The organism is Streptomyces sp. NPDC001816 (assembly GCF_042892235.1).
Classification (GTDB): Bacteria; Actinomycetota; Actinomycetes; order Streptomycetales; family Streptomycetaceae; genus Streptomyces.
The window spans coordinates 215,969-269,712 of record NZ_JBIATY010000007.1 but is presented as its reverse complement, the minus strand read 5'-3'; the positions used below and the strand labels follow the sequence as shown (position 1 = coordinate 269,712).

Sequence of the window (53,744 nt, the reverse complement as noted above, 5' to 3'; positions counted from 1 at the left end):
CAGGGTCAGCGACAGCCACTGCCAGTACTCGAACTTGACGGTGGCCTCGACACCGTCCATGCGGTTGAGCTTCTTCTCGACGCGGGCGGCGCAGGAGGCGCAGGTCATGCCACCGATGACGAATTCGACCTCGGCGGCACCGGGCATGGTGGTGGTCATGTCTGCTCCTCGCAGCTCACGAACGCGGCGGGTGTGGATGGCGGGAAGGGCGGGGGTCGGGGCCATGGCGGCGACCCCCGCCCGATGGTGGGTGGTCAGGCCTCGACGCGGCCGGCGTGGTCGTAGCCGGCCTCGTCCACGGTCTCGGCGAGCGTTGCGTCGAACGCCTCGTCCGGTACGGCGGCAGTCGTCACGGTGACGAGCCCCGTGCCGATCTCGACGTCCACAGCTATGACGTCGTCCAACGCACCCACGGCCTGGGTGACGACTCCCTGGCAGTGCGCACTGCCGACGCCGTCGACCTTGTAGACGGTCCTGGTCTGGGCGGCGGTGTGGCAGGTCCCCTCGGGCGTGCAGCAGCCGGACATCGGTGTCTCCTCGCGACAGGTCTTGCATACCCACTGGGGGTATCTGGCAGCTCCATGTATGCCTATATCCCCCACCCGTATGCAATGCAAGAATGTCCACGCGACCTGGTACCCCCCAGGGGTATAGTGAAGTGCATCGAGTCGCCTCCGGGCGGACAAGAGCCACGGAGCGCGGATCGCCAGGAGCTTCGCCGACTTCACATGATCGGCACCTTTTGCTGCAGGACCTCGGCCCTCGGTGACGAAACCTCCTGCTACGCCGCGCCTCCCCTCCAGCCCTGATACGGCCCGGGATCCACGCGGTCTCGACAGGGCCTCCTGGGGCCTTGGTCCGCGGGGCTTTCACGCCTGTTCCTCGGGTCGGCGGGGGCCGGGCCCCGTAGAAGGTGCCGCAGGACCCGGTACAGGAGCAGTCCGCTGATCGTGAGCAGGAGCAGGCCGGCGGCCACGGTGATGTCGGCGGCCGTGGATGCCGGGGCGGCGAGGGCCTGGGCGGTGCCGCCCGCGGCCAGGACGGCGACGGCGGTCAGGGTCCACAGGCTCACCTGGGCGCGGGACATGGCGTCATCCCCCCATCAGGTGCTGGGCCGCGGTGGTGACGGCCTCCAGGATCGTCAGTACGACCATGAAGGCGACGACGGCCGCGCCGAGGATCATCGCGACCGGGCGGCGGCGCCAATGGCGTTCCGGGCCGCGGTCGACGAACGGGAGAATGATCAGCAGGGCGAACAGGACCCCGGCGCCCCACAGGATGCCGGACAGGCCGATCCAGTTCTCCAGGGTGAACAGCCACCAGTACATCCAGGGCGGCTTGGTGACCTCGATGCCCTCCACGGGGGTCGCGCCGATACCGGGCGGGAAGACGACGGCGAGGACGCTGAGGACGGACAGCAGCACCAGGCCCAGGGCACCGATGCGGCGCAGATGGTGGGTGAAGGGCTCGAACGGCTCTCCGGACTCGGTCGGGTTGTCCGGACGCGGCGAGATGCCGTGCCGTTTGACCAGCAGGGCGTGCAGCACCAGCAGCGCGAGGATCAGCATCGGGATCAGCGACACATGCGCCATGTAGAGGCGCACCAGGAGCGGGACCTGGCCCGAGAAGTCGGAACGGAACCAGAAGCCGAGGCCGCCCAGCAGTTTGCCGATCTCCAGGTTGTGGCTGAGGGCCTCGTAGCCCTCCTGGTCCCACTTCAGGACCGTTCCCGTGAACATGGCGCCGATGATCAGCGCGAACATGCCCACACCGATGAGGTAGTTGCCCTCGCGCGGGCGCTTGTACGAGCCGGTGAGGTAGATGCGCAGCAGATGCAGGATCGCCAGGACGTACATGGCCTCGGCGGCCCAGTAGTGCAGGCCGCGCAGGTACTTGCCGAGGTACACGGCGCGTACGAGATGGCGCACGGACTCGTTCGCGAAGGCCGGGTCCGGGTTGTAGAACTGGGCCATCACGATGCCCGTGGCGATGAGGATTAGCAGGCTGACCGCGGTCAGGCCACCGAGGCTGTAACCGATGGTGTTGGCGTGCGAGGGCACCGGGTACTGAATGGCCTTGATGCCCAGACGCTCGTCGACGGCATCCATGAACCGCCGTGTCCTGCTTGCCTGTTCGGGGTGTTCGGGCTTGTTGGGCGGTTCGGTCGGCGACGGCGCCGGTTCCATGCGGGTCATGACGTGCCTCCCCCATGGGTGTCGTGCGGGCGGACCCGGATCGCGAGGACGACGCCCGCGGCCCCTACGGCGGCACTGACGCCCAGCAGCCCCCAGTCCCCGGCGTGCAGCGGACCGCGGCCGTGCAGCGGGTCGGCGACGACGAGCGTGCCGGTCTCGGCACCGGTGATCGGCAGCGGGCTGTTGATCGGCACCGGGTCGGCGGGGGTGGTGGCCAGGCGGGCGCCGATGGACCGCTCCAGCAGGACGCGGGTGGCGGTGAGGTCGCCGGACTTGAACGCCTGCTGGGCCTTGCGGACGTAGGCGAGGTCGACGTGGGAGGTGTCCTTGGCCTCCAGCGAGTCGTTGATCTTGTCCTCGATGTCCATCGAGTCGTGCGGCCTGGTCACCAGGTAGGCGATGCCCTGGCGTACGAGGTCGAAGGCCCGCTCGCTCCCCTCGTCGTCGTGCGCGAAGGCCGCCGGGCCGGACAGGGCGAGCAGGCCGGCGATGAGCAGACTGGCGGCGGCGGTGCGGGCGGGCGCTCCGGGCCGCCGTGAGCGTCCCGTGGACGCTGCGGAGTTGGCGTACACGTCAGCCTCCAGGAAGGTGGGTGAACCCCTCGGGCCGCCGGTTTCGTGCAGGACTGTTGTGCGGCCGGGTGGAGGGCGGGGCCTTGCGGCAGCGGGGAACGAAGCGCGGGGTACCTCCCGCGTACGCGTCCCACTCGGGCCCGAACCGGCAGGCCACTTCCCGCTCTTCGCTGCGGGCGAGGCGGGCGTAGACGTACACCAGGACCGGGAACATGATCAGGGTGGGGATCGTGGGCCACTGCAGCAGGAACCCGATCATGACGAGCAGGAAGCCGTCGTACTGCGGGTGCCGGACGTGGGCGTAGGGGCTGGTGGTGGCGAGCCGGTCGTGCCGGGCGGCCTCGTGCAGCACCCTCCAGGCGGCGGCGATCAGCCAGAAACCGGCGCCGATGGCGACGTAGCTCGCCAGGTGGAAGGGGCTGAGGTGGGGGTCGTACTTCCAGCCGATCAGGTCGTTCCACAGGTGGCCGCCGGCGTGGGTGTCCTTCAGCAGCGGGAAGCGGGAGCCGAGCCAGCTGCCGAGCAGGTAGATGGTCAGCGGGGTGCCGTACATCTCCGTGAAGAGGGCGACCAGGAAAGCACTGTAGGCGCCCATCGCCCTCCAGTCCCGCCCGGTCTTCGGGTGGAAGAAGCTCGCGGCGAAGGCGATGAACAGCAATGTGTTCAGGACGACCAGCGCCCACAGGCCGTAGGCGGCGTCAGCCATGACGGCCTCCTCCCCGGATGCTCGCGTGCCGGGTGGTGCCTGGGGGCCGCTCGCCGTGGGCGAGCCGGCTCATGCGGGCCTGGTGCTCGGCTGCCGTGATGCGGCCGTGCAGCAGCAGGCCGGTACTGCGCCGCTCGACGGCCTCCAGCGCGGCACGGCGGCCGCGCAATCGGGCGAGCGGCGGGCAGCGGGACACATACGGGGTGACCAGGCGGACGGTGTCGTAGACGAACCAGGTCAGCATGGCCGCCCCGAACAGCAGGGTGATCACCGCGGACATGGTCCGGCCCCCTGTCCTCCGGCCCGGCCGGCACCGTACGGCGGACGGTCGTGCTTGGTCAGCGGCCGGTCCTCCGGGCGGTCATCGAGGTGCTTCCCTCGGAAACCGTGACCGCCGTGCGCGCCGCCGTCGCCGCGCATGCCGCGCATCATGAACATCATCATCAGCGGGCAGGCGAGAGCGATCGCCAGCACGAGGATCGTGCCGACCGGCACGCCCAGGGCCAGGACACCGACCACGGCGATCGCGACCGCGACCGCGTACAGGCCGTAGATGCGCTGATCGGTGCTCATCACGGGCGTCCTCGGAGTGTGCCCGTCGGAATGCCGTCGGGTGCCGGTCAGCTCTTGCTGAGCGAAGGCCCGCGGCCGGCGTGCAGAACGGCCATGCGCCGGTTGTACTCGTCCTCGTCGATCTCTCCGCGGGCGAAGCGCTCCGCGAGGAGCTGCTCGGGGCTGGGTCCGGAGGGCGGAGTGACAGGCGGTGTCCCGGTGCCGTTCGACCGGGCCAGGGCCCGGAAGAGCAGAACACCGAGCGCGATGATCACGGCCCAGAAGAGGATCATGCCCGCCGACATCGCGAACCAGCCCCATCCGCTGACATCGTGGTCGTACCAGAACATCACGGTGCTCACCTCGTCGCGGGCCACGGGACGCGGGTCTGGCGCCTGCGGGCTGCCCGGTGCCCTCACCCTCACCGTGCGCCTTCACCCCCGGGCAGGTCATGGGCCGAAGCGGCCAACGCATCCGGGCCATTGGTCCCTTACCCAGCGGGGGTATCCGGAGGAGGGTGGGAAGTGGCCGCGGACAAGGACGGAGAGAAGGTCCGCCATGGATACCGCAGACATCGTCGTAGTGGCCTTGGCCACCGTGCTCATCGCCGCCCTGGGCTGGTACTTCTTCGGGCCGCGCCGGGCCCGCAGCGCCCGCCTGGAAGGCGGGGTGCAGCGCGCGGAGGTGACCGTGCGGGGCGGGTACAGCCCCGATGTGATCCGGGTGCGGCAGGGCGTGCCGGTGGAGCTGGTCTTCGACCGGCAGGAGTCGGGGGAGTGCACCAACCGTGTCGTCTTCCCTGATCTGCGCGTGAGTGCCGGGCTGCCCGCGTACGCACGCACCGTGGTGCGACTGCGCCCCGAGCAGGCGGGGTCGTACGAATTCGCGTGCGGGATGAACATGATCCGCGGCACGCTCGTGGTCGACCCGGGCGGGGGTGCGGAGGGTGGCCCGGGCGGGGGTGCCGAGGGTGGCCTGGCCGACGAGGCACCCGCGGTGCCGGCCGGGGGGACGCAGGAGCACGTCTCCGCCGCCGACGCCGAGGCCGCGGAGGCCGCGGAGCGGCAGGCGGAGATCACGGATCTGTTCCGCCGGGTCGTGGTCGGCGCGGTGCTGACGCTTCCCGTGCTGTTCGCGGTGATGGCACACGAGCTGTTCGGCGCCGACTGGGTGCCGGGCTGGATGCTCAACCACTGGCTGCAACTGGCGCTCATCACCCCGGTGATGTTCTGGACCGGATGGCCCATCCACCGCATCGGCTGGCTCACCCTGCGCCACCGCGGCGCCGACATGAACTCCCTCATCACGCTGGGCACATCCGCCGCCTACGGATACAGCCTCCTGGTCACCCTGGCTCCGTCGCTGCTGCCGGAGAACCTGCGCGAGGTCTACTTCGAGGCCGTCGGCGTCATCCTCACCCTGATCCTCCTCGGCCGGTTCCTGGAGGCGCGCGCCAAGGCCGGCACCGGTGAGGCGATCCGCGCACTGCTGGGTCTGCAGGCCCGTACCGCCCGCGTCGTACGGGACGGGGCCGAGGCCGAGATCCCGGTGGACGAGGTCGTGGTGGGCGATGAGATCGCCGTACGGCCGGGGGAGAAGATCCCCGTCGACGCCGAGGTGCTGTCGGGCGCGTCCGCCGTGGACGAGTCGATGGTCACCGGTGAGCCGATGCCGGTCACCAAGCGGGCCGGGGACACGGTGATCGGCGCCACCGTGAACACGACCGGGTCCCTGCGGGTGCGGGCGGCGAAGATCGGCGCGGACACGATGCTGGCGCAGATCATCCGGATGGTGCAGCAGGCCCAGGCGTCCAAGGCGCCGATCCAGCGGCTCGCCGACGCGATCTCCGCGTACTTCGTCCCCGCGGTCATCGCCGTCGCGATCGCCACCTTCGCACTCTGGTACACCGTCGGCCCGGCGCCCGCGCTCACCCTGGCCCTGGTCTCCGCGGTCTCCGTCCTGATCATCGCCTGCCCTTGCGCACTGGGCCTGGCCACCCCGCTGTCCGTGATGGTCGGTACCGGAAAGGGCGCCCGGGCAGGCATCCTGATCCGCTCCGCCGAGGCCCTGGAGACCGCGCACAAGCTGGACACGGTCGTACTGGACAAGACCGGCACGGTCACCGCGGGCAAGCCGGTCCTGACCGACGTGCGTCCGGCGGACGATTTTGGTGAGGCGGAGGTGCTGCGGCTCGTCGCTGCCGCCGAGGCCGACAGCGAGCACCCCCTTGCCACCGCGATCGTCGCGAGCGCCCGCGAACGCGGCCTGACCGTTCCCGCCGCCACGGCCTTCGACTCGGTCACCGGTAAGGGTGTCCAGGCTACCGCCGACGGCAAGGCGGTCCTCGTCGGCACCGCCCGTCTGCTCGCCGACGTCGGCATCGACACCGCTCAACTGGCCGCGCAGGCCGAGGAGTTCTCCGGCCAGGGCAAGACCCCCGTCTTGGCCGCCGTCGACGGGCGCCCGGCGGGCGTGCTGGCCGTCGCCGACACCGTCAAGGACGACTCGGCCCAGGCCATCACCGCCCTGCACCGCCTCGGCATCGAGACCGTCATCCTCACCGGCGACAACGCCCGCACCGCCGCCGCCATCGCCCGCCAGGTCGGCGTACGGCGGGTTCTCGCCGAAGTCCTGCCGGAACACAAGGCCGACGAGATCCGCCGTCTCCAGGGCGAGGGCCGGATCGTCGGCATGGTCGGCGACGGCATCAACGACGCCCCCGCGCTGGCCCAGGCCGACGTGGGCATGGCGATCGGCACCGGCACGGACGTCGCCATCGAGGCCGCCGACATCACGCTCATCTCCGGCTCGCCATCCGGCGTGGTCACCGCGATCCGCCTGTCGCGCGCCACCATGCGCAACATCAAGCAGAACCTGTTCTTCGCCCTGGTCTACAACGCCGTCGGCATCCCGATCGCCGCCGGAGCCCTCTATCCGCTCTGGGGCATCCGTCTCAGCCCGATCATCGCCGCCGCGGCCATGGCCCTGTCCTCCCTGTCGGTGGTCACCAACGCCTCCCGGCTGCGCCGCTGGCGTCCCGAGCCTCTCGCGGAGGCCGAGACCTCGGTGCAGGGAGACCTGATCGTCGAGGCGGCGGGGGAGCCTGCGGAAGGACCGGGCGCGGCACAGACCGTGACCGACCCGGTGTGCGGCATGCAGATCGATCCCGCGACCGCCGCGGAACAGCGGGACACCCCCGACTACACCTTGTCCTTCTGCTCGGCCCACTGCGCCGACGCCTACGACGCCGAACCCGGCCGCTATGCCGGTACGGCGGCTGCGGGCAGCGGCATCCGGCATGACAAGCACGAGCACCACTGACACGAGGGTGCGCCTCGCCCGTCGACCTCCGCTGCGCGCGTGCTGGTGTCATCGCGCGTGGAGCAGGGTCGGGCCGGTGCGGCCCGACCCGTTGTCACATGTGATGCCGCGTGGGTCAGAAGGGCTTGGTCGGCAGGTACTTGCCGTCGAGGGTGATGACGGCGCGCTCGCCACCTTCGGGGTCGGTGACCTTCTTCACGTCGAGCTTGAAGTTGATCGCGGAGATGATGCCGTCCCCGAACTGCTCGTGGACCAGTGCCTTCAGGGTGGTGCCGTAGACCTGGAGCATCTCGTAGAAGCGGAGGACCGAGCGTGCCCATGATCATCCGGGTCAGCCGGCCGAGGATCTGCCGGAACTGCCGCTTGTCGTACTCGATCCAGTCCGCAGTGTCGTCGGAGAACATGAACCCGTCCTGCCGTGTCCAGGTTATCGGCGGCAGGTTCTCGGCGGCCACGACGTCGCGGACGTGCCGGATGCCCCGGCCGACCTGCGAGCGGGTCAGGCGGGTTGCTGCCATGAGCTGGTAGGTGCGCAGGCCCGCTGGCCTCGCTTCCATTGGGGCGAAGCGGACTAGGTCGCCGTAGAGTTCGGCCAGCGGCCGGGCCTGCCGGCGTCGCGGCACGGCAGTGGTCAGCTCCGTGACGACCCGCACCCTCTCGGCCGGGGTGACGTGCTCAGTCACCGCCGGCCGCTTCAGCAGATCGGTGGCGACCTGCGCGGCCACCTCGTCGTCCCGGGTCAGGTCGGCCACGGCCTGGACCTTCTCAGCCACGGTCACCGGCCGGTCGACGCGCTGGCCAACGACCCGCTTCGCGCCGTCCGGCGTCCAATGCCGAGCCTCCGTACGCGGGTTGAACGACGCGTCCTCGATCGCAGCCCACCGCTCGTCCTCGTCCGCTACCGACGCGAGGATGCGGTGAACCGTCAACGACACTCGCTCCTTGCGGCGCTCCTTCGGCCACCGGTTGGCGGTGTAGCGCCAGTCCTCCACCGTCCGGCGCTCAACGCCGATGTCGTCCGCGAACAGCTGCAACGACTCCGTCACGGTGACCAAGTCGTCCGTGCCGTTCGGCATCGACCCGCCCACCGACCGCATCGGCTCGATCTCCAACGCCATGTCGCCCAAAGCGAACTGCGCGGTCCCGGGGACAGGCACGACGAAGCTCCTGGCGGTCGGCGGGTGGTCTTGTCGTCGCCCCGTCTGCCAGGAGCTTCGTCGCTGCGTACTGCTTGGGTGCCTCACCTTGGAGGTGGCCCCGTGCGTGAGCCGTCTTGCGTGGTCGGCGGGATCAGCAGGGGAAGGTGCCGCTGTAGATGGCGTGTCCGTAGGAGGAGCTTCTGGAGCCGAAGCCGTAGACGCCGTCGTCGCTCCAGACCGCTTCGCGGAAGCCGTTGACGCAGGTCGACCTCGGCGCGATCGCGAAGCCCTCCAGGTTGTCGGTCGGCATGACGGCCGGGTTCGTGTAGGCCACGTCCGGAACGATCGCGCCGCCGGCGTTGACCTTCAGGAAGGTGTGCGTCTCGCCGCAGGTGTTGTCGCAGGTCGCGATGATGCGCTGGGTTCCGGCGTCGAACATCACGTCCATCACGGAGGCCTTGCCGGTCGCGATCGTGCCGAACGTGGTGAACGTTCCGTCGGAGTTCAGGCCGTAGACGTGCAGCGTGCCGTCCCACTCCAGGCCGGCGAAGAACAGGCCCGACCCGTGCAGCGGGTAGTTCGCCGGGTTGTAGGCGGCGCCGGTGAGCGGGTCGACCCAGCCGTTTGCGGTCAGCCAGCTGTCCGGTACGTAGCCGACACCCTCGAAGCCCAGGTTGGCGTCGTCCTTGCTGCCGGTGTTGAGCTGCGGGAACTGCGAGGACATGTCCCACTGGTGGATCGGCGTGAGCGTCGAGCCGGTCGCGGCCGGGTCGAACTCCGTGATCGTGTCCTTGGGGACCGTGTTGTGGGTGTTGTCACGCTCGGAGGTCACGTAGATGTGGCCGTTACCGCCGACCGTCAGACCCTCGGAGTCCGGCTCGCCGGAGCCGCCCAGAAAACGGATCTGCTTGCCAGTTGCGCTCCATGACGCGTCCGGGATCCACTTGCCGTTGCTCTTGACCAGCTTGAACAGCCAGTCCTTGTTCTTGGCGGCCCACAGCACCGACGGGTTCGCAGGGTCGAACGCCAGACCGCTCAGGTCCCGGCCTTCAGGACCGGTGGACGTGGTGAACGCGCAGACGTCGTCCGCGATCGTGACGTCCAGCCCGCCCGGCCACGCCAGGGTGCCCGCCGGGGTGGAACCCGTACCGGAGGGCGCCTCGGGGGTGCAGCCGCTGGTGAGCGAGCCGCCGCCACCCAGCAACTGGCCGGTCTGACCACCACCACCACCGCCACCGCCGCCTGAGCAGGAATTCGCGCTGCCGAGCGTCGCGGTCGTGGAGGTCTGGAACGAGCCGGTGCCGTTGGTGCAACGCTCGTCCGACGGCTTGGCGTCACCGGCCGCCCAGGTCACCGAGTCGACCGTGTTGCCGTTGCTGTCGAGGAGGAAGACCGAGTCGTTGTCACCCAGACCGATGGTGGAGTTGAACGTGACGTAGCCGCCCGCGGGAATGCTGGTCGCGCTCGGCGAGGAGGACGAGACCGATGCCGGGGAGTGGCTGGTGTCACTGTCGACGTACTTCCACGCCCCGATGCTGACCGCGCTCGTTCCGCCGTTGTACAGCTCCACGGTGTCCGCGCCGTCCGAGGTGACCTCGTTGATCCGCACCCGGCTCGACGGCGGGATCGACGACGGGCAGCCCGAGGCGTTCGAGGCGCCGAACGTGGACGCCGCGGTCGTGGTCACCCACCCCCCGGTGCCGTCGCCGCCGCAACGCGCCATCGCCGGCTTCGCCCCGTTGATGGCCCACTCAACGCGGTCGACCACCGTGCCGCTGGACGTGTAGATCACCAGCTTGTCCGAATCACCGAGCCCCTTGGGCGAGTTGAAGGTGACGAAGCCGCCGGCCGGGATCGTGCTCGAGGAAGGACTGAACGACTGCGGCGAGAAGCTGTCGTCGGACATCTTCCAGCCACTGATGCTCACCGCGGTCGAGCCGGTGTTGTACAACTCCACCGTGTCGTTGTTCGACGAGGTGACTTCGTTGATCCGAACGTTCTGGTAGTCGGCCGGGTCCGCGGCAGCCGCAGGCTGAGCGGCAAGCACGCCTGTGACGAGCAGTCCTGAAAGCGTGAAAGCAGCGGCGCATACGGATGCGACGCCGGCACGCGAGCGTGAGGTAGACACGAGGCGGGACTCTGGCGACGCGATCTTGAAACAGCGTGTACTCCAACTGAATTCCAGCTGCTGGCCACCGGAACGCCAGGCGCCCATCGCTGCCTGGCGATGCGAAGGCGCCGCCGAAAACGGTCACGAACACCAGCCTGGACTGCACAGACCTGGCCGCTGTCGAAAGTCGTGAACAAGTGCTGTCGGAAGTCGGGTTCTGGCTCAAGCTCAGTGGTGGTCCGTCGCCGTGCAGTGGATCGGTCCGGTGACGACTGAGAACGGGCACGTCAGCGGCGGAGTTCCTGATTCCGAACCTCGGAGCAGGCCCCGTTCGCGCTGCGGACCATAGCCTCGGCCCGCCGGCTGCGTCGGAGGCGGCGGGCCGGGCGCTGGCGCCGGCATGTGTCCGTGAGCCGGTCCCGGCTGTGGCAGTCGAGCTGTCGCCCTCTCCCACCCAGCTTCTCCGCTAACCTTGCCGCCGGTCGCCAACTGGGGTGCCAACGAGGCCGGGAGAGAAACTTCGTGGTGAAGGTCCTTATCGCCGGGGGAGCCGGTTACATCGGTAGCACGGTCGCCTCGGCCTGCCTGGACGCAGGCGTCACCCCCGTGATCCTCGACAGTCTCGTTCGGGGCCGCCGTGAGTTCACCGAGGGCCGCACTTTCTACGAGGGTGACATCGCGGACGGGGCACTGGTCGACCGGATCTTCTCGGAGCACCCGGACATCTCCACCGTGGTGCACTGTGCGGCGCTGATCGTGGTGCCCGAGTCCGTCGCGGACCCGATCGGCTATTACGAGGCGAACGTGGCCAAGAGCCTGGCCTTCGTCAGTCACCTGCACCGCAACGGCTGCGACCGCATCATCTTCAGCAGCTCAGCCTCCATCTACCAGGCCGAGGACGGCTCGCCCGTCGACGAGGACTCGCCGCTGGCGCCGCAGAGCCCTTACGCACGGACCAAGGCCGTGTGCGAGGAGATGTTCGCCGACATCGCCGTGGCAGGGCCGCGCGTGTTGTCTCTTCGCTACTTCAACCCGGTGGGGGCCGACCCTCAGCTGCGTACAGGGCTCCAGCTCAAGCGGCCCAGCCATGCCCTGGGCGTGCTCATCCAGGCACACGAGGAAGGCCGTCCGTTCCCGGTCACGGGGACGGACTACCCGACACGTGACGGCTCGGGCATCAGGGACTACGTGCACGTCTGGGATCTCGCCGCGGCCCACATCGCGGCGATCGAGCGTTTCGACTCCATCCTCGTGGGGGCGAAACGCTCGATCGCGATCAACCTGGGCACTGGCTCGGGCACCACGGTTCGGGAGCTTTGCGCCGCGTTCAACAACGTGGTCAGCACGCCCCTGGCAACCATCGACACCGACCGGCGGCCCGGCGACGTTGCCGGCAGCTACACGAAGAGCGACCGGGCGGCCGAGTTGCTGGGGTGGACGCCGATGCTGTCCCTGGAGGACGGCATCCGGTCTGGCCTGGACTGGATGCCGGTGCGCGACGAGCTGTTGAAGGACTGAAACCGCGCTCTGCTGCCAACTCGGTGTGGCCGGGCTGCGGCGGAAGAGGGGTGGCCCTGCTCATGGGCGGAGCCAGCATGCTCAGTCGCGTTCGTGCTCCCGTGAGGTCCACTGGCCGCTGCAGCGGACGTTCCGGCGGGCGATTCGCCTGCTCATCAGGGGACCAGGGCGGACTGCATAACGACGCTGCCAGCAATCGCTGAACCTGCCGCGATCAGCGCTACCTCCACTCACTCACGACGACATCCTCTCGCGTGCGGGCGGTACTCGGACACGCGGGGTGCCCGACGGGGGGACATCCCCATCTGCTGACGCGTACTCTCCAGCCGCAGCGGAGATCAACTGCCTGCCATCACACCCGTGCAAGGGCGCACGGCCCAAGGCGGCTGGATTCGACGGCAACGGACAGAAGCCGTCGACGAACGACGTCCGTTCTCAGGTGTTTTCGAACCCGGGGTGCCTGGGCGATCCGGGAGGCCCTACTGGTCTTTTCCGCGCCCGCCAGCGTCTTTGCCCGCGACCGGTCCGATCGACGGGCGCGGCTGGATCGCTTGCTTGACGCTCTGCTACGCGCTTACACCCCCGAGGAGGTCAGAGTGGCGGCCGCCCGGCGGACCAGGCCGCCGATCTGAGCACTCCGCGAGCCGCCTGCCTGTGCCAGCCCGTGTACCAACCGCCCGTATACTCCGGACCCGAATCCTGACCCAGCCGTGAGCTTTGTCAACAGCCCGAAGGGCTGGCCTCACGGCCAGAGGTCAGCTCCATCGCGCCCGCTGGGATCCATCGTCAGGAGGTCTTCATGCAGGCCCGACAGGGCTCGCCCAGTCGGGGAGCCGTCTTCACTCGACTCCATGACGACCCAGCCGACATCCACACCCGACGCGTTCACATCGCCACCGGCATCCAACTCGTCGAGCGTCGCGAACACCGCCTCATAGGCAACAGCTCGGACCAGGCGAACAAGGTCCTCTCTGTCCGACCCGGCGGCAAGAAGACGCTGGGCGGCAGGCAGTTGATCGAGCGAGCCCGGATCGGACCAGCCGTCAATCGCACCCCGCCACAGTCTCCGCAGCAGCACAAATCGCGCGAGCTGCGGAAGGTCTTCCAGGACCTCCGACTTGATCAGGTCGACAGGATCGGTCACGCCGAGTGCGCTGAACTGGGCACCCAGCCACTCCGCAGCGGCCTTACGCGGCACGTCCAGGCTGTTCAGCCATTCCTGCCATGTTGGTTGAGGATCACTCACCGCAACAGAATGCCCTACGGTCGGGGAGGCGGGCCGTCGGTCGGTTGGGTGCGGAATGGAACGCCTGGGCGCATGCGCCGGCTACCCCGGTGAAACCTCACGCGTCCGTGGCTGGCGGCTGAACGACTGCACCGGCATTCCGCTCGACCGGGTCCAGATCTTCGACACCCAACTGCATGGACCTCGTCACCTGCGAGCCTCTTCCCAGCGGTGCGGGAGCATCCGTGACCGTAATTGGCGACCGTGCGCTACCGAGGGATAGTCTCGCGCTCGCATTGATCACCATCCGAGACTCAACAACGGGGATTCCCAGGCATGTCGACGCCTCCACCGCAGTATCAGAATCAGCCGCCGTACGGGCAGCCGCAGCAACCCAACGGATACCCCCAGCAGCCGCAGGCGCCGTACGGACACCCGCAGCAGCCACAGGCGCCGTACGGACACCCCCAGCAACCGCAGCCTCCCCGTGGGCCGCAGCGACCGCAGCCGGGCGGTCTGGGGCGGATGCTGAGGTCCGCCGTCATCGTCATAGCGGTGTTCGGCGCCCTCGGCTATTGGGTCTGGGACTACAACACCGATCCCAACGGCGGCAAGGCGAAGAAGGAGGCCGAGGCGGCGTCGCACAACCCCACCATCGGCGACTGCGTCAAGGTCGAGGACCCTCAGGGCAGCCCGGTTCCGACGGTCGTCGACTGCGACTCTCCCGAGGCCGAGTACAAGATGGGCGACCTGGTGGTCGCGAACCAGCAGTGCGGGGCCGAGTACGACTACGGCATCAAGGTCACCCGCCGGGGCAGCGGCTCCACGATGTGCTTCACCAAGCTCTGAGCCTCTGATCCCGTTCGGGGCCGCCGTTCGCAGGAGCGGGCGGCGGCCGCGCGGGCTCTCGGACCAACCGGCCTCCCACCCGCGGGCCTCATGCTCACGCGCCCGACGCATGGCGACCCGGCTCGCTGGGCCGGACCCTGTGGTGCGGGAGCGGCGTCCTGGCTGCGGCCTCCCTCGTCACCGGCGGCGTTGTTCTGGCCCTGTCCCAGATGGCCGAGCGGAACGAGTGGATCGCCGGGGCGGTGTCGACGTAGTCAGGTTGTGGCCGCGAGACAGCTCAGCGTGCAGGGGGCACCAGGGGTGCGTAGGGCTTACCGGCCTGCGGCGCAGTCGATAGCTATGAGCGAGCCAGTCAACCGCAGACCACCCAGGACACACACCATGAGCCCTCAGGTCCAGCAGGGGCGCGGGCTCGTGCCCGTGCACTACCACCAGTTCCACATCACCGACGAGGGCGGCCCCGCCGGCCCTGACCTGCCCAGCGGGCACAACGGTCTTGTTCAGGTCCAAGACGGCATCGCGGCGGTCCTCACCGGCATCCACACCGGCGATGTCGACGTCACCGTCACCTTCCACACCGAGGCCCCGCAGCCAGGGGACACCGGGTGGGAAGAGATCGTCGAAGTGTCACTGCACTCGGTATCGGCAGAACTCACGGTGCGAGGTCTGATGGCCGACCTCGACGAAGAGTTGCCCATGCTGTCCTTCAACGGCCCAGGCGACTACCGGCTGCGCATCCATGCCCGTGGCCGGGACACCGCCATCGATCTTGCCCCGGACGAGATCACCGAGTGGTACCTCATCCAGGTATGGTCCGCGCCGGGGCAGGAGGCGTCGGTGCTCCGCCAGACCGACAGCTACGGAGCCTGCGTACCGGCGCGCTGACCAACGCCACACGGCAGACGAGCACGCTCGTGCGGACCTGCACAGGCCCGGGGCCTATCCGGCAGTTTCGGGCTGGGCATCGCCCGTGGGCGTCGTCGGCTCCGGGGGATTGGCAGCGGTGTAGAAGACGGACCTGCCCTGCCTGGTCCGCTGAACCAGGCTCTTGGCCACAAGGTTTTCGAGAGTGGTGCGCACAACATTGGTCGCGATGTTGCGGTCAGGGTGCGCGTTGCCGAGTGCCTCGGCGACCTCTGCCGAGGAGCGGGGTTCGCTCTGCTCGGTGAGGTGGCGGTGGATGAGGTCGACCAGGGTGGGCCGCGTACTCTTCGCTCCCGCCTTCTTGGCTGCGGGCTTCGCGCCGGGCTGCTTCTTGGCTCTGGGCTGTTGCGCAGTGGCGGTCTTCGTCGACCGGCGAGCGCCAGACGCAGGCGTGGTCTTCTTCCTGGGGGAAGGCACAGAGGCGCTGTCGGCGCCGGCAGGCTCAAGGGCTGTTGCGGGGACACCGAGGGCCTGTTGGATGCTCACCAGCACGGTGTGGTCATGCTGCAGTGTGGCCAACTGCTGCTGCAGTGCGGTGAGTTCCGCCGTGATCCGTTCCTGCTCCTTGATGTTGCGTTCGAGGTCGCTGGCCACCTGGGTGATGTACTGCGAAGTCAACTCTGTCGCGGTATCTGTGCCTTCGGACATCTTTCTCTCCTCGGTTCGTGGCCGGGCTGAAGCCCCTCAGGGGCCGTTGCAGCGGGTCAGGGAAGATGTTCCGGGCCGCCGCTCGCCCTGGTGCAGCGATAATACGGGCCGGAAGCCCTGTTTCTGCTGTGCGAGCGACGCCTTCCGGTGTAAGAACTCCTAACGAAATGAGTGGCAGGGAACGTTAGGCTCGGTGGTCATGAGTCAAAGTGGTTCGCAGGCAGCGGCATTCTTCCGAGACGTTCGCCAGAGCCAAGTGGTCTGGTTTGTCAGGGATGACGGCGCAAGCCCAACTTCCCTCTCCGCGGACGGCACGCGAAGTCTTCCCTTCTGGTCGACCTCGGCCCGCGCCCAGAGGGCAGCGAAGATCTGGGGGCATGAGCTACGCGTTGAATCCATGCCCTTGGACACCTGGCGCGATCGCGAACTGCCCGATGTCGCCCGAGATGGACTCATGATCGGCATCAACTGGAGCGGGCCGCGCCTCGTCGGCTGGAGCTTCACCCCGATGGAAGTTCTCAACCGACTGGCGGCGGCTGACTAGCTGTGGTGTCTCCGGACGTTGGTTCCACGAAGTCCTCGAACGCGAGCTGCTGTGGGTAGGTATCGAGCGGCTCCGGTGGGCGGTCGAAGGAGACGCGATAGAGGACTCGCCACCGAGGGGCCCAGTATGCCTATGCCCGATGCGGACCGGCCAGGCGTTCGGCCAGAAACTCGCGCTCGGCGTCGTTCCCGGTCAACACCAAAGCCGGCTGGTAGGCGAGCGAAGCCTCCTCCGAGCGGCCGAGGCGATGCAGCAGGTCCGCCTTGATCGCCGGTAGGTACTGGTATCGCGCGAGTCGGCCGTCCTTCTCCAACTGCTCGACCTCTTCCAGCGCCTGTGCCGGACCGGAGACCATCGAGACCGCCACCGTGCGGTTCAACGCCACCACCGGTGAGGGCCACACCGACAGCAGCTCGTCGTACAGGGTCACGATCTGCGCCAATCCGTCTGGTCGTAGGACGGCGCCTCGGCGTAGAGCGACGCGATCGCCGCCTGCAGGACATAGCGGCCCGGCCGACCGCCGCGCAGCCCGTCCACGATCAGGTCGTGCGCCTCGGCCATCGCCGAGCGGTCCCAGAGCGATCGATCCTGGTCCTCCAGCCGCAGCAGGCGACCGTCGGCATCGACCCGGGTGGCACGCCGGGCATCGGTGACCAGCAGCAGGGCGAGCAGCCCCCACACCTCCCGCTCGTCAGGCATCAGCTCCCGCAGCATCCGGGCCAGCCGCAGCGACTGATCCACCAGGTCATTACGCACCAGCGATGCGCCGGACGGCGCGGTGTGCCCGGCGGTGAACAGCAGATGGATCACGCCGAGCACCGCGCGCGCAGCCGATCCGGCAGCTCAGCCGCTCCTGGCAGCCGGAAGGGGATCCGCGCAGCCGAGATCTTCTTCTTCGCCCGGGTCATCCGGGCGGCCATCGTCGGCTCCGATACCAGCAGCGCCCGGGCGACATCGGCGGTCGTCACCCCGCACACCAGCCGCAGCGTGAGCGCCAGCTGCGCCTCCTGCGCCAACGCCGGATGACTGCACATGAAGATCAGTCGCAACCGCGGTCCGGGACCACGTCCTGGTGGTAGCGGCAGGGCTCCTGTGCTTCGGAGCAGGCTGGCCAGTCCTCGCAGCCCGGGTGGTAGGGCGCGGTTTCGGGGCCGCGGGCTTGCGTGGAGGGCGCCGGGTGGCCGTGGCATGGGCTGAACATGTCCTCGCGCCAGGTCGGCGGCAGCTGGGTGAGGTAGTCGGCCAGGACGGCCGCGATGTGCGGGGCGCAAGACCGAGCCTTCAGAAACACGCACAACACGGGCGGCCGAGGTGTTGTGAAGAAGCTCCTCAGCACGCGAGATCACCGGCACTCGCCGCCTTCGCTTCGGTCAGCCGTCCTGCCGAGTCGCAGCCGTTCACCTGCTCAGCAGGGAAGTCTCGTAGTCCTTGAGGGAGCGGCCGGCTACCCATCCTTGAGACGCGGCCCTGGACACGTCCAGGACGACGGAGTACGCGAGTTGGTCGACGGCGTAGCGGGTGAGCGGCGGCTCTGCGTGCGGGCGCAGCCGGGCCAGCGCCTCAGCGGCGCCCGCCGCGGCCCGAGCCACCGAAAGGGGGATGTGGCCGATGCGCGCCCGTACGCCGTGGGCGCGCAGGACCGTCCGGATCGCCTCGTCCCGGTCGTAGGGCGCCGGGTCGGCGATGTTGTACGCGCCCGGCGGCCAGCCGGCGGCCGACAGGCATGCGTCGGTGAGGTTCTCGACGGCCGTGAGGCTGAGGCGGACGCTGGGTCCCGGCAGCACGAGCAGCCCGCTGCGGACGCGGGACAGCAGCCGGGGCACCAGGTGCGGGTCCCCGGCGCCGTAGACCGCCCGCGGGCGCAGCACCACGGCGCCCGCAGCGAGCGCCAGCGCCTCGCCGGCGGCCTTGGTGCGGCCGTAGGCGTTCAGGTGCCCGAGCACCGGATGTTGCTCGGTGATCCGGGAACGCCCCGGGCCGGGCGCGTAGACGCTGGCGCTGCTCACCCACACCACTGGCCGGCCGGCGGCCGCCTCGAGCAACCGGGCCGTGCCGTCGACGTTGACGGCATGCATGGCGGCCTCGGCCCGGGAGCCGGGCACCGGGTCGCCGACGGCAGCCGCGCAGTGCACGACGAGGTCGGCGCAGGACAGATCCGGCACCTCGCGCGCGGCGTCCCAAGGGACGTGTCGGCCGACCGGGCCGGGGCGTCGACCGGCGCACAGGACCTCGGCGCCGCGGGCGGCGGCCGTGATGGCGACGTGCGAGCCGCAGAAGCCGCTCGCCCCGGTGACGGCGATCGTGGTCATCGGTTCTCCGAGGATCGACGGGCGTCAGCCGCCCGGACGGTGAGGGAGCGCCAGCCCGGCAGGGCCGCGCCCCGGTCGACGCGTGCGCGCAGGACGGTGGGCCGGTGGGGGGCGAGCGCGGCGAGGGTGTCATCGAGCTGGGCGCGGGCCAGACGCGCGCCGGGACAGGCGTGGGTACCGGCGCCGAAGACGAGCTGGGCCACGGCGAGCGGAGCCGGGTGACGGGCGTCGGGTAGTCGGTCGTGGGCCCGCGCGGCGTGCCGTGCGACCAGGATCAGGCGGCCTCCGGCCCGTACCGGGCAACCGCCCAGCTCCGCGTCGGCCGCCGCCACGCGGGGCAGCAGCGGGGAGGGGGCGGTCACCCGCAGCAGTTCGGCCACCAGGGACGGGCGTAGCCGGTCGTCGGCCGCCTGCTCCCAGAGCCCCGCGTCGGCGCACCAGGCGGCGGCGCGCGGGAGGGCAGCGACGGTGGTGTTGACGGCGGCGACCGCGAGCATGGCCCGCAGGGCCGGCTCGGTTGCTTCGCCGGACGCCGGGGCGAGGAGCGCCTCCAGCCGCGCGGTCGCCGGGGCGGCCGCGTGTGCCGTGCCCGGCGGCCGGGGGCCGGGCAGGTGGTCGCGTACGGCGGCGGCCGCTGCCTCGGCGGCTGCCGCGGCGATGTCTTCCGGGTCGCCGGTGGTGCGCAGCAGCGCGCGGACGGTGGCGCCGGCCAGTTCGCGGGCCAGTGGTACGAGGTCGACGTCGCGGCCTGCTGCGAGCGGGGCGAGGCGGCGGGTCAGGACGTCCAGCCACACCGGGCGCAGTCGCTCCACCCCGACCGGGCCGAGATCGTCGGCGACGGCGCGCCGGGTGGCGCGGTGTCCGGTGCCCTCCTGGTCGAACAGCGTGCCGCCCGAGGACAGTTCCCGGGCGGCGCCTCCGGTGGTGCCGGCGGCGGTACGGTCCAGCGGGATACGGGTGAGGGCCTGCCGGTAGGGCTCGGTGCCGTGCACCAGCACCGCTCCGCCGATGCGGGTGACCGCGCGGCGGCGGGTGGCGGCGAGGAGGGCGAACAGCACGGGGTGGGAGTGGGTGTACACGCGCCGGTCGCGGCGCCGGGCGGCTCGGAGGGCGGATGCGGCTGGGGCGGCGGGAACCATGGTCACCTGACGTGCACCTGCTTCGGGTCGGCGGGGCGGTAGCGGCGCTCCCAGCACCACAGCAGGGTGCGGCGGGCGCCCCAGGCCCGCAAGCGGCGCAAGCTGGTGTGCACCATCATCCGCTCGGCCCGTGCGATCCGGTCGCTGTGCTCGCGCGCCCGGTTGAGGAGGACGACGTCCTCGGGCGGTCCTTCCAGTGGGGTGCGGGGCGTGCCGCCGCAGCGCAGGTAGATCGCGGCCGTGATGGCGAGGTTGTGGCCGTGGCACAGCACATAGGGGGCACGGTAGCGCGGGTGCCGGTGCGCGGCGCGGTAACGCCCGTGCACCGCCGTGGCCTTGACGACCGCCAGGAGCAGAGAGCGCTCGGTAGGTGAGAGCCGCTCGTCCCGGCGCGGAAGACTGCGGCCGCAGGCCATCTCCGCCCCGCGCGCGAAATCCCTGCGCGCCGCCGCGATCCAGTCGGCGGCCGGCGGGCAGTCGGCGTCCGTGCGCACGAGCAGTGCGGCGCCGTGCATGACGGCGGCGAAGCGGCGCACGACGGCGGCGGTCACGTCGGTGGAGGCGTTGTCGACGACGGCGAAGGCGAAGCGGGTGTCGGTCTGGGAGGCGAGCGCGGCGAGGGTGGCCCCGATACCGGCCTCCTCGTTGGAGGCGGGCAGCACGGCCCCCAGCGACGGCGCGCTGCCGGGCGCGGTCATCCTCGGCTCCGTTCGGCCAGGCGCCGGGCGGCGAGGCGCGCGGTGGCGGCGCGGTCAGGCTTCAGGGAGCGGCCGGACAGGGGGATGTCGGTGAGCAGCACCGCGTCCGGCCGGGCGGTACCCATGCGCTCCAGCGGTCTGTCCAGAGCCGACCGCAGCGCGTCGCGGTCCGCCCGGGGGCTCGGTTGGACGACGGCGACCAGGCGCTCGTCGCCGTCGCCGGCCGGTACGCCCACGAGCAGGGCCAGTTCGACGCCCGGTACATGCAGCGCCGGCTCGTACAGCCCTGGGTAGATGTTCTCCGCGTGTCGCAGGATCATGTCCTTGCGGCGGCCCTCCAGCACGATCCGGCCGCCGTCGAGGCGTGCCCGGTCGCCGGTGGCGACCCATGGGTCCGGGTCCTCGCCCAGGTAGCGGTTCCGGGCGGCGGGGCCCGACAGCAGCAGCTCCCCGGAGGCGTCGGTCTTGGCCGCCACTCCGGGAAGAGGCGCGCCGACCAGGTCCCCCTCGCCGGTGAAGGCGACCTTGTCGGCCTGCTCGGCCGCCGCGGCGGGGAACAGCTCGGTCAGCGCGTAGACGCCCCACGCCTCATCGGCACCCGCCCGCTTGACGCGGGTGAGCAGTTCGGCGCTCGCGGGAGCCGACCCGGTCCACACGCGCCCGCAGAAGTGGCCGCCCTCCGCCAGCAGCCGCCTGAGTTGCGGCGGCGTCAGATAGGTGGCCTGCGGGGCGAGACGGCGCAGTTGGCGGGACAGCACAGGTGCGGAACGGGCGGGCAGCGCGACCGGCGCCCCGCTCGCCAGCGAAGGTACGAGGACGAAGAAGGTGCCGCCGAGGACGGGCCGCCCGGCCTCGGGCCGGACCAGCTCGGCCACCGTGGCCATGCCGGCGGCGAGCGAGGAGCGGGTGTGGACCACCGCACGAGGTCGCGAGGTGGTGCCCGAGGTGAACACGATGACCGCGTCGCCGTCCTCGTCCACCGGGGGCGGCAGCGGTACGGACCGGAGGCCGGTGTCCAGGGTGGGGGCGCAGCCTGGCAGCCGTGGCCCGACCGTGGCCACCGGTCCCAGCTCGGCGAGGTCCGGCAGGGCCAGGCGGGCCCGGCGGGCGAGCGGCCGGGCCCATCCGGCGACTGCCTGGGCGGAGGCGTCGGCGAGGACGACGTCGGGACGGGCCAGGGCGAGCCGGGCGCGCAGTACGTCCGGCCCGGCGCCCGGGTCGAGCACCGCGGCCCGTGCGCCGAGCCGGTGCACGGCGAGCATCACGGCCAGGGCCCGAGGCCCGGGCCGTACGGCGACGCCGACGGTGCCGCCGCGCGTGACGCCTCGCGCGTGGAGGGCCGTGGCGTAGCGGGTGGCGAGGTCGGCCAGGTCCCCGTAGGTGGCCTTCGTGCGTACGGCCCCAGTCCGGGTCGTGCCGAGGACGGCGGACCGGTCGGGGTGGCGCCGCAGGGTGTGGGCGAGGGTGTCGAGCATCAGCGCGGGTCCTCCCCGTGACGGCCGGGGCCCTTGTCGAGGTACCAGCGGGCGGTGCCGACGAGGCCGTAGGCGCTCAGCCGGCGCGTGGAGTTCTCCACGACCATGTCGTGGGCGCGGACGATGGCGGTGGTGCGGCGGCGCACCCGGTTCATGAAGAGCCGGTCGGTGGGGGAGGGGCGGCGCGGCATCCCGCCGACGGCCTCGTAGAGCGCGGCGGTGATGGCCATGTTGTTGCCGGCGTGCATCCGGTAGGGGGCGCGGTAGCCGTGGCGGCGGTGGTGGGCCGGGCGTATCCGGCCGAAGAGGGAGGCGATGCGGACCAGCGCGCGGAAGGCGGCCCGCCCGAGCGGTCCGTGCTCGTCGCGGCGCGCGTCGATGCGTCCGCACACCAGGCCCGCGCCGTGCCGCAGAGCGTTGCGGGCGCCGGCGGTCCAGCCGGGGTGCGGTAGGCAGTCTGCGTCGGTGCGGGCCAGCAGCGTCGCGCCATGCTCGATCGCGTACCGGAAGCCGGTGTCCACGGCGCAGCCCACGCCCTTCTCCGGCTCGCTGAGGACGTGGACAGGGAAGGGCGCCCAGCGGGCGAAGTCGTAGGCGACCGCGGCGGTGCCGTCGCTGGAGGCGTTGTCCACGACGACGAGCGTGAAGTCACGGTCGCGCTGGCCCGCGAGCGCGTCCAGCGTGGCGCCGATCCGCGCGGCCTCCTGGTGCGCGGGCACCACCACCCACAGGGCGCTCATGCCTTCTCCCAGACCATCGTCATGATGCTCACGCCGCCGCCCAGACCCACGAACAGGACCCGGTCGCCGGGGCGCAGGTGCTCGTGGACGCGGTCGAGCTGCACGCCCAGGGTGGCGCTGGCCATGTTCCCGAGCTCGGGGACCGTGACGACGAGACGGTCCCGGGGGACGCCGGTGAGCTCCACGAACCGCTCCAGGTACGGCACGGTGACCTGGTGCACCAGGATGTGCCGGAAGTCGTCCCACGCCAGTCCGGTCCGCTGCCGCATCCGGTCGAGCACCGACGTGCCGACCTTCTCGAACACCTCGCGCAGCTCGCTGCCGTCACCGCGGAAGTACGTGTACTCGTCCCCTCTGGGATGGCGTGAACCGCCACCGAAGATGCCGCCGACCGACCAGTGTTCGGAGTGGGTCTCGGTGTCCACGTCGAGGATGCCGCCCCGGTCCACCGCCTCCAGGACGACCGCGGCTCCCGCGTCGCCGAAGGTGTAACCGGCGAACCCGTCCCGGAGCTGGTCGGGGCCGGACGGGTCGTGCCGCACCGCGCGGCTCGGGGTCTCCCCGGTGACGACCAGGGCCCGGCGGGCGCGGCCGGCGAGGATCATCGCCCGCGCCGTGTCGATGCCGTTGACGAAGCTGTTGCACGCGTTGGTCACGTCCAGCGCGTGTGCGCGAGAACCGAGTTCGGCCTGGACGATGTGCGCGGTCGCCGGTTCGGCCACGTCCCGCGTGGCGGAGGCGAACACCAGCAGGTCCACGTCGTACGGGGTGAGCCCGGCCCGGTTCAGCGCGGTGCGGGCCGCTCGCACCGCGAGCGTCGAGGCGTACTCGTCCTCCGCGGCCACCCGGCGCGAGGCGATGCCGGTGGCCCGTTCGAGCATCCGTGCCGGCAGGGACAGCCCGGAGGCCGCGGCGATCCGCTCCTGCAACTGCCGGGACGTCACTTCGCGCGCCGGCAGGCTGGAAGCCACTGCGGTGATGCTCGTCCGGCGCACCGGGGCGGGAGCAGCGTGGTCTATGTGCATGGGCTGGACGCTACGAGCGAATCAGGACAGCTCGCATGAGCGCTGGTACTCAACTGGAATAGGCGATCCGATCGGCTCGGCCATTGCCTCTACCGAACGAACGGGCTTGTCCTTCGGGCCCTTTGTCGCTTCCAGGATCAGATCCTCACGGTGTTCGTGATGCTCGAGCTCGCTGTCCTGCATGTCGTGGTGCAGGCGCGGGTTCATGCACGTCATGCGGCGGTACGGCGGAACCATCCACCGAAACTTCCACTCACTTTCCGCCGGCCGGCGGAAGCAGCCGCGTCCCGGTCCGTTTCGGCCTGCGCCGGTCGGTGGGAGGCGGTGAGGTCGACGATGTGCACGACGCCGTCGCCGATGGTGGGTCCAAGGCCGGACTGCTTCGCCTTGGCCTTCGCCTTCCTCCACGCAGCAGGCGGAAGGACGTTGTGCCGCCTGATGTCGACCAGCTGCGTCACCCCAGTGTGCTGCTGCATCGTCTGCCACGCGGTGTAGAACACGCTGGCCCAATCGTACGGCCCGAGTGCGGGCCCGGCTGGGGCTGATCCTCGAAGCATTCGCCGATCGGCAGCAGCGCCTCGTCGTGCCACCGGAGGGGTTCCACAGGTCGGTGTATCGGCGGGAGAACACGGCGTAGGGGGAAGAGGGCACTTCACGCAGGTCAGATGGGATGATCCGTTGTCAGGCGAGTCAGGCAAGTTCGGAAACATTTCGGTCGAAGCGTATCCACTGTTCTCCCTGTAGGCGTCTCGACCGAGACACTTTCTGGACGCCCGTTCGACTACGGTCGGCACCTGCCTCGACAGTGTGAGCCGCCGCTGCCGAGCGCGGTCGCAGAGGAGGCCCGAGTTGGAAGGCCAGCAGCAAGTGGCAAGCCGAGTGGGCGGTGCCGCCGCGTACCTGTCTGCGGGGATGACGCCTGCCTGCGACTTTCAACGCCTCACGGCGTGTTACCCCCCGGCGCCCCGGAGAGACCCCGTACGAGGGGGCCGCGCGCATGGCGGAACAACTGGGCGGCAAGACCACGGTGAAGCTGACGTACAGGGCCAGGATCACGGCGCGTACGACCACCCCAGCTGCGTTGCGCCCGCCGCGGACGACTACCTGCTGAACGACAAGATCCCCATGGACGGGGCGGGCTGCTCCTGAGTGATGACGGGGGATACACTCCAGCGCCGGAGGGGGATCACGGGGTGAGTGAGACAGACGAGAAGCCCGCGGAGCCTGGTTGGCTGCGCCGGGCGCTTCCGCACAGCAGGCGCGGCCGGTTGATGCTGATATCCGCGCTGGTGCTCGTGCTTGCGGGCACCGGGCTCGGCACGTGGGCGGCGGACACGTGGCCGTGGCCGAAGGACCGCTACTGCTGGGGCGCCTGGGAAGAGGACAGCGGTCCGGACTTCCTAGGCGACGAGGCGTTCGGTGATGATGACGACGGGTCACGCACCAGCAGGGAGACGGCGCCTACCCGCGAGCGCCCGACCGGCAGCTGCGAGGTCGCCATCGCCAGTGACTACAAGAGCAGTTACGACGGCGACAAGGTCACCACCGACCAGCAGGTGTCCGTCGAGTACGGCCCGGTCCCCAAGGCCGCAGAGGCCCGGCTCGCCATGGTCCAGGACGGTTTCCTGGGCGGTGACATGGTCCCGCTCCCGGACGGCCTGCCGGGCACGGTGAACGGGCGCGGCGGCCTGCTGGTGCTCCCGAAGTCCTGCGATGCGAAGGACGGCCGGCCGACCATCGTCACCATGCAGGCGTCCGGCACGTACGCCAGCAGCCCCTCGTACACCCAGAACGATCCGGCCGACCTGGGGGGCGCCCAGGAGGCGGCGGTGCTGCTCGTTGCGGTGGCCAACCGCGGGATGGCGGCGGCGGGTTGCGCGCCGGACGAGCCGCTGAGGGTCAGCTCGCCGCTCTACGACCTACCGGGCAGGAAAGAGCGCGTCTTCAGCGCCTCTGACGACGTCTGCGGCATCCGCGGCCTGCGCCTTGACACGGACGACATCGAGGAACAGATCGGCGCGGTCACCCGCGACCTGCAGACGTGCAGTGTCCGTGGCGATCGCGACGGCGTGCCATACCTGGACCTGGCGATGGTCGCGCAGCCCCGGCTGGCCGCGGTGTTCGACGGCATCGCGGGCGAGCGGCCCGCGGCCCGTGGCTGGCGCGGCACGGGCACCCTCGGCGAGAAGCACGCGATCGTACGAGCCGACTGCGCCGGCCGGCCCGTCACCTTCCTGATGGGCGCGTCCACCGACCCCGGCCACCTCGCCGTCTTCGCCAACGCGGCCGCGGCCCGCCTGGGTTGCGCCCCCATCGCCCCCAAGGGAGCCGCCCGGTGAGCAGCACTGCGGACGAGCCGAACCGATACGAGCAGCCCCTGCCCGCCGAGCGGGAAATGCTCAGCGAACGGCGCCTGCGCCGGTGGCACTGGCGCCGGCTGCTGCGCGGCCGGGTTCGGCCGCTGCTGGCCGCGGGTCTCGCCGGGATGCTGCTCGGCGCCGGCGGCATGGCCTGGCAGACGCAGGCCGGGCCGTTCGCGCCGGACGAGGTGTGCTGGGGCGCCCTGTCCCGCGACGACCTCGCCGCAACGTTCCGCAAGCCGGAGGACGTCAAGGTGGTCGAGGCTCCCGTGCTGCACGGTGGACGATCCACGGACGGCCCCACCGGCAGTTGCCAGTTGACGAACAGCGACGGCGACGCGTGGGCGCTCACCGTCCGGGTGCACCAGCTGGACGACCGCGCTGGCGACGACGGCAAGTGGGCCGACGAGTTCCTCTCCGCCCGTCTCACCCCGCTCGGCGGCGGCCTGCTGGGCATGGCCTCGGACAACCGCGCCTGGCTCGCCATCCCGGACGGCTGCCTGGGGCGCCCCGGCGACTTCGAGGGGCCGACCGTCGTGGACATCGCCGAGGGCAGCTGGATCACCGACATGGAGCCGCGTACCGAGGAGCGGGACGGGATGGCCCGCATGGTCGTGAAGCTCGTCAACAAGGTCAGCGCGGACCTGGGCTGCACCGGCACGATCGCCGATCCGGTCGAACGCCTGCCGAAGGCCGCCCGCTACACCCGCACAGAGAAGCCGGACGCGCTCTGCGGCATCAAAGGGCTGACCCTGGGCAAGAAACGCAAGCCGGACCGATACCCCATGATCACCGACGGGCACGGCCCGGTGCGCACCTGCGACCGGGACATCACCGGCTCGCAGCCGAAGCAGCGCCTGATGACCGTCGAGGACCCGAGGCTGGCCGGGATCTTCATGAGAATGGCGCTCTACGAGGGCGACCGGGTGCGCTCCGCCGCCGGCTACGGCGGCCTCGGCCCCAACCTCGGCGTCTTCCGGGCCCGTTGCCAGGCGGGCGAGACGGTATTCGTCGTACAGGCCAACGAGGGCGGGGTGAGCGCGGACGTGCGTACCCTCTTCCCCCGCTACGTCGAGGTTGAGGCCGCCCGCCTCGGCTGCGGCCCGCTGAAGCTGAAACTGCCCCGGCCGGGCGAGGGTCGCTGACTCCCGCCCGGCCGCCGTGCCGTAAGGCGCCGCAGATCCTGTCGGCCAGGGCGAGGCGGTGGCGTGGGCGACGACGCTTCACCGTGCAAGCCGTACCGCAGACCACGCTGATTACGCCCAAACGCCGCCGAGTAACACGCAATGAAAGGTTGGAAGGCACACGCCTGCCGATTCACAACCTTGCTTCGGCCGAAACAAGGCCGCCCAACTTCGGTTCGGGCGAACCCAAGTTGGGGGTCGGTACCTGCGTCACGAACATGCCATACGTGCCTGAACGACCCGCTGAGTTGTGTCAGGCACGTGCCCCTTGGGCCACATGACAAACATGCCTGACGGTCAATCTGCACCCGAGACAACGGGACACCCGTGCCGCGCTGAACCACGCCGTGCAGGAACTGGACTACCGGTCTCCTGATGATGCGTTCCAGCACGTTGCGGACCTGGTCCACGCGGCGTTCGTCATCGCCGGGGAGCTGTCACGATCCCGCACCACCGGATGCCGACGCCACCCCGGTGCGCCCGTTGACCCAGCCGCCCCAAGCGGGCCACCGTGCATCTTCTACGTTGCCCAGACCCGCCGCCACCAGCTCGGGCTGCTGGCCGTCTCGGTCCGGCCCAGCCGTCCACTGCCGCGTGTGCGTCCTCCCGCAGTGCGCCACTGGCAGACACCCCACCCGCCCATCAACCCCTGACCGACACCCTCCCCAAGGCCTCGACCATGCCCCTGCCCAGCGATCGCCTCGCCACCGCCGAACAACTCGGCGCTCAGGCACACGCCTGGCTCACCGACGGCCAGCTCGAACTCGCCAGCACCTACCGCGACATGGCCGCCCTCCCCCTGGTCTGACCCAAACCCGGCACGCGATCATCGGAGACATGCCAGTCCTGTCCCGCCGGGCTGTTGATCTGCCAGAGGGGTGCGGCCGCTGCGAGGGCCCCGACCTCAGCACGAGATGGCTCACCGTCACGAGTCCCTCAGGGGAGGACGCGATGCGCCACTGCCCCGACTGTCACCTCTCTGCGCCCCCGGGCCGGACGGGCTCAGCGGTCCCATACTGATGAGGCTTCTTGAAATCGGCTCTGCCCGCAGCACCGTGAATGATCTCGTGGGCTGAAGCGGCGGATCATGTGCCGCGCGTGCACCACCGGGTCAGATCATGCGGGTGTCTGTGGATCTACGCGTCCCAGCACGTCGGCGAGAGAAATCCCGGTTCGTGCCGCTGCGATTCGACGTGCTCGCAACTGCGCCCTGGTACGGGGGCGGAACTTGGGGTCCTTGCCGCAGCCGCAGGGTTCGCGGCCCTCGTAACGCAGCCCCGCGTCCAGCACGGCTGCCACGACGGTCCACGCCTTGGTGTCTCGGCGCCGTGGTGCCGCGAAGTCATGGCCAGCACAGACCATTTGCTCGGAGCATCGGGGGCATCGGTGCCCGCCGGGCCCGGGGTGCCGCTTGAACGCGACGCGGCAGGGCACGCACACGTAGTGCAGCTTGTAGGGCTTCTCGGCGTAGTAACACACGAGGTGAACGTACTCGGCATTGTGATGGCTGGCGAGGCGGTTTCCGTAGCGCGGATCATGGCTGGGTGAGGGTGCGGGTTCGCAGGAGTTGATGAGGATCTCGGAGAACGGTTCTGGCCGCGATTGCGTGAATCCCCAGTTCAGTGGCGCGAACAGGGGATTATTCCGACAGGGTCTCTCCTGTCGTGGCGAGGAGGACGGTTGAGGACTGTCCCGGTTTCGGAGGGACGGCCTTGCTCTACTCGCTCAGCCCCACGATGCCCCAGCCTCGTCGGGCGGCTTCGGTGAGGACGTGGCCCCACTCCGCCAGCAGGTCTGTGAATGCGCCGAAGTTGCCGACCCATCCTTCGGGATCGGCGGCATGTTCGGTGAAGGCTCCTTGCATCCTGTCAAGTCGAGGCCGTACCCGCTCCCAGGTCGCGGCCAGCTCCCGTACGCCGTCTGGTGACCGTGCGAGCAGCAGCCCATAGACACTGGGGTCGTCGCTGAAGAAGCCCGGATCCGTGTGTTGCGCCTCACCGTCCAGCCCGACCCAGATCAACCCGAGCAACAACGTGTCCAACTCAGCCCGCACCAGAGGATCAACATGGTCGCGGACGGATTCCCACCGCTGCCCGGCCCAGAAGTGCGCCTTGAACGAGCCACCGGTGTGAAGGAACTCGTATATGGCGAAGAAGGCGCTGTTGGGTCCCCGTGGCCACTCCCAGTCGCCCTCGACCGCCGGCGCGTCGTGATCCCACAGCCCCGTCTCGTCGGCATACCAGGCGTTCCTCAGCCGCGGCAGCCGCTCCCGGGGCGGAACCTCCCCCAGCCATGACCAGTCTGCGATCATCACCGTGATGTCCAGCCCCATGGGGGTCAGCGTACCGGTCGCCCATACTCCAAGGTGGCGTTCACCGACGGCAGCGTCGGGTACCAGGCCAGCCGCCCCGTGTTCGGGATTCACGGAACTGCGGTCAGAGCCCGGAGAACGGTCGAGGCTGCTCGTCGCACCATTTTGGTTCGGAGTTCAACGGGGTGGGGTTGCTTCAGGCAGCGTCGCGTGTGTTGTCGGCTGGGGTCGCGCGCTCGTGCAGTGTGCGGGCCGAGTCGGCCGGGGCAGGTTTGAGCAGCATTCGATCGGTCACTGGTGTCGGTGTCGGGGTTTGTCTTCGTTCGCAAGGACTCGCCCCGGTCGGTAGTCTCGGCAGGCGCGATCACGGTCAGCGCCTGGTGGAGTGCATGTCTGATCGTGGCGGCGTGGGCTGGCGGGGCTTTTAGGATCTGTGGCATGGCAACGCGACTCGTGCAGATCAATATGAAGGCCCAGGACGACTCCGGGCTCGGCCGGTTCTGGGCGGAGGCACTTGGTTGGGGTGTCGACAGCGAGGGGCCCGGTGTGACCAACCTTGAACCCGTGGGCTTCGCCTATCCCGACCCCGTGGCCGTCTGCATCGACATCGTCGCTCGCCCGGAACCTAAAACGGTCAAGAACCGCGTGCACCTTGATCTGGCCACCACCTCGACTGCCCATCAAGCGGAGTTGGTCGCGCGCTTGAAGGATCTCGGCGCGACGGTCGCCGACGTGGGGCAGGGCGACGTCCCCTGGACGGTCATGGCCGACCCGGAAGGCAACGAGTTCTGTGTCCTGGAGCCCCGTCCGGTCTACCGGGACACCGGGCCGATCGCCGCGGTGGTGGTCGACTGTACCGACCCACGGGGGATGGCCCGGTTCTGGGGCGAGGCGATGGACTGGACGCTGCACGAGGTCACCGACGACCACGCGACCATGCGCTCCGCCAAAGGCGTCGGCCCCTACCTGGAGTTCCTCCGCACCCCCGACATCAAGAGCGTGTGGAACCGCGTCCACCTCGACGTCTGCCCCTACCCCGGTGATGAACTGGCCGCAGAGGCAGCGCGACTGCGCGCCCTGGGCGCCACCGACCCTGATGTCGATCAGTCCGCGATCTCCTGGACGGTTCTGGCCGACCCGGAAGGCAACGAGTTCTGCCTCCTCACGCCTCGCTGACGTTGAGCAACGACTCCGGCTGTTCGGGGCAGCGCGAATACCGCGTGGCGTCAGCCCATGCCGCCGGTGGCGGGGATGGCGTCCTCGGTGAGCCGGCGCGCGTCCTTGGGGGCAAGAAGGCCACGAGCGGGCCGTAGTCGCTGGCGGTGCCCGTACGGCTCCGGCGACGCTACGCGCCAGCCTTAGGCCACCCTGGTCAGCCTCCCAAGGGCATCGGCTGCCCATGGTGGCCTCTCCCCTGTGGCGCCCGGCGGCAGGGCAGGTGTCCCATGACTGGGGAGATCCATCGACCAGGTATGGGGTGACTCCCGATCGGGGGGCGTTTTCAAGGAGCGCCATCAGAGTTCGAACGAGGCTCGGCCACACATGGCTCGCTTGAGAAGCTGCGTCTGAGGCTTGCGTGACAAAATGGGGCTGGCCTCGGACGGGTTCTGATTTCTGAGATCTGTGCAGTCAGGGGCTTGTCGCCTCGGGCGGGGCTGCCCGAAGCGACGGGGCGGACGAACGCCGATGCCGTCCATTGGTCCAGCCGAGGTAAGCCGAACACGGCAGCCCCACGGTTTAAGCAGCGCCCGTCTTGTCGTTGATCTGGAAGGTGATGACGTCGACTTCGTCGGTTCCCGCCAGATCTGGGTAGTGGCCCTTGAGGCCTTCCCGGAGTTCGGCTGCGGTCGCCAGCCCCTCGGCTTGGGCGTCCTGGGTGGTGAGGTCGCTGACCAGGCAGTGCCTGATGTCGGTCACCTCTGCCGACAGGACGACTTCGGGGTCGCTCTCAAACACCAGCCGTGCCGGCCCGAGCTGGGCCGGGTCACGGAAGCGGGTGGTCTTGGTCTTGGCGCCGGAGCAGACGACTTCGAGGTAGCGGGGATTGAACCGAATGATCGGGGGACCGGCCGTCTCGGGGTCTTGGTAGAGCGATGGGTCGAGACCGTTCATGCCCGCCTCCGCGGTCCATCGCTGAGCCAGCGGCATCAGGTCGGCGGCGAGAACGGACCTGAGCCCCGCAGGCGTGGGCACGATGACGCGCATGGCGGGGTAGTGGTCCACGAAGACCTGCCGATCGCGCCCGCACGGGCCGATGACCCCGCGCCCGTGGTTTCCCACGGCGACGATGCAGCGCATCTGGCGGGCGCCCTGGGCTCGCGCGGCTCCCAGAGCCACGAGTTCGGCGCAGGGTCCGCCGGTGAAGTGGTAGAGGTTCACGCCGACGAACATCCGGTAGTCGGCGGCCATGACCGCGGAGCCCACCGTGTGGATCCCGTCTTCGTTCGGCCCGGCGTCGGTCTGCGCGTCTATGGTGCGGCGTGCCAGTTCCACGAGCTCACGCTCGTCATCATCGAGAGACCGTGCAGATGACGGGACGTACACCTTTTTTGACCTTACCTTCCGTCAGCAGTCGCCCAAGAGCATTCCACGCCATGCAGGTGGGCTCCACAGGGTTTCGGCTTACCTTGACTGGGCCCCTATGGTGGAGCCACCCTCGGCATCGACACGGAGATCACCGCTCGCGCTCCCGGGACCAGGGGATTCACCCCGATCCCGAAACGCTGGGCGGTCGAGCGGACCTACGGCTGGCTCATGCTCCACCGCTGGCTGGCCCGCGACTACGAAACCCTCCCCGCCCGCTCCGAAGCCATGATCCACCTCGTCATGACCGACCTCATGGCCCGCCGCCTCACCGGCGAGAACACCATCTCCTGGCGCTACCCGAAGACTGTGATGAAACAGTTAATTCCGGAATGAAACAATGGGAGAAAGCGACCTCTGAGCGTTTTCACCCTTCAGATGCCCTTCGACGACCCCGGAGCTCCAGGGCAGAGTCAGGCCGGCGGTCACCGCGTCGAGCTCCTGGCGGAGGAAGCCGACGGAGCCCTTCATCGGCTTCGGTGCGGCCTGCTCGGCCTGTCGGATCCACTCCAGCAGCAGGTATCCACGCTGGTGGCGGACCAAGTCGGCGAACGCCCTGGGTGTATTGATCACGAGCGTTGTTAGCGCTGGCCGGACTTGATCATGGCGAAGACCTCCGGTGTGGTGGAGCTGTCTGGGACCGCACCGCACGGAGGTCTTCGTGTCCCACTCACCGGGGAGATCGCCGACGAGCAGTGGAGATCCGCCGTGGCGGCCGGCCTCGCCAGCAGTTGCGGCTCGAAGGAGTAGGGTAGGTCGGCGCCGCGGTAGCCGCCTGGAGCGAACTCCTCCCGCTTGTGGACCTGTTCAACCGCGTCCGCGACGTCGCCTCCGTGTCCCTGGTCTCCAAGGGAACCACGCGGTTGGAGCAGGACCTCGCCGGTCAGGGCCTGGACGGCCTTGCCCGCGCTGTGGTGAACACCGCCCGCATCGGCGTCGCGAAACCCAGCCTCCGCGTCTAGTGCATTGCTGCCGCACGCGTCGGGGCCACGGCTGAGCGCTGCCTGTTCATCCACGATACCCAAGCCAACGTCACCGCAGCCCGCGATGCAGGAATGGCCGCCCACCACTGCCGCGGCCTCGACGAACTGCGCATGGCGCTCGCGCCCCTGCTGAACCGGTAGCCCGCGGAGGGCTTTCTGCCCGCTGCGCTGGGACGCCTGCCTTTGAGAAGGTTGGATTCGAGACCTGGGTGCCTATCGATGCAGTGACGTTCCTTGAGGGGGGTGACGGGCCGGGGGTCAAGAAGATGAGTCCAGGTGAGGGGTGACCGGAGGCGAGGCGGCGGACGAGCTACTGCTGCGGATCAGCGCCGCCGTGCGCTGCATGCGGGAGGAGGGGCAACCCTGGGTTTGAATGACGCTGGTCCCAGGGCGCCGCATACGCGATGCACGTCCACGATTCAGTGACGGTGAGCCTCTGCCTTGTATGGCTGGCCGATCGTCGTCCCGAGCCCATTCGCTGAACGGTTCTCCGGAAGCGCGGGGACCGAGGTGACGTCGACCTGCCGATTCAGCCGTGGTCACCGTGTACGTCAACTACGGCGCAAACGCTGCCGAGCGGGTACCGGAACTCGACCCCGTTCCCTCTCGTCCGCGCCTGGCCTGTGACTGCTTCCGTTGAGGTGTCTGGTTGGATTCGGACATGGGCAAAGGTAGCCACGAGGAATCAGGGCTCTACAAGAGCACATGGAGCGACGCAGATTTCGAGGAGATGGGGTGGCACGACGCCACGATCCACGGCTTGTCCGTCCAGCCAACCAACGACATCCTGCCGCGTCTTCTCCTCGACCTTGACTACATCGTCCGCTGGGTCCACCCGGTCCCGCCCGCAACACACTTTTCGTTCTGGGTCTCACCGGCGACACTCGTCTTCGAAGATGTCTTCGACCTTGAGGGCGACCTCGACTTCAAGGGTCTGGCCCTGGACTTGGAGGTCGACAGGGTGCACCGGCTGGTGCCGGACGATGCCCGCCCGAACTTTTCGCACTGTCCGCTCTGGCACATCGAAGGCCACGCGTTCGACTTGAAATTCCGGGCCTCCGGCTTCCATCAGCACTTCCGGCAGCCTCCGAGGCTCGTATCCCGACAGGCATTGCCCTATGCCGAGCGCGGGGGTTGCGCCTTCACCGAGCTTGGCTTCAGCTGACTTGTGACCTTCCGAGCCATCTGCCAACAGTGAGCACAGCAACCGTGCCGACCCGACCTGGGCCGGCCAGATCTCAGACGCAGTCTGTTGCCGCCCGGCGCCACCACAGCACTGGGTTCAGGCCGCGATGCCGAGTTCGGTGCGGGTGCGGTGGATGAACTCGCGGACGGCCGGCTCGCGGCGCCAGGGTGCGGGTGCGGTGTTGAACTCGCGGACGGAGTCCTTGGCCCGGCTGGACTGGACGCGGGCGAGGATGTACACGGACCAGCTGCCGAGTTCCAGAGTTCCAGAGTTCCAGGCCCTGGTCGAGGTCTCGGGCCTGGAGGTGGGCGGTTCCCACGATCGTGAGGCGCATGCCGACTGAGCGGTCGGACCGCGGAAGACCTCGGCGGCGTCGGCGGAGATGCGGGCGTGGTGATAAAAGTCGATCCAGGCGGGCTCTGCGCCGCTGGAAGCCTCTGCCCGGCTCAGGAGGGTCTCGGAAGCCTTCAGGGCCCGTGAGGCGGCCTTGGCGTCCCTGTCGGGGGCATGGCACGGGCCTCGATCAGCTTGGCGAACGCCAGGCCCCTGGGGGCGGCCTGGCTCCTTGCCCGTTCGAAGGCGCCCTGGGCCATGTCGACAGCCTCGGAGGCGAAGCCCCGCAGCAGCGACTGCATCGCCATCGTGGTCGGGACATAGCCGCCGAGCTCGGCGTCCCCTCCCGCGCGGGCCAGGCGGAGGGCCTGGATGAAGTGCCGCTGGGCGACGTCGTGCTGACCGACGTCGAATGCCGTCCAGTCGGCCAGCCGCGACAAGCGGGTAGTGACTGTCGGGTTTGTGAGCTGGCGTCGGTTTCGCTGTCGGTGGTGGTGAGGTGGTGGCTGGGGCTGTTGACCGGGGGTGAGAGTGTGACGTGATGGTAGTGGCCGGTTGAGCCGTGCTCGGCGATCAGTCGCTCGTGATCACCGTATCGCCGTGTCTTTTGGCGGCTGCTCGGAGCGTAACCTGGAATCGGTGACTGGTGTCAGCGGGGTGAGGACGATCCGCTGCCGACTGGGCTGAGCTGTCCGTGGTGGGGGGTTTGGCGGAGCGTCGTTGTCCGGGTACTTCCTGCGGGTCCGTCCTATGGTCATGAATGCGTTGCAGCCTCGCGGTGTGCATCGTGGCCGGCATCCAGGGCCCCGGCCATGGGCTGCCCCCGCGCGCCGGGGCTCCTGCAGCCAAGGTCGGTGACCAGTTCGGCAGGGGGCCGGCCGCGTACTGCGCAGGACAACCGATTTCCCATAGGGCTTGTCAACTGTCGACGGTCACGTAATTTCCCCGGGCCGTGGGGGTGGCGGTGGCAGCTGCCGGGTGCCCGCTGGTGATGCGGAGTCCGGCGGGGTCGGTCCTGTGTGTCCGGCTGTGTTTCGGGGTTTTTGATGGATCGTGGGTGGTCCGCTGCCTGCCGTGATGCCGCCTGTATTCAAATCCGGTTGCCGTCTCGTGTCCGGCTGCGCATCCTGCTGGGATGCGCTTTTCCGTCAACATCCCGAACTTCGGTGACTTTGCAGACCCCCGTAACGTCGCGGCCGTCGCGGCTGCCGCCGAAGAGGCGGGCTGGGACGGGCTCTTCGTCTGGGACCACGTGCTGCACCGGCAGCACCAGGGGCGTCCCTTCGCGGACCCCTGGATGCTGCTGACCGCAGCTGCGCTGGCGACTTCCCGGATCCGGCTGGGCACCCTGCTGACGCCGGTTCCCCGTTACCGTCCGCAGCAACTGGCCCGCCAAGTGGCCACCCTGGACCGCCTCAGCGGCGGCCGGGTGACCTTTGCTGCGGGCCTGGGCGGTCCGATCGACGACGAATACCGCAGCTTTGGCGACAGGGCCGAGCCGCACGTCCTCGCCGAGCGGCTGGACGAGGGGCTGGAGCTGTTGCGGCGCTTGTGGTCCGGTGAGCCGGTGAACCATCACGGCCGGCACTACGAAGTCCGGGACGTGACGCTGCTGCCTGCAACCGTGCAGCGGCCCGGTCCGCCGGTGTGGATCGGCGGGTTCTGGCCGCGTCGAGCGCCCATGCGGCGGGCAGCGCGGTGGGACGGCGCGGTGCCGCTCTTCGAGACGGCCCGGCACGGGCATGTGCCCGATGTGGCGGAGGTACGGGACCTGGTCGGCTATGTACGCAAGCACTGCACGGCCGGGGCCGAGCGTCCTTTCGAGTTCGTGCTCGGCGGTGCCACGCCCCCGGACGCAGCGAGGGCCAGGGACGTGATCGGTCCGCTGCACGACGCCGGCGCCACCTGGTGGGACGAGCGACAGGTCCAGACCGGCCCCGGCCTGGACCGTCTCACTCCGGTGCTGCGCCGCATCGAGGCGGGGCCGCCGGTGGTCTGATCAACCCTTCGAGGTTGTGCCGGATGCGTTCATCCCTCTGGGGAATCGTGACTGCGAGGGTGGAATTAGGTGACGCTGATCATGCAGATCGTGGGGAGATGCGTGAGCGCCGGCATCAACTCAGGCCAGGCCGGATGTCTGTCAAGCCCGAAGCCGTCCGGGGGTCTTCCAGAAACTCCCGCCGAGGGGGAGTCGTCTGCGTGGCGGCCGTTGGTTCTGGGCAGTTCAGGTGGCTCGTTCCGGGCGGCGTGGTAGCTGGTTGGGGCAGCTGTGTTGGTTGGCCGGCCTGGCGGGGCACTCCTGCGTTGTCGGGGAGCTGGTGCATGTCCTGGACGGGGAGGCTAGGGCTGCCGGCGACGGCACTGGTGGTGTTGGGGTCGGCCAGTAGTTCGCGGATCCGGGGGAGGGGAAGACGTGGGTCCCGGGCGGCTGCCCGAAGAAATCTCGGGTCAGGGCTGAGCTGTTTCAGGAGTTGGGGGTCAGAGCGGGATCATGTAGCGCCAGGCGGCGTTGCTCCGGATCCGGGGAGTTCGCGAAACGGGCGGCCAGTCCTGCCGGCGGGAAGTGGGGGTTGGCGATGAGCATCTTCACAGCGCGGTGGCTGTCGTTGAGGTAGAGGTCGAGCAGCAGCTGTGGCGGTGGTTCGGGATGGAACTCGCACAGCAGGAGGCGCACGGCGAAGTCCTCGTCGCGCGCAAGCAGTTCGACCAGGTCGGGCGGCAGGGCTGGGCATACGGCGGCGCTGTGCCACAGCCATGGATGCGCGGAGGTCGCGCACTGCTGCAGGACATCGGCATCCTGTCGGGCGTTCCGCACTCAGTCCAGGGTGTCCAGGCGTGCGTCGGGTCCCAAGGTGTAGTCGATGGCCGCGCGTTCTGGCTCGGTCAGTTCCCATCGGGCGGAGACGCCGACCCGCACGTGCGGGTCGGGGTGGATGGCCAGTTGCCTGACTGGATCCGGCCGGGGGGAGGGGTTCGCGGCGACCGCCGCTGGGTGTGGGCCGGCCACCTGCTGCTCGGCGAGCTCACGCCTGAGCCGCCCGATCTGGAGTACCTCGGACATCCGCCAGGAGTCTTTGAGGTTTTCGGCCGGCCATGCCGTCCGGTCCGTGTCCTCGTGACTGACGCTCAGTGCGGCGGCCCGTCGCACGTCCAGGTCATCATCCTGGAGTAATGCCTCTCGTGTGGCTTCGGGCAGCCGGTCCCAGGCCCGGCAGGACGCCCGGCGAAAGAAGGCGTCCGTATGGTTCGCCAGGTCGGCCAGGATGTGGGCCGGCACTGCCGGCGAGGCGACGGCTTCGTGGCGGATGTGCTCAGGCGGATGCTCAAGCAGCCGCGTGTACGCCCGGTCAGGCAGCGGTTCCACCCGACCCCGCTGCGGCATCGGGCCTACGGCGAGGACAAGGGCGACCTTCGGGGACGGGTCATCGATGAGCCGGGCACGCTGAGCGGGGTCGGCGTTCGCGCTCTCGGCGAAGTCTGTCCGCAGGGCTGGGTCCGGGTCTGCCAGGATTGCGTCGACCACCTGCAGCGGCAGGTCCCTGCGCTGGGTGACGAATCTTCTGACGTCCCTGTCGTCGTGCCTGAGGAGCCGCAGCAGCACACTGCCCGGTGCGGCTGCGTTCCATGACAACGTTCTGAGCGCAGCATCAAGGTGATCGGCCATCCCGCCCCGGTCCAGCGATCAAAGACCGCCCGCCACCCGCCGCCCGCCGGTCGGGCGAAGCCTGAAAGCGGCCTGAGCGACCCGCTCCTACTCGTCGTTCCAGTCGTCATCGCCCTGTGGATCGTCCACTTCGGCCATGGTGGGAGCACGGTCAGCGGACCCGGGGACGGCGGTCTCACACGCAGGGTCACGTGCTGCGGTGGCGGCGATACGGCCGGCGGCTTCCCGGTCCGTCGGGGTCTGGCGTCCCATACCCCGGGCACCGCCCCGCGGCCAGATCCATTGCAGCCACTGGCCACGGCTTACGCGTAGAGGGCCTCCACGTCAGGTTCTCAGCTCCTGGGGGCCGGGCGGGACAGGCGGATCGCCGAGACGAGGAAGAAGATCCCGCCGAGCGTGGCGTAGCCGGCGAGGGTGGTCAGCGAGGGGTTGTCCTGTGTGGCGCTTCGGATGAAGGTCGCGCCGGCGAGGACGGAGATGCCGCCGCTGAGGATCATGGCCCACTGGCCGCCCATCGGCCGGCGCGCGATGCCCACGAGGAGCTGGATGAGGCCGGAGACGACCGCCCACGCGCCCCAGACGCGCAGCACGTCGGCAACGCCCGAGGTACTGGCGACCGCGACGCCGGTGGCGGCGAGCACGCTGGCGGCCATGTTGGCGTACAGGCCCTTGACCGGCCCGGCGGCGCGCGCCGACCTGGCGTCGACGACGGCCGCGGCCACGTCGAAGGCGGGATAGAGGAACAGCAGCAGCTTGGCCCCGACGGTGAGCTCGGAGCCGGACACCAGCAGGAGCGCGGCCCACACGGTGGCGAAGACGAAGCGGACGACGTACAGCCGGCGCAGGGCGGGCGTGGCACTGATGGGCTCGGCGGAGGCGGTGGATGCCATGGGTTCTCCAATGACTACGAGAAAGAGAGAGAACGATCTCTCTTGTCTGCAGCCTGGCACACGTTCTCCGCGAAAACAAGAGAGAGCGTTCTACCCGCTACAATGGGTGATATGGCAAAGACGGAAGCCGGCACAGGCACCGGCAGGCGAGTCTCCGAGGCTCGGGAACGGCTCCTGAGGACCGCCGGGCAGCTCTTCTACGCGGAGGGCATCCACACGGTGGGCGTCGACCGTCTGGTCGCCGAGTCGAAGGTCACCAACGCCACCTTCTACCGCCACTTCCGCAGTAAAGAAGACCTTGCCGTCGCCTACATCGCGAGCGTCGACCAGGCGATCCGCACCCAGATCGGCTCCCTGACGGCCGCGGACATGCCGGCCGACGCCATCCTGCGGGGCATCGGTGCGTCCCTGGTCGAGCAGATCCGCTCGCCCGGCTACCGCGGATGCGCCTTCCTCAACGCGGCAGCGGAATTCCCCGATCCCGACCACCCGGTCCACCGTGCCGTCGTGCGGCACCGCGCATGGTTCCTGGACACGATCACCGCACTGTTCGCCCAGATCACGGCCGCACAGGCCGAGCACGCCGGGCGGCACTTCGTCATGCTCCGCGACGGCGCGATGAGCGCCGGCTACCTCGGCGACCCTGTCCTGGCCGGCGAGACCTTGCTGCGCGGCATCGAAGGACTGCTGCGGATCCATACCGCCCGCGGGCTCGACGAGTGCGCCGCCTCCGCGCCCGGCCAGGCCCCTGCTCTCACGACGGTCTCCGACATCGAGTGCTCGCCGCCCGGCGCGTAACCGCGCTCGGGGCGCGACCGGCCGCGTTGAGCGCCGGGCGGGCCGAGGCGCGGTCTGCTGCCGACTGGGCTGAGCTGCCCGCCGTGGCGGCTTTGGCGGAGCACCGCTGCCCAGGTACTTCTTGACGGTCCGCCCCATGGTCACGAATGCGAGGCAGCCTCGCGGTATGCATCGTGACCGGCATCCGTGGCCCCGGCCATGGGTCCCGCGCGCCGAGGCTCCTGCTGCCAAGGTCGGTGACCGGTTCGGCAAGGAGCCGTCCGCGTACTGCGCAGGACACCCGACGTAATGCGGTGTCCGGAGTGACGGAATTCGCGGGGTGCAAGGTCAGTCGGTCGGGTGGCTGTCTCAGCGTTCCACTGCGGACCGCGGGACGGCGACGGGTCCCCGGGGGAGCCTTGGAACACCACGGGCGCGGGGAACTGCGCGACGGGCCGCAGCGCGCCCACTTGATCAGGGGCGGGGGAGCTTGGGGCCCTGACCGGTTCGTAGTCACCCTGCGACCTAGGGTCTGTCCGGCGGATCACCGCATCGTAGGCTCCAGGGCATGCACAGCACTCTGACGGAGCACGCGCGGTGTCTCTACGGAGACGAGTACCGGACGACGCCGGAGTGCGGTCGCGAGCACCAAGAGCACTACTTCGTCGAAGAGCTGACCTTCGCTGACGCGGATTCGATCCTCGCCATGCTGCATGAGCTCAGCCCGCACGTGGTCGACGGTTATGTGCCGGTTTGGGTCCGCAATCTGGCCTATCGGTTGGTGCTCCTGCAGCGCCCGGACGAGCCGGCGCTCATGCGGGAGGCTGCCGAGAACCTGTGGCTGCACGGCCCAGACTGGGACCACATCGCAGCGGATTTGACGAGAAGGGCGGACGCTCTGGAAGCGCGCTGATCACGGCTTGAGCCAGAGCCGGATCGAGGCCACGGTGACGGTGCCGTGGAAGACGTAGGCACGCTTGTCGTAGCGGGTTGCCACGGCTCGGGAGTGCTTGAGCCGGTTGATCGTCCGCTCGACTTCGTTGCGGCGCTTGTACATCTCCTTGTCGAAGCCGGCGGGTCGGCCTCCCCGGCTCCCGCGGCGTTGACCCAGAACCAGCAGCAGCCTGGCCACGAGGACACGAATCAGCAGCAGCCTGGGGTAACCCAGAACCAGCAGCAGCCTGGTGGTGCCGAGCAGTCGTCGACACAGTTGGCATGAGGCCGCTCAGCGACGGTTGTCGCCCGGCGGGAGGAGGCTGTCCGTCACCTGACGACCCGGCAGAGTGGGTGTGTCGGCGGCGAGGTGATCCTGCGCGGGGACCGGCAGCGGCCAGTACGGGTCTGATACTGGTGAGCTCGCGTAATCAACTGTCGCCAGTTCAGGCTGCGGCGGGCTTGCTGGTAACCGTCTGTGGTCTCCGGGAGGCGTCGGTGCTGGGACTCGCCGACCGGATGCGAGCAAACGATCACGGTGCTCAATGCTGCCCCCTGGTGGGCCGCGGCCTTCCGTGTAGCCAGCCCGGGCCGGGCTGCGTGGCGCTAGGGGCGTTGGCGTTGACACGTGATAGGGATTGCCCCGTCTTGTCACGGATTGGGGACAATCATTGGCTGATGGGAATGATGTTCTGATTGCGCTCTGGGAAGATCAGCGGGAGGCGGAGCGACAGACGGCGAACCAGAGGGCGACGCTGACGAACATCATCATTCTCGTTGTGGCTGCTGGGCTGGGATTCATCGCGAATACCGGTCTCCAGACGTCAATGCTCGTTGTGACGCTATCGATGTCGGCGCTCGGCTTCTATGGGGTGCTTGCCTGCCTGACGTTTTACGAGAGGTGCGAATTTCACGTTGGGCAGGCTGAAGGCCTGCGCAAGAAGATCGCCAAGCAGTTTCCCGCCCTGGACATCGAGGCTGGCCTGGCAGAGACCTGCTGCGCCCACCATGCTAGCTTCCGCCCCCGCCGGACGATCCGGAAACACGTGCTGTGGGTTCTGTTGCACGCTGCCATTGCGGTGGCTGGTGCGGCGCTCTCTGGGTGGATCATCTTCTCCTGATCACCTCACGGAATCGGCAGCGTGGGAGGGTTCGGGCCGTGCGGTGGCGTCGGATGTGTCCCGCTACTGCTGAGCTCGCGTCTCTAACCCTCTTCAGTTCTAGCTGAGGTCCAGCCGGTTGGTGACCGTAGGTGGTCTCCGGCGGCGTACCGGCTCCGGGCGCTTCCGGCCTCGGACGCGAGGCGGGTCGCGGTGACATGGTGGTAACCGAGCGCGTCGGCGACGACGGGAGCAGTGGCTGGCCGGCGCGTCGGCCTGGGAAGAGCCAGCGGGAGCCCGGGTTGGTCGCGGTGTTCATGTTGTCGCGGTGCTGGTCGAACACCTGCCCGTCCTCAAGGCTGAGGGAACCCCGCCGCCATCACCCAGCCCTCAGCGGTAAAGGCGCCAGGCCGGCACTGTCCCGATCAACGGCTCCGCACCACAGGGGGGCCTCTGTGAGCGATCCTTCTCGAGCATCCCCCCCAAGCTCTGTTACCGCTCCCTCGTCCTGATCAAGCGAGCCGACCGGGAAGTCGAGCACTTCCTGCTCGACGTGCTGCCGGAGGACTTCGACCGGCTTGAGGACATCGCCGGCGAGGCTCTGCTCACCTTCACACGCTGGGCGTTGATGCAGATTCCGTTGAGTCCCCTTCCTGCGGAATAGCAGGTTCAGTTGGCTGACCGCAGGTTCAGGTACTGCTCCGTGGCGTCCAGCCTGGTGGTGACCGCCAGTGGTCACCAGAGGCGTATCGGCTCCAGGTGCCTCCGGCCTCGGAGGCCAGCTTGGCCGTGGTAACCCGGTGGTAGCTCAGAGCCTCGGCGACGACCGGGGCGGGCATTTCCAGCACGTGCTGCCGGATTGCGGCGGTGCGACCGGTGGTGGTGGGAATGCCGAGGTCGTTGACAGTGCTGAGGCGCGAACCGTCCGGTGAGGCAGCTGTCGACGCACCGCAAGACCACCGAACAACCGAAGGTCGCCGCACGGGCAACCCTGCATCACCCGAAGCGAAGGGACATCTGTATGGAAGCTTCGCCTGCGTGATCTCGACCGTTCAGCCGAGCGCGCGCCTGGCGGAGTCTCGGGACCGGGGATCGGCCATGGCGAGACTTCTCCCATGAGAGTCAGATGCCTGCAGATCATCCACCCCGCAGCCGACATCCCGGTCGCGGAGTTCGACGGGATCCGCGTGGGTGGTGTCTACCCGGTTGCGGAGATGGTCACCTCCGACATCGACTGCCAGATCCGCGTACTCGGCCCCGACGTACCCGACCCCGGACTGCTCTGGGACCCCGCCGACTTCGAGACAGTGGACACCCGAGTACCACCCGGCTGGACCCTGGTCATCATCGGCGGCCGCACCCGCCTCGCAGACGCCCGCTGGCAGCGCCCCGGCTTCTGGACCGACTACGACCACGGCGACCCGCAGGCCCGGGCGGACTACGACCACGTGAAGCGCGAACTCCTCGCCACCGCCCCGCCACCCGAGTTCTGACCACTGCGCCCGGGGTGCCCCTCTCCCGCGTCCGGATGGTCCGGTCGCAGCCCGACGGCGGCGGATCAGATCAACTGAGACAGCGGCCGACATCCGCGCTGGAGAGACCAGACCAAGTGAGAAACCTGGTTGAGTCGGTCAGCGGTCGCCGGGCACGATGAGCACGCTGATCAACTACGGCTTCGAGGGAGAGACCATGTCGAAGATTCCGACTGACCTGCGGTTCGCCATGTCGCACGAGTGGACTCGCTCGGAAGCGGACGGCACTGTGACGGTCGGCCTCACCGACCACGTCCAGAGGGACCTCGGCGATATCCGGTTCGTGGATTCGATCGGGATCGGCAGGGTTCTGGCCAAGGGCGATATCGCCGGCCTCGTGGAGTCGGTCAGGGCCGCACTGGATGTCCACGCGCCGATCGGCGGCGAGTTGATCGCCGTCAATGGGGTGTTGGATGACCGCCCGGAGTCGATCAACATGGATCCCTACGGCGCATGGATCTTCAAGCTCAAGCCGTCCAACACGGCCGAGCTCGACGAGCTCCTGGACGCTGCTGGCTACAGGGCCGCCGTCTATGGGTGAGCGCAGCGAACCAACGTCACCGCTGACAAGCGCGTATGGGAACGTGCCAGCGACGGACAACCTCGTCACTTCCACGGGGAGATGACTGGTTCACCGCTCGCCTTGTCCGGTGAGACTCCCTCACGTTTGTCGAGACCGGACTGCTGGTCTGGGCTGTCTCACCCGGCCTTGTCCCTGACGTGCGGACCGGACGGTCAGGTGAGACAGCGACAAGATCTCGCGAGACGGGACACGCATCCGCGCCAGTACACAGCCTCGCTCCGGCTGACCGGTTGTCACAAACGGTCGTTTATGAAATGAGCTGGGGCCGTCGGATGCGTAGGCTCAGGGCCGTGGCTGATCAGATACAGAAGATCGTGACGGGGCTGCCGGACCTGAATGACGTCACCGGCGTATGGGCGGTGGCCGATGGCCGGGCCGCGCAGGGGGATGCTGCCTTTGCCGCGGACCTTGGCATCGCTCTCGCCAGGACTTACGGCACTGGGGGGCAGATGTGGCAGTACCGAAGCGTCTTCGACCATCTGCTTCGACTGTTGGCCACCACCGCCGGTCCCGAGAATGTCACCCAGGCGCTGCGGCTGATCTCCTCGGATGAGGTCACCAGCAGGAAGCTGGATCGTTACACGGCTTCGTTGCTGGCTTCCACCCACGAGGCGACCGACCTGGCTGCGGCGTTCACCGGCCGCGCTTCGGAGGAGCTTCGGGCCTGCCTGGTCCATGAGCTGGTTCTCAGGGGCGTGTTCGTCGAGGACACGCCGGGGATCGCGGGTTGGGCGACGTCGCCGCATTGGAGTCATCACCCGCTGGGCTGGCTGCCCCTGACTCTGTCCGGCGTGGAGGGAAATGCGGATCTGCCGAGCTACAGCATCCGTGGCAGCAGCCACTCGATGCCGTACGGACCGTCAGAGAGCCGCGAACTGGCGGTGACCGCCGACGCGCGCGTCCCGTCTGCGGAGGAGACGACAACGCAGGCCGCTGCCAAGGCGATGGGCAGGGCAGTGGCGAGCTGGGCCGAAGAGTCCAACGGGCGTATCGAGGCACGCGTGTTCGGCCTCGCGGAACCCCTGGACGCCGAGTCGGTCCCGACCGCGCTCCTGACGCTGGGGCTGGAGTGTCTGCACGGAGCGGGGAAGGAGACTCCTCTGTCGGTAGCTGTCCGTCCGCCGGCACAGGCATGGCGAGTGCTCTTCGCGGCGGCGTCGACGGGAGGGGCATACAATTCCGGTTCCTATGGCGCCTACGGCCGATTGGCGGCCTGGCGGTCCCTGGCCGCGCTGGCCGGAAGCCCAGAGGGCTCCACCGTCGCTGAGGTCGAAGCACATGTGCTGGACTGCATCTGGCACGGCTTCGGTGCCGACACGAAGTGGTTCGAGCAGGTGGCCTGGGACATCGGTCTAGCCGCGCTTTCCTCAGGCCGTCGGCGCCTGGCCGTGCTTGCCGCGACCGATACCGACTGAGGTGCCCGTGGTTCGTGTGTCGAGGAGCTGGACCAAGTGAACTGCGCCGAGCCCTGCCGGGATCAGCGATTCTCCAGCGGGTCGGCCTGGCCGAGCAGCTCCGCGAGCGGAGTGCCGGTCCGAGTGGCGACCCTGCGGCGGGCGCACAGCTGGGCACGGGTACGGCCCGCCCGCAACCGCACGGCTCGAAGCCCTCGTAGCGCAACCCGGCGCCCAGGACCACCGCGACGACCGACCATGCCTTCCGATTACTGCGGCGAGGTGCCGCGAAGTCGTGGCCAGCACACAGCAGCGGTCCGGCGCGGCGCGGGCGGGCTGTTCATCCGGTGCGCCCTCTGGGTCTGGCGCACCGGGGAAGAGTGTGCCGGCGTCGGGGACTGGCGTACCTGCAGAAGCGACAAAGATTCCGGTGGGTGCGGGGCCACAGGAGACGTACACGGTGCAGCAGCAGCCGTCTGTGGGCAGCTGCCACTACCGGTACGAGCAGGGCGAGCCCCTCGAGGACCCGGCGTGCACACCAGGTGCGGCCTCGCCGGCCGTGACGCAGGAGAACCTGGGGTCGACGATCTGCCGTAAGGGCGGTTACACCAAGAACGTCCGGCCGCCGGAGTCGGTCACTCGCAAGGAGAAGCAGCTCAATGCCGCCTCCTACGGCTACAAAGGCAGCCTCGGGGACGCCGAGTACGACCACCTGCTATCCGGCGTCACCCTGACACCGTGGTGAGTTTGACCAGGTGTCAATGTGGGCGGCATGCCGCTATCGATGGCGCAGTTCGACGGTGCGGCCGGATTGCCGTTCGAGGGTCTGGGACGGACCGTGGCTGTCGCCTTCGAAGTTCAGGGGTGACCTCGTGGCCGAGAAGCTGAGCAACTTCAGTGGGCACTCAGCCGGGTGTCCGTCCAGTCGATGATGAGCTTGCGCTCGGCGAAGAGCCACTCGCCGTCCTGCTTGGCGAAGGTGTCCTCGTAGCGGATCGACATGAGGACGAGTTTGCGACCGTCGTCGCCTTCGAGCAAGTGGTGGGCGAGGCAGTAGGTCTCGCCGGTGGCTCGGCCTGCCTCGGGGGCGACGTCAATCGTGCTCTGGCCGTTGAAGTGCATCGTCGCGACGTACTGGTTCAGCGACACGAAGCCCTCGACGTGGGCGTCGCGGCCGACCAGTACCTGCACCGGCTCAGAGGTGGACGGGGCGGCGGTGTAGACCAAGGTCCTGGCTTCCGGCGCGTACAGCGCGGCCTGGCTGCCGGGCTGCCGGCGATCGGCGAAGTGGGCGTAGGCGTCGATCAGTTCGCGGATGGCGAGCCGGTCCGCCGCTTCTTCCGGGGTGATCGTGGTGTGGGAACTCATGTTGGTCTCCTCCTCATGGCGTGCTGTACAAGTGGTGTCAAGCAGTACGAGGCGGCAATGCGACGACCTGCCGGCGCGTGCGCCGGCAGGCAGGGCGTCGTCGCGCTGCACGTCATGCGGCGCTGAGGCCGCCGTCGACGGGCAGCGCCACGCCGGTGACGAAGCTGGACTTGTTCGAGGCCAGCCACACCACGGCGTCGGCGATCTCGCTGGGCTGCGCGATCCGGCCGATGGGGTGGTTGGCGATGAGCGGCAGGATGTAGTCGTAGAACTCCCCGGACGGGGCGTGCAGCAGCCCCGTGTCGAAAAGGCCGGGGGCGACCGCGTTGACCTGGATGCCCTTGGCCGCATAGTCGAGGGCGGCGCTGCGGGTCAGACCGATGCCCGCGTGCTTGGAGGCGACGTACCCTGCGTGGCCGGGGACACCGAGCAGTCCCGCGCCCGAGCCGATGTTGACGATGGAGCCGGAGCCCTGGCGGTTCATGAGCTCGAGCTCGTACTTCATGGCCAGGAACGTACCGCGCACGTTGGCAGCGAGCATCTCTTCCACCATCTCGCTCGTCCACTCGTGCGTCGGCAGTTACGCCGAGCCGTCGTAGCCCGCGCTGTTGACGGCGACGTCGAGCTGTCCCTCGCCCGCCGCGGCCTCCACTGCGGATCGCACCATCGACCCGACGGTCACGTCGCACTTGACTGCCTGCGCCGACCCGCCGATCTCGTTGATCGCGCGCACGGTGCCTTCCAGCGACTCCTCGGTCCGCCCGGCGACGGTGACGAAGCACCCCTTCGGCCGCCGGGGCTATGGCGCTCGCCCGGCCGATCCCGGAGCCTCCGCCGGTGACGAACGCCCGCTTTCCTTCGAACAGCTTGTTCATTTCTGGAATCTCTTCTCGTACGTGTGCTTCTGGTGTGAACGGGACCGGCGTCAACTGTTGGGCTGGTCCTCGGAGGTGAGCTCGGTGAGCCGGCGGACCTCGTCGTCGGACAGGCGGAGCTTGGCGGCGGCCATGTTCTCGGCGAAGTGACCGGGCGTCGTCGTGCCCGGGATCGGCAGGCTGTTCGGCGACCGGTGCAGATGCCAGGCGAGCGCGACCTGCTGCGGTGTCCCGCCCTGGCACTGGGCGATGGCCTGTACCTCTTCCCTGATATGCGGTGCGGGGCCGTCGATCCGGGTCGGTCCCCAGGGGGAGAACACGACGTCGGCGCGCTCGGCGGCGGCCAGCTGGGCGGCGCCGGCCCGGCTGGCGAGGTTGTACTCGGCGGTGATTGCGGCAATGTCCACGATGCGGCGGGCCGCTTCGAACTGGTCGACGGTGACATTGGACAGGCCGATGTGGCGGATCAGGCCCTGTTCCTTGAACTCGGCCAAAACGCCGACTTGGTCCTCGAATGGTGCGTCGGTTGCCCTTCCGCTGTGGAGGTAGTACAGGTCGATGCGGTCCAGGCCGAGGCGCCGCAGGCTCATGTGCACGCACTGCCGCAGGTAGTTCGGATTGCCGACCGCGCCGAGGGTGTCGTACGGGTATCCGACGCGGACGAAGCCGCCCTTGGTCGCGATCACGAGGTCGTCGGGGTACGGATGGAGCGCCTCGCGGATCAGCAGCTCGTTGGAGTGCGGCCCGTAGACGTCGGCGGTGTCGATGAAGGTGACGCCCGAGTCGACGACCTGGCGCAGCAGGGCGATCCCGCCGTCGTGGTCCGGGTACTCGCCCCAGACCTGATCGCCGGTCAGCCGCATGGCGCCGAAGCCCATCCGGCCGACGGTCAGCTCTCCGCCGATCGTGATCGTCTCGGTGGTCGGTTCTGTCGTTGTGGACATGGGTCTCCTTGTTCGAGTGGTGGCGGATTTGGTCAGTGCTGCCGGGGCTCTGCGTCGGTGTCGAGGGTCGCGAGCATCCCGGCGGGGTAGCGGCCGCCGACGGCTGTGCCAATGGGGGCGGCGTCCTCGAGCGCGGCGCGGTCGGCGTCGGTGAGGACGATGTCGGCGGAGGCCGCGTTGTCCTCCAGGTACTGGATCCGGCGGGTACCCGGGATGGGCACGTGGCTCTGGTCGAGGAGCCAGGCGAGGGCGAGTTGCGAGGGCAGCACGCCCTTGCCGGCGGCCACCTGGCCGATCGCGGCCACCAGCCGCAGGTTGGCGTCGAGGTTCTCGCCCTGGAAGCGCGGGTCGTGGCGCCGGAAGTCGCTGTCGTCGAGGCCTTCGAGGCTGGTCAGCGCGCCGGTGAGCATGCCGCGGCCGAGCGGCGAGTAGGGGACGAATCCGATGCCGAGTTCCCGGGCGGCTTCGAGGACCCCGTTGTGCTCCACGCCGCGCTCGAAGAGCGAGTACTCGTTCTGCACGGCGGTGAGGGGGTGCGTCGCGTGGGCGCGTCGGATGGTGGCGGCGGATGCCTCGGAGAGGCCGATGTGGCCGACTTTGCCAGCAACGACCAGGTCCGCCATGGCGCCGACGGACTCCTCGATCGGGATTTTCGGGTCGATGCGGTGCAGGTAGAGGAGGTCGATCTGTTCCACCCCGAGGCGGCCCAGCGAACCGTCCACGGCGGTGCGCAGGTGCTCTGGGCTGCAGTCGACGGCGGGTCGGCCCCCGTCGTGGGTCACCATGTTTCCGTCGTCGTCGAAGACGAAGCCCACCTTGGTCGCGATGCGTACCTGTTCGCGGACGGGGGCCAGGGCGGAGCCCACGAGGCGCTCGTTGTGGAACGGCCCGTACGTCTCGGCCGTGTCGAACAGCGTCACCCCGAGGTCGACTGCCCGCGCGAGGGTGGCACGGCTCGCCTTGTCGTCGCTGGGCCCGTACGTGGTGCTCATGCCCATGCAGCCGAAGCCCAGGGCGCTGACCGTCAGACCCTGACTGCCGAGTTTTACGCTCTTCATCGTTGTCACCTGTCCCATCCGGTGTGCTGGTGGCGGCCCCGCATGCGGTTCAGGGCCGGTAGCTCCAGAGTGGTTTTCAGGAGGTCCCTTGCCCCCAGGCAAGTCCCTGGGAGGACCCCCGGGTCCCGGCGGGCAGGAAGCCCCGGGCAGGCACGCAACCCCCGGCGAGACCCGGGGAGCGACGGCACTGCGATCCGAGTGCCGGACCTCGGCCCGCGCCCGTACCCTGTGTGCATGTCCAGATCGCGGAGTGCTGCCTTCATGGGGCGCGCCCGTGAGCGGATCGAACTCGACGCCCTGCTCGCCGACGCCCGTCACGGGGCCGGCTCGGTCCTGGTCATCCGGGGCGAGGCCGGCATCGGCAAGACAGCCCTGATGCGGTACTGCGCACGTCAGGCGTTCGGGTTCCAGGTCCGAGAGGTCTGCGGCGTCGAGTCGGAGATGGAGCTGCCGTTCGCCGCGCTCCACCAGCTGTGCGCGCCGATGCTCGACCGGCTCGACGTCCTGCCGGCTCCCCAGCAGCAGGCGATCCGGGTGGCCTTCGGGCTGGCTGGCGGAAGTCCTCCGGATCCGTTCATCGTCGGCCTGGCGACGCTCGGCCTGCTGTCCGAGGTCGCGGCCGAGCGGCCGCTGGTCTGCCTCGTCGACGACGCCCAGTGGCTGGACAGCGTGTCCAAGCAGGTGCTCGGGTTCGTCGGCCGGAGGCTGAACGCGGAGTCCATTCTGCTGCTGTTCGCCGTCCGGTCAGACACCGGGGACGCCGATGACCCGGGGTTCGCCGTGTTGCCGGGCCTGACGCTCGGCGGGCTGACCGACGAGGACGCGCGCGAGCTGCTGACCGCGACCGTTCCCGGGCGTCTGGAGGGACGGGTCCGCGACCGGCTGATCGCCGAGACCCGCGGGAACCCGCTGGCCCTGGTGGAGCTGGCTGGCGGGATGAGCCCGGAGGAGCTGGCCGGCGGCTTCGCCGGCCGACCGTCCATGACCGGCATGCTGCACGACCTCTACCTGCAGCGGATCGCGGGCCTGCCCGAGGCAGCGCGGCTGTTCCTGGTGCTGGCCGCGGCCGACCCGACCGCCGACCCCGTACTCGTGTGGCGTGCGGCGCGCGTCCTGGGCCTGGGACGCGAGGAGGCCGCGGCCGCCGAGGCGGAGCAGTTGCTCGTCATCGATTCGTTGGTGCGCTTCCGGCATCCTCTGGTGCGGTCGGCGGCGTATGCGGCAGCAAGCCCGGAGCAGCGCCGAACCGCACACCAGGCGCTCGCCGAGGCGACGGATCCGCAGGCCGATCCCGAACGCCGGCTGTCGCACCGGGCCGCAGCCGCCACCGCGCCGGACGAGGACATCGCCGTGGAGCTCGAGCGGGCGGCGGGACGGGCCGAGGCCCGCGGCGGCTTGTCGGCCGCCGCCGGGTTCCTGCAGCGGGCGGCGACGCTCACCGAGCGTCCCGGTACGCGGGCGGACCGTACGCTGGCGGCCGCGTCGGCACACCTGCAGGCGGGTTCGCTGCGGACCGCCGCAGGGCTGGTGGCCGAAGCCGAGGCGGAGGCGGACACCGACCTGCAGCGGGCCCTGGTGGCGCGGCTGCGGGGGCAGATCGACTGGGCCGCGGTCCCCGGGCGGTCAGCCCCGGTGCAGCTCCTGCGGGTCGCGACGCAGCTCGACGGGCTCGACGCGGGTCTGGCGCGGGAGACTACCTCGACACCTGGGCTGCTTCCCTGGTCGCCGGCCGGTTCGCCGACCCCGGCGGGCATCTTCCGGAGGTGTCACGGGCCACCCTGCAGTCGCGGGCCCTGGCGGAGCCGTCGCCCGGCCCGTCCCACCTGCTGCTGCGCGGCCTGGCGACCCTGATCGACGAAGGGCCGGCCGCCGCGGCTACGAGCCTGCGTCAGGCCGTCGACGCGTTCGTGCACGACCCCGATCCCGGCTGGTTCCAGAAGGGCGCCAACCTCGTCGCGACGGCCGCCGTCCTGCTGTGGGACTTCGACACCTTCGCCCTGCTGAGCGGGCGCTGGACGGAGCATGCCCGCGCATCGGGCGCCTTGGCTCCGCTGGTTGGTTCCCTTGGCGTGCGGGAGCTGGTCACCGCGTGGAGCGGCGACCTGAAGGCGGCAGCGGCGCTACGGGACGAGGGCGAGACGATCGCCGCAGCGACCGGGACGAGGATGTTCCCGCTGGGAGCGGCGTTGCTCGCCGCATACCGGGGCCACGCGGACGAGGGCATCCCGCTGATCGAGGCGACGGCCGCCGCTGCGGTCGAGCGCGGCGAGGGCATCTCCTTGCAGGCCGCGCACTGGACGGAAGCGGTGCTGCGCAACGGACTCGGCCAGTACGCCGAAGCGGTGGCAGCCGCGGAGCGGGCCGTCGACGAGACGTACCTGCCGCAGATCACCTGGTGGGTGCTCCCCGAACTGATCGAGGCGGCCGTCCGCGCCGGAAAGCGGGACGTCGCCGAGCAGGCGCTGCGACGACTGACCCGACACGCGGGCGACTCGGACTGGCCGGTAGGCATCGAGAGCCGATGCCGAGCCCTGCTCACCGACGGCACCGCAGCAGAGCCGCTGTACGCCGAGGCCATCGAGCGGCTCGACCGCACGCCGCTGCGCCCCGAAGCCGCACGGGCACGGCTGCTGTACGGCGAGTGGCTGCGCCGCGAGCAACGGCCCACTGACGCTCGCGACCAGCTCAGGGCCGCCCACGAACGGTTCTCCGCCATGGGCGCGGAGGCGTTCGCCGAACGGGCCCGCCGCGAGCTGGCCGCGGCCGGCGAGAAGATCCGCAGACCGGAGTCCCAGGCTGCCACCGGGCTCACGTCGCAAGAGGAGCACATTGCGCGCCTGGCCCGGGACGGACGCACCAACCCGGAGATCGGCGCCGAGCTGTTCATCAGCGCGCGGACCGTCGAATGGCACCTGCGGAAGATCTACATCAAGCTCGGCATCACGTCACGCAGAGCCTTGCGGGAGGCGCTGCCGACCCTGGGCGACGGATCCTCAGCCGGGCCGCGCTAGGTCTGGCCAGGTCCGGCGCAGAGGTCCGCCGCCTCACCAGGCTTGATCTGCCGCCCGGACGAGGATTTCGTTCACCGCGACGCGGTGCGGGCTGGTAACGATGAACGCCACGCTGCGCGCCACGTCCTTCGGCGCCAGACGCTCGATCTTCCGGACCTGCGCCTCGCCGTCGACGCGTTGCTCCTCCGGCGCCTGCGGGGTATGTCCGATGCCCACGGTACTGGGCACGACCACGCTCACCCGGAGCCGCTGCGGCTGCAGCTCCTGCCGCAGAGACTCGGAGAAGGCCACCACGCCAGCCATGGTCATGGAGTAGACGGCCGTCCCGGGGCGAGCCACCCGCCCTGCGGTCGAGCCGATGTTGACGACGTCGGCCACGTGCCGCGGGTCCGAGGCAGCGGCTTTCGCCAGGTGCGGTTGCGCGGCCCGGGTGACGTAGAGCAGCCCCAACTGGTTGACCGCCACCATCCGCTCCCACTCGCCCGGCGGGGCGTCCTCGACGGGGCCGACGACCATGGCGCCAGCGTTGTTGACCACGGTGTCCAACCGACCGAAGCGGGCCACGGTCTTCTCCACCGCCCGGGCCACCTGCCCTCGGTCGGTCACATCCGCCTCGACACACAGCGCGGGAGGGCCCACGTCGAGCACCTGCCGCGCCACGGCCTCCAGACGGTCGCGCCGCCGCGCCACCAGGGCGACCTGGGCTCCCTGCTGCGCGAGCGCGATGGCAGTCGCTGCACCAATGCCGCTGCTGGCCCCGGTGACCAGGACCACGGTGCCATCCAGTCGCTCCATGATCGCCTCTTCCCACTTCTGCTCCGCCCGTGCTCCAGCGCGGCCGGTGTCCTCTGCCGCATGCTCCCGACCCGGCGGTGGGGGGGGGGGGGGGGGGGCGGGGGCGCGCGCCCCCGGCCGGCCGGCGGGGGGGGGGGGGCCGGCGCCCCGCCCCCCCCCCGGGGGGGCGGGCCCCAGGGGGGAGGATGTAA

The 53,744-nt window shown here is 69.6% G+C and carries 57 protein-coding genes and 6 pseudogenes (1 of these 63 cut by a window edge); 24 read left to right on the top strand and 39 right to left on the bottom strand.

All coding sequences use genetic code 11. From position 1 onward, the window contains the following. The 9 genes and pseudogenes from ACFYZZ_RS26115 to ACFYZZ_RS26075 all read right to left on the bottom strand — a co-directional run. Positions 1–159: pseudogene (locus ACFYZZ_RS26115) on the bottom strand (heavy metal translocating P-type ATPase) (it extends 1,875 nt beyond the left edge of the window). 95 nt (positions 160–254) lie between these two features. Next, the gene (locus ACFYZZ_RS26110) at positions 255–527 is read right to left on the bottom strand and encodes a heavy-metal-associated domain-containing protein (protein WP_389180449.1); all 273 of its coding nucleotides are present in this window, start codon (positions 525–527) and stop codon (positions 255–257) included. A gap of 254 nt (positions 528–781) precedes the next feature. Beyond that, complete coding sequence (locus ACFYZZ_RS26105) at positions 782–1,087, bottom strand: hypothetical protein (RefSeq protein WP_389180447.1); 306 nt, start codon at positions 1,085–1,087, stop codon at positions 782–784. Between the two features lie 4 nt (positions 1,088–1,091). Continuing rightward, positions 1,092–2,195, bottom strand: coding sequence for a cytochrome b N-terminal domain-containing protein (locus tag ACFYZZ_RS26100; RefSeq protein WP_389180444.1), 1,104 nt, complete (start codon positions 2,193–2,195; stop codon positions 1,092–1,094). Then, on the bottom strand, positions 2,192–2,767 hold the full coding sequence (locus tag ACFYZZ_RS26095; RefSeq protein ID WP_389180442.1) for a hypothetical protein: 576 nt from the start codon (positions 2,765–2,767) through the stop codon (positions 2,192–2,194). Before ACFYZZ_RS26095 ends, ACFYZZ_RS26100 begins: the two co-directional genes overlap by 4 nt. A gap of 1 nt (position 2,768) precedes the next feature. Continuing rightward, positions 2,769–3,473: a methyltransferase family protein gene (locus ACFYZZ_RS26090; RefSeq protein ID WP_389180439.1), complete on the bottom strand. Its 705-nt coding sequence runs from the start codon at positions 3,471–3,473 to the stop codon at positions 2,769–2,771. Then, positions 3,466–3,753 carry a hypothetical protein gene (locus tag ACFYZZ_RS26085; protein ID WP_389180436.1) on the bottom strand — a complete coding sequence of 96 codons (288 nt, stop codon included), beginning with the start codon at positions 3,751–3,753 and terminating at the stop codon, positions 3,466–3,468. The genes ACFYZZ_RS26090 and ACFYZZ_RS26085 overlap by 8 nt, the downstream gene beginning before the upstream one ends. Then, the gene (locus ACFYZZ_RS26080) at positions 3,741–4,046 is read right to left on the bottom strand and encodes a DUF2933 domain-containing protein (protein ID WP_389180433.1); all 306 of its coding nucleotides are present in this window, start codon (positions 4,044–4,046) and stop codon (positions 3,741–3,743) included. Before ACFYZZ_RS26080 ends, ACFYZZ_RS26085 begins: the two co-directional genes overlap by 13 nt. Positions 4,047–4,093: 47 nt before the next feature. Continuing rightward, on the bottom strand, positions 4,094–4,375 hold the full coding sequence (locus ACFYZZ_RS26075; RefSeq protein WP_389180969.1) for an SHOCT domain-containing protein: 282 nt from the start codon (positions 4,373–4,375) through the stop codon (positions 4,094–4,096). Positions 4,376–4,583: 208 nt separating this feature from the next. Between ACFYZZ_RS26075 and ACFYZZ_RS26070 the strand changes: the two genes are divergently transcribed. Next, entirely contained in the window at positions 4,584–7,346 is a 2,763-nt protein-coding gene (locus ACFYZZ_RS26070; protein ID WP_389180430.1) for a heavy metal translocating P-type ATPase, read from the top strand. A 115-nt stretch (positions 7,347–7,461) separates the two neighbouring features. Here the strand turns inward: ACFYZZ_RS26070 and ACFYZZ_RS26065 are convergent. The 3 genes and pseudogenes from ACFYZZ_RS26065 to ACFYZZ_RS26055 form a co-directional block, all read right to left on the bottom strand. Then, positions 7,462–7,656 (bottom strand): annotated as a pseudogene (locus ACFYZZ_RS26065) (cyanate hydratase); the annotation flags it as partial. Positions 7,657–7,984: 328 nt separating this feature from the next. Further along, positions 7,985–8,422 (bottom strand): annotated as a pseudogene (locus ACFYZZ_RS26060) (DUF6192 family protein); the annotation flags it as partial. A gap of 214 nt (positions 8,423–8,636) precedes the next feature. Beyond that, entirely contained in the window at positions 8,637–10,532 is a 1,896-nt protein-coding gene (locus ACFYZZ_RS26055) for a lamin tail domain-containing protein (RefSeq protein ID WP_389180427.1), read from the bottom strand. A gap of 585 nt (positions 10,533–11,117) precedes the next feature. On the opposite strand from ACFYZZ_RS26055, the gene galE reads away from it, so the two are divergent. Next, the gene (galE, locus tag ACFYZZ_RS26050; protein ID WP_389180425.1) at positions 11,118–12,113 is read left to right on the top strand and encodes a UDP-glucose 4-epimerase GalE; all 996 of its coding nucleotides are present in this window, start codon (positions 11,118–11,120) and stop codon (positions 12,111–12,113) included. Between the two features lie 742 nt (positions 12,114–12,855). Here galE and ACFYZZ_RS26045 read toward each other — a convergent pair. Beyond that, positions 12,856–13,359, bottom strand: a complete 504-nt coding sequence (locus tag ACFYZZ_RS26045) for a hypothetical protein (protein ID WP_389180422.1) — start codon at positions 13,357–13,359, stop codon at positions 12,856–12,858. A gap of 504 nt (positions 13,360–13,863) precedes the next feature. Here ACFYZZ_RS26045 and ACFYZZ_RS26040 point away from each other — a divergent pair. Next, a complete protein-coding gene (locus ACFYZZ_RS26040) occupies positions 13,864–14,187 on the top strand; it encodes a hypothetical protein (RefSeq protein WP_386581608.1) in 324 nt (107 codons plus the stop codon). Between the two features lie 381 nt (positions 14,188–14,568). Continuing rightward, positions 14,569–15,072 (top strand): hypothetical protein, encoded by a 504-nt coding sequence (locus ACFYZZ_RS26035; protein WP_389180419.1) that lies wholly within the window; start codon positions 14,569–14,571, stop codon positions 15,070–15,072. Between the two features lie 54 nt (positions 15,073–15,126). Here the strand turns inward: ACFYZZ_RS26035 and ACFYZZ_RS26030 are convergent, their stop codons facing one another. Beyond that, complete coding sequence (locus tag ACFYZZ_RS26030; RefSeq protein WP_389180416.1) at positions 15,127–15,759, bottom strand: BlaI/MecI/CopY family transcriptional regulator; 633 nt, start codon at positions 15,757–15,759, stop codon at positions 15,127–15,129. A gap of 199 nt (positions 15,760–15,958) precedes the next feature. Here ACFYZZ_RS26030 and ACFYZZ_RS26025 point away from each other — a divergent pair, with 199 nt between their 5' ends. Continuing rightward, positions 15,959–16,303, top strand: a complete 345-nt coding sequence (locus ACFYZZ_RS26025) for a DUF2750 domain-containing protein (RefSeq protein WP_389180413.1) — start codon at positions 15,959–15,961, stop codon at positions 16,301–16,303. A gap of 130 nt (positions 16,304–16,433) precedes the next feature. Here ACFYZZ_RS26025 and ACFYZZ_RS26020 read toward each other — a convergent pair whose 3' ends face one another. From ACFYZZ_RS26020 to ACFYZZ_RS25965, 12 genes are all read right to left on the bottom strand, one after another. Next, positions 16,434–16,733 (bottom strand): hypothetical protein, encoded by a 300-nt coding sequence (locus tag ACFYZZ_RS26020; protein ID WP_389180410.1) that lies wholly within the window; start codon positions 16,731–16,733, stop codon positions 16,434–16,436. Continuing rightward, positions 16,730–17,113, bottom strand: coding sequence for a DUF6596 domain-containing protein (locus ACFYZZ_RS26015; protein ID WP_389180407.1), 384 nt, complete (start codon positions 17,111–17,113; stop codon positions 16,730–16,732). Before ACFYZZ_RS26015 ends, ACFYZZ_RS26020 begins: the two co-directional genes overlap by 4 nt. After that, on the bottom strand, positions 17,110–17,337 hold the full coding sequence (locus tag ACFYZZ_RS26010) for a sigma factor-like helix-turn-helix DNA-binding protein (RefSeq protein ID WP_389180404.1): 228 nt from the start codon (positions 17,335–17,337) through the stop codon (positions 17,110–17,112). Before ACFYZZ_RS26010 ends, ACFYZZ_RS26015 begins: the two co-directional genes overlap by 4 nt. A gap of 5 nt (positions 17,338–17,342) precedes the next feature. Continuing rightward, a complete protein-coding gene (locus ACFYZZ_RS26005) occupies positions 17,343–17,594 on the bottom strand; it encodes a hypothetical protein (protein ID WP_389180401.1) in 252 nt (83 codons plus the stop codon). Between the two features lie 106 nt (positions 17,595–17,700). Continuing rightward, positions 17,701–18,612: an NAD-dependent epimerase/dehydratase family protein gene (locus tag ACFYZZ_RS26000; RefSeq protein ID WP_389180398.1), complete on the bottom strand. Its 912-nt coding sequence runs from the start codon at positions 18,610–18,612 to the stop codon at positions 17,701–17,703. Beyond that, a complete protein-coding gene (locus ACFYZZ_RS25995) occupies positions 18,609–19,751 on the bottom strand; it encodes a cytochrome P450 (protein ID WP_389180966.1) in 1,143 nt (380 codons plus the stop codon). Before ACFYZZ_RS25995 ends, ACFYZZ_RS26000 begins: the two co-directional genes overlap by 4 nt. A gap of 2 nt (positions 19,752–19,753) precedes the next feature. Then, on the bottom strand, positions 19,754–20,449 hold the full coding sequence (locus ACFYZZ_RS25990) for a glycosyltransferase (RefSeq protein WP_389180395.1): 696 nt from the start codon (positions 20,447–20,449) through the stop codon (positions 19,754–19,756). After that, complete coding sequence (locus ACFYZZ_RS25985; protein ID WP_389180393.1) at positions 20,446–21,924, bottom strand: class I adenylate-forming enzyme family protein; 1,479 nt, start codon at positions 21,922–21,924, stop codon at positions 20,446–20,448. Before ACFYZZ_RS25985 ends, ACFYZZ_RS25990 begins: the two co-directional genes overlap by 4 nt. After that, positions 21,924–22,664 (bottom strand): glycosyltransferase family A protein, encoded by a 741-nt coding sequence (locus tag ACFYZZ_RS25980; protein WP_389180390.1) that lies wholly within the window; start codon positions 22,662–22,664, stop codon positions 21,924–21,926. Before ACFYZZ_RS25980 ends, ACFYZZ_RS25985 begins: the two co-directional genes overlap by 1 nt. Beyond that, entirely contained in the window at positions 22,661–23,689 is a 1,029-nt protein-coding gene (locus ACFYZZ_RS25975) for a 3-oxoacyl-ACP synthase III family protein (RefSeq protein ID WP_389180387.1), read from the bottom strand. Before ACFYZZ_RS25975 ends, ACFYZZ_RS25980 begins: the two co-directional genes overlap by 4 nt. Before the next feature lie 21 nt (positions 23,690–23,710). Further along, the gene (locus ACFYZZ_RS25970; protein ID WP_389180384.1) at positions 23,711–23,896 is read right to left on the bottom strand and encodes a hypothetical protein; all 186 of its coding nucleotides are present in this window, start codon (positions 23,894–23,896) and stop codon (positions 23,711–23,713) included. Positions 23,897–23,901: 5 nt separating this feature from the next. Continuing rightward, positions 23,902–24,189 carry a hypothetical protein gene (locus ACFYZZ_RS25965; protein ID WP_389180381.1) on the bottom strand — a complete coding sequence of 96 codons (288 nt, stop codon included), beginning with the start codon at positions 24,187–24,189 and terminating at the stop codon, positions 23,902–23,904. A gap of 412 nt (positions 24,190–24,601) precedes the next feature. On the opposite strand from ACFYZZ_RS25965, the gene ACFYZZ_RS25960 reads away from it, so the two are divergent. From ACFYZZ_RS25960 to ACFYZZ_RS25945, 4 genes are all read left to right on the top strand, one after another. Next, positions 24,602–24,838, top strand: a complete 237-nt coding sequence (locus tag ACFYZZ_RS25960; protein ID WP_389180963.1) for an alpha/beta hydrolase — start codon at positions 24,602–24,604, stop codon at positions 24,836–24,838. A gap of 44 nt (positions 24,839–24,882) precedes the next feature. Further along, the gene (locus ACFYZZ_RS25955; RefSeq protein ID WP_389180378.1) at positions 24,883–26,028 is read left to right on the top strand and encodes a hypothetical protein; all 1,146 of its coding nucleotides are present in this window, start codon (positions 24,883–24,885) and stop codon (positions 26,026–26,028) included. After that, positions 26,025–27,194, top strand: a complete 1,170-nt coding sequence (locus ACFYZZ_RS25950) for a hypothetical protein (RefSeq protein ID WP_389180375.1) — start codon at positions 26,025–26,027, stop codon at positions 27,192–27,194. The genes ACFYZZ_RS25955 and ACFYZZ_RS25950 overlap by 4 nt, the downstream gene beginning before the upstream one ends. Positions 27,195–27,912: 718 nt before the next feature. After that, positions 27,913–28,041, top strand: coding sequence for a hypothetical protein (locus ACFYZZ_RS25945; RefSeq protein ID WP_389180372.1), 129 nt, complete (start codon positions 27,913–27,915; stop codon positions 28,039–28,041). 909 nt (positions 28,042–28,950) lie between these two features. Here ACFYZZ_RS25945 and ACFYZZ_RS25940 read toward each other — a convergent pair. Further along, a complete protein-coding gene (locus ACFYZZ_RS25940; RefSeq protein ID WP_389180369.1) occupies positions 28,951–29,565 on the bottom strand; it encodes a hypothetical protein in 615 nt (204 codons plus the stop codon). 417 nt (positions 29,566–29,982) lie between these two features. On the opposite strand from ACFYZZ_RS25940, the gene ACFYZZ_RS25935 reads away from it, so the two are divergent. Further along, positions 29,983–30,720, top strand: coding sequence for a VOC family protein (locus ACFYZZ_RS25935; protein WP_389180366.1), 738 nt, complete (start codon positions 29,983–29,985; stop codon positions 30,718–30,720). Positions 30,721–31,281: 561 nt separating this feature from the next. Here ACFYZZ_RS25935 and ACFYZZ_RS25930 read toward each other — a convergent pair. Further along, positions 31,282–32,037 carry an ASCH domain-containing protein gene (locus ACFYZZ_RS25930; protein ID WP_389180363.1) on the bottom strand — a complete coding sequence of 252 codons (756 nt, stop codon included), beginning with the start codon at positions 32,035–32,037 and terminating at the stop codon, positions 31,282–31,284. A gap of 156 nt (positions 32,038–32,193) precedes the next feature. On the opposite strand from ACFYZZ_RS25930, the pseudogene ACFYZZ_RS25925 reads away from it, so the two are divergent. The 4 genes and pseudogenes from ACFYZZ_RS25925 to ACFYZZ_RS25910 form a co-directional block, all read left to right on the top strand. Next, positions 32,194–32,463 (top strand): annotated as a pseudogene (locus tag ACFYZZ_RS25925) (transposase); the annotation flags it as partial. Positions 32,464–32,730: 267 nt separating this feature from the next. After that, entirely contained in the window at positions 32,731–32,877 is a 147-nt protein-coding gene (locus tag ACFYZZ_RS25920) for a hypothetical protein (protein ID WP_389180360.1), read from the top strand. 47 nt (positions 32,878–32,924) lie between these two features. Further along, entirely contained in the window at positions 32,925–33,089 is a 165-nt protein-coding gene (locus ACFYZZ_RS25915) for a hypothetical protein (RefSeq protein WP_389180357.1), read from the top strand. 682 nt (positions 33,090–33,771) lie between these two features. Continuing rightward, complete coding sequence (locus ACFYZZ_RS25910; protein ID WP_389180354.1) at positions 33,772–34,275, top strand: hypothetical protein; 504 nt, start codon at positions 33,772–33,774, stop codon at positions 34,273–34,275. Between the two features lie 117 nt (positions 34,276–34,392). Here ACFYZZ_RS25910 and ACFYZZ_RS25905 read toward each other — a convergent pair whose 3' ends face one another. Beyond that, positions 34,393–34,536, bottom strand: coding sequence for a hypothetical protein (locus ACFYZZ_RS25905; RefSeq protein ID WP_389180352.1), 144 nt, complete (start codon positions 34,534–34,536; stop codon positions 34,393–34,395). A gap of 227 nt (positions 34,537–34,763) precedes the next feature. Further along, a complete protein-coding gene (locus tag ACFYZZ_RS25900; RefSeq protein ID WP_389180349.1) occupies positions 34,764–35,069 on the bottom strand; it encodes a hypothetical protein in 306 nt (101 codons plus the stop codon). A 695-nt stretch (positions 35,070–35,764) separates the two neighbouring features. On the opposite strand from ACFYZZ_RS25900, the gene ACFYZZ_RS25895 reads away from it, so the two are divergent. Next, positions 35,765–36,628: an LLM class flavin-dependent oxidoreductase gene (locus ACFYZZ_RS25895; protein WP_389180346.1), complete on the top strand. Its 864-nt coding sequence runs from the start codon at positions 35,765–35,767 to the stop codon at positions 36,626–36,628. Positions 36,629–37,093: 465 nt separating this feature from the next. Here the strand turns inward: ACFYZZ_RS25895 and ACFYZZ_RS25890 are convergent, their stop codons facing one another. The 3 genes from ACFYZZ_RS25890 to ACFYZZ_RS25880 all read right to left on the bottom strand — a co-directional run bounded on the left by ACFYZZ_RS25890 (position 37,094) and on the right by ACFYZZ_RS25880 (position 39,183). Then, the gene (locus tag ACFYZZ_RS25890; protein WP_389180343.1) at positions 37,094–37,444 is read right to left on the bottom strand and encodes a hypothetical protein; all 351 of its coding nucleotides are present in this window, start codon (positions 37,442–37,444) and stop codon (positions 37,094–37,096) included. Next, a complete protein-coding gene (locus ACFYZZ_RS25885) occupies positions 37,445–38,230 on the bottom strand; it encodes a hypothetical protein (RefSeq protein WP_389180340.1) in 786 nt (261 codons plus the stop codon). Positions 38,231–38,625: 395 nt separating this feature from the next. Continuing rightward, positions 38,626–39,183 carry a hypothetical protein gene (locus ACFYZZ_RS25880; protein ID WP_389180337.1) on the bottom strand — a complete coding sequence of 186 codons (558 nt, stop codon included), beginning with the start codon at positions 39,181–39,183 and terminating at the stop codon, positions 38,626–38,628. A 102-nt stretch (positions 39,184–39,285) separates the two neighbouring features. Here ACFYZZ_RS25880 and ACFYZZ_RS25875 point away from each other — a divergent pair, with 102 nt between their 5' ends. Together ACFYZZ_RS25875 and ACFYZZ_RS25870 are read left to right on the top strand one after the other, a co-directional pair. Beyond that, positions 39,286–39,981 (top strand): TetR/AcrR family transcriptional regulator, encoded by a 696-nt coding sequence (locus tag ACFYZZ_RS25875; RefSeq protein WP_389180334.1) that lies wholly within the window; start codon positions 39,286–39,288, stop codon positions 39,979–39,981. A gap of 547 nt (positions 39,982–40,528) precedes the next feature. Beyond that, positions 40,529–40,873, top strand: a complete 345-nt coding sequence (locus ACFYZZ_RS25870) for a hypothetical protein (protein WP_389180331.1) — start codon at positions 40,529–40,531, stop codon at positions 40,871–40,873. Here the strand turns inward: ACFYZZ_RS25870 and ACFYZZ_RS25865 are convergent. Beyond that, positions 40,874–41,065, bottom strand: a pseudogene (locus tag ACFYZZ_RS25865) (IS5/IS1182 family transposase); the annotation flags it as partial. A 499-nt stretch (positions 41,066–41,564) separates the two neighbouring features. Here ACFYZZ_RS25865 and ACFYZZ_RS25860 point away from each other — a divergent pair. From ACFYZZ_RS25860 to ACFYZZ_RS25840, 5 genes are all read left to right on the top strand, one after another. Continuing rightward, positions 41,565–42,014 carry a hypothetical protein gene (locus tag ACFYZZ_RS25860; protein ID WP_389180328.1) on the top strand — a complete coding sequence of 150 codons (450 nt, stop codon included), beginning with the start codon at positions 41,565–41,567 and terminating at the stop codon, positions 42,012–42,014. Between the two features lie 1,094 nt (positions 42,015–43,108). Beyond that, the gene (locus tag ACFYZZ_RS25855; protein ID WP_389180326.1) at positions 43,109–43,486 is read left to right on the top strand and encodes a hypothetical protein; all 378 of its coding nucleotides are present in this window, start codon (positions 43,109–43,111) and stop codon (positions 43,484–43,486) included. 157 nt (positions 43,487–43,643) lie between these two features. Next, on the top strand, positions 43,644–44,066 hold the full coding sequence (locus ACFYZZ_RS25850; RefSeq protein WP_389180323.1) for a glycine cleavage system protein H: 423 nt from the start codon (positions 43,644–43,646) through the stop codon (positions 44,064–44,066). 332 nt (positions 44,067–44,398) lie between these two features. Continuing rightward, the gene (locus tag ACFYZZ_RS25845) at positions 44,399–45,523 is read left to right on the top strand and encodes a DUF6183 family protein (protein ID WP_389180320.1); all 1,125 of its coding nucleotides are present in this window, start codon (positions 44,399–44,401) and stop codon (positions 45,521–45,523) included. Positions 45,524–45,932: 409 nt separating this feature from the next. Then, on the top strand, positions 45,933–46,247 hold the full coding sequence (locus ACFYZZ_RS25840) for a hypothetical protein (protein ID WP_389180317.1): 315 nt from the start codon (positions 45,933–45,935) through the stop codon (positions 46,245–46,247). Between the two features lie 149 nt (positions 46,248–46,396). Here the strand turns inward: ACFYZZ_RS25840 and ACFYZZ_RS25835 are convergent, their stop codons facing one another. From ACFYZZ_RS25835 to ACFYZZ_RS25820, 4 genes and pseudogenes are all read right to left on the bottom strand, one after another. Beyond that, positions 46,397–46,870 carry a nuclear transport factor 2 family protein gene (locus ACFYZZ_RS25835; RefSeq protein ID WP_389180314.1) on the bottom strand — a complete coding sequence of 158 codons (474 nt, stop codon included), beginning with the start codon at positions 46,868–46,870 and terminating at the stop codon, positions 46,397–46,399. Positions 46,871–46,982: 112 nt separating this feature from the next. Further along, a pseudogene (locus tag ACFYZZ_RS25830) lies at positions 46,983–47,645 on the bottom strand (SDR family NAD(P)-dependent oxidoreductase); the annotation flags it as partial. Positions 47,646–47,795: 150 nt separating this feature from the next. Continuing rightward, positions 47,796–48,689, bottom strand: a complete 894-nt coding sequence (locus tag ACFYZZ_RS25825; RefSeq protein WP_389180311.1) for an aldo/keto reductase — start codon at positions 48,687–48,689, stop codon at positions 47,796–47,798. 32 nt (positions 48,690–48,721) lie between these two features. After that, complete coding sequence (locus tag ACFYZZ_RS25820; protein WP_389180308.1) at positions 48,722–49,747, bottom strand: aldo/keto reductase; 1,026 nt, start codon at positions 49,745–49,747, stop codon at positions 48,722–48,724. 234 nt (positions 49,748–49,981) lie between these two features. Between ACFYZZ_RS25820 and ACFYZZ_RS25815 the strand changes: the two genes are divergently transcribed. Continuing rightward, positions 49,982–51,598, top strand: coding sequence for an AAA family ATPase (locus ACFYZZ_RS25815; RefSeq protein WP_389180305.1), 1,617 nt, complete (start codon positions 49,982–49,984; stop codon positions 51,596–51,598). After that, positions 51,511–52,758, top strand: a complete 1,248-nt coding sequence (locus ACFYZZ_RS25810; RefSeq protein ID WP_389180302.1) for a LuxR C-terminal-related transcriptional regulator — start codon at positions 51,511–51,513, stop codon at positions 52,756–52,758. Before ACFYZZ_RS25815 ends, ACFYZZ_RS25810 begins: the two co-directional genes overlap by 88 nt. A gap of 33 nt (positions 52,759–52,791) precedes the next feature. Here the strand turns inward: ACFYZZ_RS25810 and ACFYZZ_RS25805 are convergent, their stop codons facing one another. Continuing rightward, positions 52,792–53,553 (bottom strand): SDR family NAD(P)-dependent oxidoreductase, encoded by a 762-nt coding sequence (locus ACFYZZ_RS25805; protein WP_389180299.1) that lies wholly within the window; start codon positions 53,551–53,553, stop codon positions 52,792–52,794. Between the last annotated feature and the right edge of the window lie 191 nt (positions 53,554–53,744).

What these genes read in the sequence shown, in the direction of transcription:
- ACFYZZ_RS26025 (WP_389180413.1), top strand. Translation starts at nt 15,959, where the DNA reads ATGAGTCAAAGTGGTTCGCAGGCAGCGGCATTCTTCCGAGACGTTCGC.
- ACFYZZ_RS26110 (WP_389180449.1), bottom strand. Translation starts at nt 527, where the DNA reads ATGTCCGGCTGCTGCACGCCCGAGGGGACCTGCCACACCGCCGCCCAG.
- ACFYZZ_RS25975 (WP_389180387.1), bottom strand. Translation starts at nt 23,689, where the DNA reads ATGCACATAGACCACGCTGCTCCCGCCCCGGTGCGCCGGACGAGCATC.
- ACFYZZ_RS25960 (WP_389180963.1), top strand. Translation starts at nt 24,602, where the DNA reads ATGACGCCTGCCTGCGACTTTCAACGCCTCACGGCGTGTTACCCCCCG.
- ACFYZZ_RS25985 (WP_389180393.1), bottom strand. Translation starts at nt 21,924, where the DNA reads ATGCTCGACACCCTCGCCCACACCCTGCGGCGCCACCCCGACCGGTCC.
- ACFYZZ_RS25875 (WP_389180334.1), top strand. Translation starts at nt 39,286, where the DNA reads ATGGGTGATATGGCAAAGACGGAAGCCGGCACAGGCACCGGCAGGCGA.
- ACFYZZ_RS25880 (WP_389180337.1), bottom strand. Translation starts at nt 39,183, where the DNA reads ATGGCATCCACCGCCTCCGCCGAGCCCATCAGTGCCACGCCCGCCCTG.
- ACFYZZ_RS26105 (WP_389180447.1), bottom strand. Translation starts at nt 1,087, where the DNA reads ATGTCCCGCGCCCAGGTGAGCCTGTGGACCCTGACCGCCGTCGCCGTC.
- ACFYZZ_RS25825 (WP_389180311.1), bottom strand. Translation starts at nt 48,689, where the DNA reads ATGTCCACAACGACAGAACCGACCACCGAGACGATCACGATCGGCGGA.
- ACFYZZ_RS26010 (WP_389180404.1), bottom strand. Translation starts at nt 17,337, where the DNA reads ATGTGCAGTCATCCGGCGTTGGCGCAGGAGGCGCAGCTGGCGCTCACG.
- ACFYZZ_RS26040 (WP_386581608.1), top strand. Translation starts at nt 13,864, where the DNA reads ATGCTGAGGTCCGCCGTCATCGTCATAGCGGTGTTCGGCGCCCTCGGC.
- ACFYZZ_RS25895 (WP_389180346.1), top strand. Translation starts at nt 35,765, where the DNA reads ATGCGCTTTTCCGTCAACATCCCGAACTTCGGTGACTTTGCAGACCCC.
- ACFYZZ_RS25850 (WP_389180323.1), top strand. Translation starts at nt 43,644, where the DNA reads ATGAGCACGCTGATCAACTACGGCTTCGAGGGAGAGACCATGTCGAAG.
- ACFYZZ_RS25815 (WP_389180305.1), top strand. Translation starts at nt 49,982, where the DNA reads ATGTCCAGATCGCGGAGTGCTGCCTTCATGGGGCGCGCCCGTGAGCGG.
- ACFYZZ_RS26090 (WP_389180439.1), bottom strand. Translation starts at nt 3,473, where the DNA reads ATGGCTGACGCCGCCTACGGCCTGTGGGCGCTGGTCGTCCTGAACACA.
- ACFYZZ_RS25980 (WP_389180390.1), bottom strand. Translation starts at nt 22,664, where the DNA reads ATGAGCGCCCTGTGGGTGGTGGTGCCCGCGCACCAGGAGGCCGCGCGG.
- ACFYZZ_RS25855 (WP_389180326.1), top strand. Translation starts at nt 43,109, where the DNA reads ATGAGAGTCAGATGCCTGCAGATCATCCACCCCGCAGCCGACATCCCG.
- ACFYZZ_RS25970 (WP_389180384.1), bottom strand. Translation starts at nt 23,896, where the DNA reads ATGAACCCGCGCCTGCACCACGACATGCAGGACAGCGAGCTCGAGCAT.
- ACFYZZ_RS26070 (WP_389180430.1), top strand. Translation starts at nt 4,584, where the DNA reads ATGGATACCGCAGACATCGTCGTAGTGGCCTTGGCCACCGTGCTCATC.
- ACFYZZ_RS25835 (WP_389180314.1), bottom strand. Translation starts at nt 46,870, where the DNA reads ATGAGTTCCCACACCACGATCACCCCGGAAGAAGCGGCGGACCGGCTC.
- ACFYZZ_RS26085 (WP_389180436.1), bottom strand. Translation starts at nt 3,753, where the DNA reads ATGTCCGCGGTGATCACCCTGCTGTTCGGGGCGGCCATGCTGACCTGG.
- ACFYZZ_RS25920 (WP_389180360.1), top strand. Translation starts at nt 32,731, where the DNA reads ATGGCGAAGACCTCCGGTGTGGTGGAGCTGTCTGGGACCGCACCGCAC.
- ACFYZZ_RS25805 (WP_389180299.1), bottom strand. Translation starts at nt 53,553, where the DNA reads ATGGAGCGACTGGATGGCACCGTGGTCCTGGTCACCGGGGCCAGCAGC.
- ACFYZZ_RS25940 (WP_389180369.1), bottom strand. Translation starts at nt 29,565, where the DNA reads ATGGGGCTGGACATCACGGTGATGATCGCAGACTGGTCATGGCTGGGG.
- ACFYZZ_RS25935 (WP_389180366.1), top strand. Translation starts at nt 29,983, where the DNA reads ATGGCAACGCGACTCGTGCAGATCAATATGAAGGCCCAGGACGACTCC.
- ACFYZZ_RS26075 (WP_389180969.1), bottom strand. Translation starts at nt 4,375, where the DNA reads ATGTTCTGGTACGACCACGATGTCAGCGGATGGGGCTGGTTCGCGATG.
- ACFYZZ_RS25820 (WP_389180308.1), bottom strand. Translation starts at nt 49,747, where the DNA reads ATGAAGAGCGTAAAACTCGGCAGTCAGGGTCTGACGGTCAGCGCCCTG.
- ACFYZZ_RS26080 (WP_389180433.1), bottom strand. Translation starts at nt 4,046, where the DNA reads ATGAGCACCGATCAGCGCATCTACGGCCTGTACGCGGTCGCGGTCGCG.
- ACFYZZ_RS25910 (WP_389180354.1), top strand. Translation starts at nt 33,772, where the DNA reads ATGGGCAAAGGTAGCCACGAGGAATCAGGGCTCTACAAGAGCACATGG.
- ACFYZZ_RS26035 (WP_389180419.1), top strand. Translation starts at nt 14,569, where the DNA reads ATGAGCCCTCAGGTCCAGCAGGGGCGCGGGCTCGTGCCCGTGCACTAC.
- ACFYZZ_RS25945 (WP_389180372.1), top strand. Translation starts at nt 27,913, where the DNA reads ATGCCCCTGCCCAGCGATCGCCTCGCCACCGCCGAACAACTCGGCGCT.
- ACFYZZ_RS26030 (WP_389180416.1), bottom strand. Translation starts at nt 15,759, where the DNA reads ATGTCCGAAGGCACAGATACCGCGACAGAGTTGACTTCGCAGTACATC.
- ACFYZZ_RS25995 (WP_389180966.1), bottom strand. Translation starts at nt 19,751, where the DNA reads ATGGTTCCCGCCGCCCCAGCCGCATCCGCCCTCCGAGCCGCCCGGCGC.
- ACFYZZ_RS25870 (WP_389180331.1), top strand. Translation starts at nt 40,529, where the DNA reads ATGCACAGCACTCTGACGGAGCACGCGCGGTGTCTCTACGGAGACGAG.
- ACFYZZ_RS26100 (WP_389180444.1), bottom strand. Translation starts at nt 2,195, where the DNA reads ATGACCCGCATGGAACCGGCGCCGTCGCCGACCGAACCGCCCAACAAG.
- ACFYZZ_RS26000 (WP_389180398.1), bottom strand. Translation starts at nt 18,612, where the DNA reads ATGACCACGATCGCCGTCACCGGGGCGAGCGGCTTCTGCGGCTCGCAC.
- ACFYZZ_RS25990 (WP_389180395.1), bottom strand. Translation starts at nt 20,449, where the DNA reads ATGACCGCGCCCGGCAGCGCGCCGTCGCTGGGGGCCGTGCTGCCCGCC.